43 protein-coding genes, 1 tRNA gene and 1 other RNA gene (2 of these 45 cut by a window edge) are annotated in these 57,671 nt (G+C 54.7%); 17 read left to right on the forward strand and 28 right to left on the reverse strand.

Annotation, left to right across the window (positions count from 1 at the left end):
• Positions 1–1,975, reverse strand: the 5' portion of a protein-coding gene (gene prlC, locus CHU32_RS12400) for an oligopeptidase A (RefSeq protein ID WP_103750855.1). 68 nt of this gene lie to the left of the window's left edge; 1,975 of the gene's 2,043 nt are visible here — the first part of the coding sequence; its start codon is at positions 1,973–1,975; its stop codon lies off the left edge, out of view.
• Between the two features lie 163 nt (positions 1,976–2,138).
• On the opposite strand from prlC, the gene CHU32_RS12405 reads away from it, so the two are divergent.
• From CHU32_RS12405 to CHU32_RS12420, 4 genes are all read left to right on the forward strand, one after another.
• On the forward strand, positions 2,139–2,585 hold the full coding sequence (locus CHU32_RS12405) for a hypothetical protein (protein ID WP_103675834.1): 447 nt from the start codon (positions 2,139–2,141) through the stop codon (positions 2,583–2,585).
• A gap of 86 nt (positions 2,586–2,671) precedes the next feature.
• On the forward strand, positions 2,672–3,514 hold the full coding sequence (locus CHU32_RS12410; RefSeq protein ID WP_103675835.1) for a 23S rRNA (adenine(2030)-N(6))-methyltransferase RlmJ: 843 nt from the start codon (positions 2,672–2,674) through the stop codon (positions 3,512–3,514).
• 101 nt (positions 3,515–3,615) lie between these two features.
• Positions 3,616–4,968, forward strand: a complete 1,353-nt coding sequence (gene gorA / locus CHU32_RS12415) for a glutathione-disulfide reductase (protein WP_103675836.1) — start codon at positions 3,616–3,618, stop codon at positions 4,966–4,968.
• Positions 4,969–5,399: 431 nt separating this feature from the next.
• On the forward strand, positions 5,400–7,055 hold the full coding sequence (locus tag CHU32_RS12420; RefSeq protein ID WP_103675837.1) for an alpha,alpha-trehalase: 1,656 nt from the start codon (positions 5,400–5,402) through the stop codon (positions 7,053–7,055).
• Here the strand turns inward: CHU32_RS12420 and CHU32_RS12425 are convergent.
• Entirely contained in the window at positions 7,052–8,641 is a 1,590-nt protein-coding gene (locus CHU32_RS12425) for an STY4199 family HEPN domain-containing protein (protein ID WP_103675838.1), read from the reverse strand. The two genes, CHU32_RS12420 and CHU32_RS12425, sit on opposite strands and share 4 nt — an antisense overlap.
• A 199-nt stretch (positions 8,642–8,840) precedes the next feature.
• Here CHU32_RS12425 and CHU32_RS12430 point away from each other — a divergent pair, with 199 nt between their 5' ends.
• On the forward strand, positions 8,841–9,308 hold the full coding sequence (locus tag CHU32_RS12430; RefSeq protein ID WP_103675839.1) for a lysozyme: 468 nt from the start codon (positions 8,841–8,843) through the stop codon (positions 9,306–9,308).
• Here CHU32_RS12430 and CHU32_RS12435 read toward each other — a convergent pair.
• Positions 9,305–9,919 carry a response regulator transcription factor gene (locus CHU32_RS12435; protein WP_103675840.1) on the reverse strand — a complete coding sequence of 205 codons (615 nt, stop codon included), beginning with the start codon at positions 9,917–9,919 and terminating at the stop codon, positions 9,305–9,307. The genes CHU32_RS12430 and CHU32_RS12435 overlap by 4 nt on opposite strands.
• A 398-nt stretch (positions 9,920–10,317) precedes the next feature.
• A complete protein-coding gene (locus CHU32_RS12440) occupies positions 10,318–11,076 on the reverse strand; it encodes an SDR family NAD(P)-dependent oxidoreductase (RefSeq protein ID WP_103675841.1) in 759 nt (252 codons plus the stop codon).
• 117 nt (positions 11,077–11,193) lie between these two features.
• Between CHU32_RS12440 and CHU32_RS12445 the strand changes: the two genes are divergently transcribed.
• The 3 genes from CHU32_RS12445 (at position 11,194) to CHU32_RS12455 (ending at position 14,819) form a co-directional block, all read left to right on the forward strand.
• Positions 11,194–12,093 (forward strand): LysR family transcriptional regulator, encoded by a 900-nt coding sequence (locus tag CHU32_RS12445; RefSeq protein ID WP_103675842.1) that lies wholly within the window; start codon positions 11,194–11,196, stop codon positions 12,091–12,093.
• A 55-nt stretch (positions 12,094–12,148) separates the two neighbouring features.
• Positions 12,149–13,219 (forward strand): inner membrane protein YhjD, encoded by a 1,071-nt coding sequence (gene yhjD, locus CHU32_RS12450; RefSeq protein WP_103675843.1) that lies wholly within the window; start codon positions 12,149–12,151, stop codon positions 13,217–13,219.
• 274 nt (positions 13,220–13,493) lie between these two features.
• Positions 13,494–14,819, forward strand: a complete 1,326-nt coding sequence (locus CHU32_RS12455; protein ID WP_103750856.1) for an MFS transporter — start codon at positions 13,494–13,496, stop codon at positions 14,817–14,819.
• Positions 14,820–15,155: 336 nt separating this feature from the next.
• Here CHU32_RS12455 and CHU32_RS12460 read toward each other — a convergent pair whose 3' ends face one another.
• Entirely contained in the window at positions 15,156–17,216 is a 2,061-nt protein-coding gene (locus CHU32_RS12460; protein WP_103750857.1) for an AsmA family protein, read from the reverse strand.
• 134 nt (positions 17,217–17,350) lie between these two features.
• Positions 17,351–18,151: a cyclic-guanylate-specific phosphodiesterase gene (gene pdeH / locus CHU32_RS12465; protein WP_103675846.1), complete on the reverse strand. Its 801-nt coding sequence runs from the start codon at positions 18,149–18,151 to the stop codon at positions 17,351–17,353.
• Between the two features lie 233 nt (positions 18,152–18,384).
• Between pdeH and kdgK the strand changes: the two genes are divergently transcribed.
• Positions 18,385–19,314: a 2-dehydro-3-deoxygluconokinase gene (gene kdgK, locus CHU32_RS12470; RefSeq protein WP_103675847.1), complete on the forward strand. Its 930-nt coding sequence runs from the start codon at positions 18,385–18,387 to the stop codon at positions 19,312–19,314.
• A 191-nt stretch (positions 19,315–19,505) separates the two neighbouring features.
• Here kdgK and CHU32_RS12475 read toward each other — a convergent pair whose 3' ends face one another.
• The 21 genes from CHU32_RS12475 to CHU32_RS12580 all read right to left on the reverse strand — a co-directional run bounded on the left by CHU32_RS12475 (position 19,506) and on the right by CHU32_RS12580 (position 48,461).
• Positions 19,506–19,868 (reverse strand): SMI1/KNR4 family protein, encoded by a 363-nt coding sequence (locus CHU32_RS12475; protein ID WP_103675848.1) that lies wholly within the window; start codon positions 19,866–19,868, stop codon positions 19,506–19,508.
• 59 nt (positions 19,869–19,927) lie between these two features.
• Positions 19,928–21,421: a M16 family metallopeptidase gene (locus tag CHU32_RS12480; protein ID WP_103675849.1), complete on the reverse strand. Its 1,494-nt coding sequence runs from the start codon at positions 21,419–21,421 to the stop codon at positions 19,928–19,930.
• A 190-nt stretch (positions 21,422–21,611) separates the two neighbouring features.
• Positions 21,612–22,898, reverse strand: coding sequence for a dicarboxylate/amino acid:cation symporter (locus CHU32_RS12485; RefSeq protein WP_103675850.1), 1,287 nt, complete (start codon positions 22,896–22,898; stop codon positions 21,612–21,614).
• Positions 22,899–23,053: 155 nt separating this feature from the next.
• Positions 23,054–25,060, reverse strand: coding sequence for a biofilm formation regulator HmsP (hmsP, locus tag CHU32_RS12490; protein WP_103675851.1), 2,007 nt, complete (start codon positions 25,058–25,060; stop codon positions 23,054–23,056).
• A gap of 157 nt (positions 25,061–25,217) precedes the next feature.
• On the reverse strand, positions 25,218–26,216 hold the full coding sequence (locus CHU32_RS12495; protein WP_103675852.1) for a family 8 glycosyl hydrolase: 999 nt from the start codon (positions 26,214–26,216) through the stop codon (positions 25,218–25,220).
• 13 nt (positions 26,217–26,229) lie between these two features.
• Positions 26,230–26,697, reverse strand: coding sequence for a cellulose biosynthesis protein BcsD (gene bcsD / locus CHU32_RS12500; protein WP_176691647.1), 468 nt, complete (start codon positions 26,695–26,697; stop codon positions 26,230–26,232).
• Entirely contained in the window at positions 26,697–30,740 is a 4,044-nt protein-coding gene (locus tag CHU32_RS12505) for a cellulose biosynthesis protein BcsC (protein ID WP_103675854.1), read from the reverse strand. The genes bcsD and CHU32_RS12505 overlap by 1 nt, the downstream gene beginning before the upstream one ends.
• On the reverse strand, positions 30,727–33,195 hold the full coding sequence (bcsB, locus tag CHU32_RS12510) for a cellulose biosynthesis cyclic di-GMP-binding regulatory protein BcsB (RefSeq protein WP_103675855.1): 2,469 nt from the start codon (positions 33,193–33,195) through the stop codon (positions 30,727–30,729). The genes CHU32_RS12505 and bcsB overlap by 14 nt, the downstream gene beginning before the upstream one ends.
• Entirely contained in the window at positions 33,192–35,306 is a 2,115-nt protein-coding gene (gene bcsA / locus CHU32_RS12515) for a UDP-forming cellulose synthase catalytic subunit (RefSeq protein WP_103675856.1), read from the reverse strand. The genes bcsB and bcsA overlap by 4 nt, the downstream gene beginning before the upstream one ends.
• Before the next feature lie 17 nt (positions 35,307–35,323).
• Entirely contained in the window at positions 35,324–36,127 is an 804-nt protein-coding gene (bcsQ, locus tag CHU32_RS12520) for a cellulose biosynthesis protein BcsQ (RefSeq protein WP_103675857.1), read from the reverse strand.
• Positions 36,118–36,792 carry a cellulose biosynthesis protein BcsO gene (locus tag CHU32_RS12525; protein ID WP_103675858.1) on the reverse strand — a complete coding sequence of 225 codons (675 nt, stop codon included), beginning with the start codon at positions 36,790–36,792 and terminating at the stop codon, positions 36,118–36,120. The genes bcsQ and CHU32_RS12525 overlap by 10 nt, the downstream gene beginning before the upstream one ends.
• Before the next feature lie 579 nt (positions 36,793–37,371).
• Positions 37,372–38,385, reverse strand: coding sequence for a dipeptide ABC transporter ATP-binding subunit DppF (dppF, locus tag CHU32_RS12530; protein ID WP_103675859.1), 1,014 nt, complete (start codon positions 38,383–38,385; stop codon positions 37,372–37,374).
• A complete protein-coding gene (dppD, locus tag CHU32_RS12535) occupies positions 38,382–39,365 on the reverse strand; it encodes a dipeptide ABC transporter ATP-binding protein (protein WP_103675860.1) in 984 nt (327 codons plus the stop codon). The genes dppF and dppD overlap by 4 nt, the downstream gene beginning before the upstream one ends.
• Positions 39,366–39,375: 10 nt before the next feature.
• Positions 39,376–40,278 (reverse strand): dipeptide ABC transporter permease DppC, encoded by a 903-nt coding sequence (gene dppC, locus CHU32_RS12540; protein ID WP_103675861.1) that lies wholly within the window; start codon positions 40,276–40,278, stop codon positions 39,376–39,378.
• Positions 40,279–40,287: 9 nt separating this feature from the next.
• The gene (dppB, locus tag CHU32_RS12545) at positions 40,288–41,307 is read right to left on the reverse strand and encodes a dipeptide ABC transporter permease DppB (protein WP_103675862.1); all 1,020 of its coding nucleotides are present in this window, start codon (positions 41,305–41,307) and stop codon (positions 40,288–40,290) included.
• Positions 41,308–41,496: 189 nt separating this feature from the next.
• On the reverse strand, positions 41,497–43,104 hold the full coding sequence (dppA, locus tag CHU32_RS12555; RefSeq protein ID WP_103675864.1) for a dipeptide ABC transporter periplasmic-binding protein DppA: 1,608 nt from the start codon (positions 43,102–43,104) through the stop codon (positions 41,497–41,499).
• A gap of 913 nt (positions 43,105–44,017) precedes the next feature.
• A non-coding RNA gene (locus tag CHU32_RS12560) (RtT sRNA) lies at positions 44,018–44,151 on the reverse strand.
• A gap of 32 nt (positions 44,152–44,183) precedes the next feature.
• Positions 44,184–44,260: transfer RNA gene (locus tag CHU32_RS12565), tRNA-Pro, on the reverse strand.
• A 91-nt stretch (positions 44,261–44,351) separates the two neighbouring features.
• Positions 44,352–46,034: a kdo(2)-lipid A phosphoethanolamine 7''-transferase gene (gene eptB, locus CHU32_RS12570; RefSeq protein ID WP_103675865.1), complete on the reverse strand. Its 1,683-nt coding sequence runs from the start codon at positions 46,032–46,034 to the stop codon at positions 44,352–44,354.
• A 225-nt stretch (positions 46,035–46,259) separates the two neighbouring features.
• On the reverse strand, positions 46,260–47,468 hold the full coding sequence (locus tag CHU32_RS12575; protein ID WP_103675976.1) for an L-lactate MFS transporter: 1,209 nt from the start codon (positions 47,466–47,468) through the stop codon (positions 46,260–46,262).
• A gap of 291 nt (positions 47,469–47,759) precedes the next feature.
• On the reverse strand, positions 47,760–48,461 hold the full coding sequence (locus CHU32_RS12580) for an autotransporter domain-containing protein (RefSeq protein ID WP_103675866.1): 702 nt from the start codon (positions 48,459–48,461) through the stop codon (positions 47,760–47,762).
• 215 nt (positions 48,462–48,676) lie between these two features.
• On the opposite strand from CHU32_RS12580, the gene tag reads away from it, so the two are divergent.
• The gene (gene tag / locus CHU32_RS12585; RefSeq protein WP_103675867.1) at positions 48,677–49,258 is read left to right on the forward strand and encodes a DNA-3-methyladenine glycosylase I; all 582 of its coding nucleotides are present in this window, start codon (positions 48,677–48,679) and stop codon (positions 49,256–49,258) included.
• Entirely contained in the window at positions 49,236–49,682 is a 447-nt protein-coding gene (locus CHU32_RS12590; protein WP_103675868.1) for an N-acetyltransferase, read from the forward strand. Before tag ends, CHU32_RS12590 begins: the two co-directional genes overlap by 23 nt.
• Here CHU32_RS12590 and CHU32_RS12595 read toward each other — a convergent pair.
• The gene (locus CHU32_RS12595; protein WP_176691648.1) at positions 49,645–51,978 is read right to left on the reverse strand and encodes a molybdopterin guanine dinucleotide-containing S/N-oxide reductase; all 2,334 of its coding nucleotides are present in this window, start codon (positions 51,976–51,978) and stop codon (positions 49,645–49,647) included. The genes CHU32_RS12590 and CHU32_RS12595 overlap by 38 nt on opposite strands.
• Positions 51,979–52,139: 161 nt before the next feature.
• Between CHU32_RS12595 and CHU32_RS12600 the strand changes: the two genes are divergently transcribed.
• From CHU32_RS12600 to ghrB, 6 genes are all read left to right on the forward strand, one after another.
• Positions 52,140–52,802 (forward strand): OmpA family lipoprotein, encoded by a 663-nt coding sequence (locus tag CHU32_RS12600; RefSeq protein ID WP_103675869.1) that lies wholly within the window; start codon positions 52,140–52,142, stop codon positions 52,800–52,802.
• 319 nt (positions 52,803–53,121) lie between these two features.
• The gene (locus CHU32_RS12605) at positions 53,122–54,138 is read left to right on the forward strand and encodes a LacI family DNA-binding transcriptional regulator (RefSeq protein ID WP_103675870.1); all 1,017 of its coding nucleotides are present in this window, start codon (positions 53,122–53,124) and stop codon (positions 54,136–54,138) included.
• A 100-nt stretch (positions 54,139–54,238) separates the two neighbouring features.
• Positions 54,239–54,994 (forward strand): sugar phosphate isomerase/epimerase family protein, encoded by a 756-nt coding sequence (locus CHU32_RS12610; protein ID WP_103675871.1) that lies wholly within the window; start codon positions 54,239–54,241, stop codon positions 54,992–54,994.
• Positions 54,991–55,929 (forward strand): sugar kinase, encoded by a 939-nt coding sequence (locus tag CHU32_RS12615; RefSeq protein ID WP_103675872.1) that lies wholly within the window; start codon positions 54,991–54,993, stop codon positions 55,927–55,929. Before CHU32_RS12610 ends, CHU32_RS12615 begins: the two co-directional genes overlap by 4 nt.
• 62 nt (positions 55,930–55,991) lie before the next feature.
• Complete coding sequence (locus CHU32_RS12620; protein WP_103675978.1) at positions 55,992–57,272, forward strand: MFS transporter; 1,281 nt, start codon at positions 55,992–55,994, stop codon at positions 57,270–57,272.
• 20 nt (positions 57,273–57,292) lie between these two features.
• Positions 57,293–57,671, forward strand: the start of a protein-coding gene (gene ghrB, locus CHU32_RS12625; protein WP_103675873.1) for a glyoxylate/hydroxypyruvate reductase GhrB. 596 nt of this gene lie beyond the right edge of the window; only the first 379 of its 975 coding nucleotides appear in the window; it begins with the start codon at positions 57,293–57,295; the stop codon falls past the right edge of the window.

A 57,671-nucleotide genomic window follows, 5' to 3' on the forward strand; every position in this document is an offset into this window, starting at 1 on the left:
ACAGCTCCATCGGCTCTTCGGAACCACCACGGGTCAGAATGTTATCGAGGAACGACTGCCCGGTTTCACGGTTGAAAATCCCCTCTTCTTCAAAGCGGGAGTATGCGTCTGCCGCCAGTACATCGGCCCACAGGTAGCTGTAGTAACCAGCCGCATAGCCACCAGCGAAGATATGGCTGAAGGCGTGCGGGAAACGTCCCCAGGCTGGAGACGGCACCACGGCGACCTGTTTTTTGATCTCCGCCAGCGTCTCAAGGATTTTTGCCCCCTGCTCAGGGCTAAACTCAGCGTGCAGGCGGAAGTCGAACAGGCCAAACTCCAACTGACGCAGAATAAACAGCGCCGCCTGGTAATTTTTCGCCGCCAGCATTTTATCCAGCAGTTCTTTAGGCAGCGGCTCGCCGGTTTCATAATGACCAGAAATAAACGCCAGCGCGTCCGGCTCCCAGCACCAGTTTTCCATAAACTGACTCGGCAGCTCGACGGCATCCCACGGCACACCGTTGATGCCGGAGACGCCTGCGGTTTCGATGCGGGTCAGCATATGATGCAGACCGTGACCAAATTCGTGGAACAAGGTGATCACTTCATCATGGGTGAACAGCGCAGGTTTACCGCTAACCGGACGGTTAAAGTTACAGGTCAGGTACGCAACCGGTTTTTGTAGCGAACCGTCGGCTTTACGCATCTGGCCAACGCAGTCGTCCATCCATGCCCCGCCGCGCTTGTGCTCACGTGCGTACAAATCAAGATAGAAGCTGCCGCGCAGTTCATTTTTATCGTCATACAGTTCGAAGAAACGCACGTCCGGATGCCAGACGTCAACATCATGACGCTCTTTAGCCGTAATGCCGTAAATTCGGTTCACCACTTCAAACAGACCGTTAACCGCTTTGTTTTCCGGGAAATACGGACGCAGTTGCTCATCGCTGATGCTGTACAGATGCTGTTTCTGTTTTTCGCTGTAGTACGCGATATCCCATGGCTGGAGTTCATCCACGCCATACTCTGCTTTGGCGAATGCCCGTAGCTGGGCCAGTTCTTTCTCACCTTGCGGGCGGGCGCGTTTAGCGAGATCGGTCAGGAAGTCCAGCACCTGTTGCGGGTTTTCCGCCATTTTGGTTGCCAGTGATTTGTAGGCGTAGTTTTCAAAGCCCAGCAGTTGCGCCAGCTCGTGACGCAGCGCGAGGATTTCAGCCATGACAGGGCCGTTATCCCACTTACCAGCGTTTGGCCCCTGGTCGGAGGCGCGGGTACCGTAAGCGCGATACATCTCTTCACGCAGCGCCTGATTGTCGCAGTAGGTCAGCACTGGCAGATAGCTGGGGATATCCAGGGTTAACAAATAACCTTCCTGTTCTTTGGCTTCAGCCTGCGCTTTAGCCGCCGCCAGGGCACTTTCCGGCATCCCGGCGAGTTCGGATTCGTCGGTGACAAGCTTCGTCCAGCCCATCGTCGCATCCAGCACGTTGTTGCTATAAATATTACCCAGCTCAGATTTGCGGGTAGCAATTTCGCCGTAGCGTTTCTGCTTGTCTTTCGGCAGGCCGATACCCGACAGCTCAAAATCGCGCAGCGCATTATCGACGGCCTTTTTCTGCGGCGCTGTCAGGGAAGCATAGTGTTCACCCTCACGCAGGTTGCGATACGCCTGGTACAATCCTTCATGTTGCCCAACCCAGGTGCTGTACTCTGAAAGCAGCGGCAGGGTTTGCTCATAGGCTTCGCGCAGTTCCGGGCTGTTTTTGACCGAGTTCAGGTGGCTGATGGGCGAAAAAATACGCCCCAGCACGTCATCCGCCTCCGCCAGCGGCTGACACAAATTCTCCCACGTATACGGCGCGCCGTGAGCCACCACGCTCTCTACCGACGCGCGGCAACCGTCCAGCGCGTTGGTGACAGCAGGGACAACGTGTTCCGGTTTAATGGCAGAGAACGGCGGGAGATCGAAAGGCGTCAATAAAGGATTGGTCATAAGCGCGGTCCTGTTGGATAGGGTAAATGAAGCGCACGTTCCGGCGCTTATCTGTTGGATCTAGCATGGGGTTAAGTTGCGAGAATTTCAATGGCGGTTGCGTCGGAGATGTCACTATACTCTTCCCATCACACCTCGCCGCACATTGATACAAGGATGACTGATGACTGCATTCTTACCGCTTGTTGTTCTGCTTGTCATACTCTTTCTGATTGCCAAAACGTTCTCGCGTACCCGTCCTGCGGATACCCCCACCGGCCCGGGCGATCGCAAGTTAATCTCCTCTTCTTCTTTTTTACTCCGCACCTTCGGCAGTTCTCAAAGTTATAAAGCACAGTACTACTTTGATAGCGCCAATTTTTATGAAGTCGCTGACGAGGCGACCAGCACCATTCCGCTGGCCGCTATCACCGCCGTAAAACGAGAAAGCACAAAGGTCAACAACCGTTCCGTGTGGTCGGTGAGCTGGAATAGTAACGGTCAGCGACGCCAGGTGCGTTTTCTGCATAACTACACCCTCTTCAACCGCAGCTTTGCCGTGTTCCTTGCGACCGTAAAGCAGGCAAACCCGAATGCCAGCGTCAGCTCGTTAACGCTTTTTACGTTGTAAGCGTTTACGGCAGAATTGCGGTAATCATTGAGGATCTACGGTAAACTGTCCGTCAATATGTTTCACTTCCCGGAATTCGTGTTTTTATGCTCAGTTATCGCCACAGCTTTCATGCAGGCAACCACGCCGACGTCCTCAAACATACCGTTCAGAGTCTGATCATCGAATCGCTGAAAGAGAAAGATAAACCGTTTCTTTATCTGGATACCCATGCGGGCGCAGGCCGTTACCAATTGAGCGGCGAGCATGCAGAACGTACCGGTGAATATCTCGAAGGTATCGCCCGCCTCTGGCAGCAGGACGACCTGCCCGCGGAGCTGGAGCCATACATCAACGTGGTTAACCACTTCAATCGTAATGGTCAACTGCGTTATTACCCCGGTTCACCGTTAATCGCCCGCCAGCTTCTGCGTGAGCAGGACAGCCTGCAAATGACTGAGCTGCACCCGAGTGATTTCCCGCTGCTGCGTTCTGAATTCCAGAAAGATAATCGCGCCCGGGTAGAGCGCGCCGACGGCTATCAACAGCTGAAATCTAAGCTGCCACCAGCCTCGCGCCGGGGCCTGATCCTCATCGATCCACCCTATGAGATTAAATCTGACTATCAGGCGGTAGTGACAGGTATTCACGAAGGTTACAAACGTTTTGCGACCGGCACTTACGCGCTGTGGTATCCGGTAGTATTGCGTCAGCAAGTCAAACGGATGGTTCACGATCTGGAAGCGACCGGCATCCGCAAGATCCTGCAAATTGAGCTGGCCGTTCGCCCCGACAGCGACAGGCTTGGAATGACCGCCTCCGGCATGATTGTGATTAATCCCCCCTGGAAGCTGGAGCAACAGATGAATAACGTGCTGCCATGGCTGCACAGTAAGCTGGTGCCGACCGGTATCGGGCATGCCACCGTGAGCTGGATTACCCCGGAGTAATCGCAGCCATCGGTGGACGCGGCTCAATCACGGGCTACAATCCTGTTATTTCTGCGGATGCGCGTTGTCCATCCGCCCCCCTTTCAGTGTAAGGAACGGTCATGACGAAACATTACGACTACGTTGCTATCGGCGGTGGCAGCGGCGGTATTGCCTCTATCAACCGGGCGGCCATGTACGGCCAGAAATGCGCGCTGATTGAAGCCAGTGCACTGGGCGGTACCTGCGTGAATGTCGGCTGTGTGCCGAAAAAAGTAATGTGGCACGCGGCGCAAATCCGCGAAGCAATCCATCTGTATGGCCCGGATTATGGTTTTGATACCACCATCAATCATTTCAACTGGGACACGCTGATTGCCAGCCGCACGGCCTATATTGACCGTATTCACACCTCCTACGATAACGTGCTGGGGAAAAATCAGGTCGACGTGATTAAGGGATTTGCCCGTTTTGTCGATGCGAAAACCCTGGAAGTGAATGGTGAGACGATCACCGCCGATCATATCCTGATCGCCACCGGCGGCCGGCCAATTCACCCGGATATCCCCGGTGCCGAATACGGCATTGACTCTGATGGTTTCTTCGAACTACCCGCGCTGCCTGAACGCGTCGCCGTGGTTGGCGCGGGTTACATCGCTGTTGAGCTGGCTGGCGTCATTAACGGCCTGGGTGCGCAGGCGCATCTGTTTGTGCGTAAACACGCCCCGCTGCGCAGCTTCGACACCATGTTGTCAGAGACACTGGTCGAAGTCATGGAGGCTGAAGGCCCGACGCTGCATACCCATGCGGTGCCGAAGGCGGTGGTGAAAAACGCCGACGGGAGCCTGACACTTGAGCTGGAAGATGGCCGCACGCAGATCGTAGACTGTCTGATCTGGGCCGTTGGCCGCGAACCTGCTACCGACAATATCAACCTGTCCGTCACTGGTGTGCGCACCACTGATAAAGGTCATATCGACGTCGATAAGTATCAGAATACCAGCGTGAAAGGTATTTATGCCGTCGGCGACGTAACCGGTGCCATTGAGCTGACGCCGGTTGCCGTTGCCGCAGGCCGCCGCCTGTCCGAACGTCTGTTTAACAACAAGCCGGAAGAGCATCTCGACTACAGCAACGTGCCGACCGTGGTATTTAGCCACCCGCCGATTGGCACCGTTGGGCTAACCGAAGAGAAAGCGCGAGAGAAATACGGCGATGATGCGGTTAAGGTGTATAAATCGTCCTTTACCGCAATGTACACTGCGGTCACTTCTCACCGTCAGCCGTGCCGTATGAAACTGGTGTGCGTCGGCGCGGAAGAAAAAATCGTCGGTATCCACGGCATCGGCTACGGGATGGATGAAATGTTGCAGGGCTTTGCGGTGGCGCTGAAGATGGGCGCAACCAAGAAAGACTTCGATAACACCGTTGCTATTCACCCGACCGGGGCAGAAGAATTTGTGACGATGCGGTAAGTTAATGACAACATCGGCGGATGGCGCTTGAGCTTTGTGCTTGTAGCGCCATTCGATAAGCGATCCCTGCATCAGGCACGGTCTTCATCCGCTCCCCAAAGTGGCTACAATGTAACCCACTTTTACACTCCGGCTGCCCGGCTCCTGTTTCATCCTGCCTCCCACAAAGTTATAATATGTCCCTGCCCTTTCACCCGGCTTAACGCCGTAAAGTAATTATTCTGAAAGTGAAATCTGGCAGTTAATAATGATTCCTGTTTTTCCTGTTACTTAACAGCGACCTGGCTATTTTTTGCTCTTTAATTTCTCACAAAGAAGTGTGATCTACCGCACATTTTGCCGATCAATGATTGAGGCGAATGTCTACCCTTATAGATAGACCGGGCAATGCCCGGGTACGAATATGACGTGATCCGGAGGTTTTTATCATTATGCTCAACCAGAGAATGCGCAGTGTGGAGGAAGAGTTGTTGATTGATATGCATCTCAACTACGAAACCGATCCATGCGAATTAAAACTGGATGAAATGATGGAAGTCGAGCCGGAGCCGGAGATGATCGAGGGCATGCCTGCCTCTGATGCCCTGACTCCTGCCGATCGTTATCTCGAACTCTTTGAGCATGTGCAGTCAACCCGTATTTTTGCCGACAGCAAAACGTTTCCGGACTGTGCGCCGAAAATCGATCCGCTGGATATCCTCATCCGTTATCGGCGGGTTAAACGTCGGCCCGGTTTCGATCTGCGTGAATTTGTTCACGCGCATTTCTGGCTGCCGGAAGATTACAGCAAAGAGTACATTTCCAATCCGGAAAACTCCCTGAAAGAACACATTGATAACCTGTGGCCCACCCTCACCCGTGAGCCGCAGGATCATATTCCGTGGTCGTCCCTGCTTGCCCTGCCGCAGTCCTATATTGTGCCGGGCGGGCGTTTCAGCGAAACCTATTACTGGGACTCCTATTTCACCATGCTGGGGCTGGCGGAGAGTGGCCGTGGCGATCTGCTGAAATGTATGGCAGATAACTTCGCCTGGATGATCGAAATTTACGGTCATATTCCTAATGGTAACCGCACTTATTACCTGAGCCGCTCCCAGCCGCCGGTATTTGCCCTGATGGTGGAGCTGTTCGAAGAAGACGGCGTGCGCGGTGCGCGGCGTTATCTTGACCATTTGCTGATGGAATATAATTTCTGGATGGACGGTGCGGAATCGCTGGTCCTCAATCAGGCCTATCGTCACGTGGTCCGGATGCCTAACGGCGCACTGCTTAACCGCTACTGGGATGACCGCGATACGCCGCGTGATGAATCCTGGCTTGAAGATGTGGAAACGGCGAAACACTCCAGCCGTCCGGCGAATGAAGTGTATCGTGACCTGCGTGCCGGGGCCGCTTCCGGCTGGGATTACTCTTCCCGCTGGCTGCGCGATACCCATCGTCTCGCCAGTATCCGCACGACGCAGTTCATCCCGATTGATTTAAATGCTTTTTTGTTCAAGCTGGAAAGCACGATCGCCAATATTTCTGGCCTGAAAGGCGATCGGGAAACCGAAACCGCGTTTCGCCAGAAAGCCGCCGATCGCCGTGCTGCCGTCACCCACTATTTGTGGGATGATGAAGCTGGCTGTTTCCGTGATTACGACTGGCGGCGTGAGCAGCAGGCGCGGTTCTCTGCGGCCAGCATTGTGCCGCTATATACCGGAATGGCAACGCATGAACAGGCCGATCGCCTTGCTGACGTGGTACGCGCACGCCTGTTAACGCCAGGGGGGATTATGGCCAGCGACTATGAAAGCGGCGAGCAGTGGGATAAGCCTAACGGCTGGGCCCCGCTACAATGGATGGCTATTCAGGGCTTTAAACTGTACGGCAACGATGCGCTGGGTGATGAGATTGCGCACTGCTGGCTGAAAACGGTCAATCATGTTTATGCGCAGCATCATAAACTGGTAGAGAAATACCATATTGCCGACAGCACCCCGCAAGAAGGCGGCGGGGGCGAATATCCGTTACAGGACGGCTTCGGCTGGACAAACGGTGTCGTGCGTCGCCTGATTTCTCTGTATGGAGAGCCGTCGGGGAATTAACGGACTTCGTTGTAAATCGCAGTCTGGATCGCCAGCCATTTTTTATTCTGCGCATCCGGCTGCGCCATCGCCCGCTTTTTCGCCTGTGCGGTATCATAGCGCTGGCGTTCGACGACCGCAGGCGCGGTACAGAAGGTGCGTAAATACTCTTTGCGTAAAGAGGTTAGCGCATCACCCTGCGCCATAGCGGAGCCAAGCGTTGTCATAAAACGGCGGCAGGGCCTGCGCTCATCCATCTGCAGACGATAACGCAGCAACAAAGACAGTACCTTATCATTTCCCGCCGCGTGGGCGGCTTCCGTCCATGACAGCTTCCAGTTCATTCCACCACGCAGAAAAAGCTGCGTCACCTGCGCGTCATTGCGATCGATAGCAGAACGCAAATTATTCGTGTCCCAGTTGATCCCCATGCTGGTAAGCTGTTCACGCGGGGATGCCGGCTCACGTTCCACTTTACTGCTGACAGCGGGACCAGGTACGCTGGCCTGGGGTGCTGCACTACTCTGATTTATCATCCATAACCCACCGCCACACATTCCCAGCACGGTAACGCCAACCAGCGCCCACAGCGTGACCGATATTAGCCGATCGCGTTCCTGCGCCGAGCGCTTTCTGCGCGTGTCAGGCCGCTCAATACTGTCGCTAATTTCGCTATGATCGCCACCGGAAAGTTTGTCCTTCTTACGTGCGTTCTGCCAGAAATCCTCAAGCTCCTCCTCCGCCTGCGGCGTCATAAACGCGGCCGGATTGACGCGCGTCTGACCGCGCGCCCAGGCCTGCTGGATCGGGCCGATAATTTGCTGACTGTAATGATCGAGCAATGCGCGTTGTGCGAGGCTTAACGGTTGCCCGGCGATCACTCTATTGCGAATTTGCCGGCAGTCTTCGAGGAAATGTTGCAGCGTGGCGCGCGGCTCGACAAACAAACTAAGCGTGGCAGGATCGCTGAAAAGTGGCGCATAGTGGCGGGCAAACTCTTTTTTATCGACCAGCATAAGCGCCAGCTCGCTAAAACGCATGCCACTGAGAATATCGTTGCGCTCGCCCAGTTTCAGCCAGCGCCGGACGTTATCAGCGCCAAACTGGATTTTTAACTGGTTATTCAGGCGCACCGGGTCCGGCCAGGCCTGCGCAATCAGTGCTTTCAGGGTCAACTCCAGGGTACGTAGTTGCCCCTGCGCCCGCTGCTGCTCATTCTGCGTCGCATCTTCCGGCGCACAGAAGGTTAACAGCGGCTGCTTCTGTTGCAGATATTCCAGTTCGGTCACAAAACGCAGCGCAACGATAAGCTGGTGATGGCTGACCTCCTGACCGTTTTCATACTGCGGTACCCACTGCTGGAGATGACGCAGATGCAGCGTAAAACGGCTCATCTGCGCATCATTCAGATTCAGACGCTGTGCGACATTGGCCCAGCCGCCAAGGCTCAGGCGGGCCTGATCTAACTGCTCCAGAAACCAGCGCGGATCTTTTCCATCCGTTACTTTGACGTTAAGCAGCAGTAAGATTTCAAGCGACGCCTGGCGAATAATGGCCAGGCAGTGCTCAAACTGCTCGCGGATCTGTTGTGATGTGCCGGTGATCATTCTTTTTCCTGCGCCGCCTGACGTCGAAGCATGTTGTAAAGTGTGGTTAAAAGATATAACAAATTCTGTTTCAATACAGTGATCTATGTACCTTCACAACGTAACTTCTTTGTCCGCGAATTAACCCTGGGCCATCTGGCAAATTTTTCCTGCTGGCGCTTTACCTTAGACTGCCCACCAGAAACAGGAGGAGCTGACTATGGCGCTGCAACCATTAACTATCAGTCCGGCAGGAATTGCGCTGATAAAAAAATATCAGGGACTAAACCTGGAACAATATCAGGATGAAAGTGGACTCTGGGTCATTGGCTATGGGCACATGATTGCCTGCTATGAAAACTTTGCCGGTCCTCTCACGCCGGAAACCGCAGAAGCACTGCTGATGCTGGATATTCAGCGTTGCCAGTGTCTGCTCCAACAATGTCTGGAAATTAGTTTGAATCAACCCCAGTACGATGCCCTGGTTTCTCTGGCATTAAGCTGTGGTAATGAGGCTTTTTACCAGTCCGCCATTCTCAGGCATATTAATGCCAGAGACTTCGGTAACGCGCTGGCAGAATGGGAAAAGGCGATTGTGTTAAACAGAAGGGAAATTGCCAGCCTGACGCCACAACGTCAGGCTGAATGTGCTTTATTTCTTCAGGGTGGTGAAGTAGCGACAATTTAGTTGCAGCTTGTCTCATTAAACATCATCGCTGCCTGGGTGCGATTTTTAACATCCAGGCGACGATAAATAGATTCAAGATGCGCTTTAACCGTTCCGGCACTGATATTCAGTGTGCGGCTAATTTGTTTATTGGAATCCCCGGCGGCCAGTAGCTTGAGTATCTCGCGCTGGCGGCTACTAAGGTGCTGTAACTCCTGTTCTTGCTCATTTTCATCATGTGTTGTTAGCCAGTCCCCCGGCAAACACATCAGCCCCATTGCCACACTATTAATAGCAAGAGAAAATTTATCTGGCTCTGAATCGCGCTGAACAACGGCCAGCACATTATAACGCAACACGTCCTGCAACCATTCTTTTGTACAATCAGATACCACTAATAGTACCCGGCATTGAGGGAAGCGGTTATTTTTTTCCTGCAGAATGGACTGGCAAACCTCGCTTCCCATGTCACCATCCAGCATTAAAATAGCCTCCGGAGAAGTTTCCAGACACTCCCACAGGTCTTCCGACTGACTGAGGCCCTGGATATCTATTTCCGGAATCAACTGCTGCAAACTGATTTTCATTCCATGTATAAATATTGACTGCCTGTCAAACATGATTACCTGCATTACTCTTTCTCCATCGAAAAGCTATTGACCCATAAGCATGGTGGAAGGGTATTCCCAGCAAGCTAAAATAAATACTTGCTGCTTAGCCTGGGGCATTTTACCGATGATGAAACGAAGTAAAAGATAACATTAGCGAATAATTACCGCCATGCCATAATTATTACAAATTAGTGATTTACATCAAACTTTTATTGAGGATTTCCTTAAGTCAATAAACAGCGCTCGTATTATTAATATTAATCTTTGGAATATTAACGGTATCGCTATGCAAGCGGAAGTCCAGTCCATCAAAGAGTTTGTTACCAAATAATATTTAGCATTAAAGGTAAAAAAACATTCTGCACCATATTAACTGGAACCTATCCGCCTTTTCCGGGCATGAAAAGGCGGCGCTTTTCTTATAACAGCATACCGCCAGAGAGTTCCACTCTTTGTGCGGTCATCCAGCTTAATTCGTCACTTAACAACGCGGCGATAGCATTACCGATATCATCCGGTAACCCCGCTCGTCCCAGCGCCGTTTGTGAGGAGACGAACTGATTGAGTTGCGCATTATCCCGTACAACACCGCCGCTGAAGTCAGTTTCGGTTGCGCCGGGCGCAATACTATTGACGGTAATCCCCCGCGCACCCAACTCTTTCGCCTGGTAACGCGTCAATACTTCCATCGCACCTTTCATCGCCGCATAGGCGCTGTGCCCTGGCAGCGTAAAACGTGCCAGACCGGTGGAGACGTTCAGAATTCGCCCGCCATCGGCCAGCAAGGGTAAAAGCTCCTGCGTCAGGAAGAAAGGCCCTTTGAAATGAATGCGCATTAATTCATCAAATTGGGCTTCGGTGGTTTCGGCAAAAGACGCATGTAAGCCAATACCCGCGTTGTTTATTAAATAATCAAAATCGCTGCGCTGCCACAGCGTATTAAGCTGCCTGGCCGTTTCAGCAATAAAATCACTAAAGCTTGCTATATCACCGACATTCAACGCTAATGCGCTTGCTTTACCACCTTTTCTCTTAATTTCATCCACAACTTCCTGGGCGGCAGATTCATTACGTTGATACGTTAAAATAATACCCACTCCCTGCCCGGCCAGTTTCAGCGCCGCGTTTTTGCCCAGACCGCGACTGCCGCCCGTCACTAATGCAATACGTTGGGACATAAGAACCTCTTTTTGACTGTGGTGTGATTGTGAAACAGCTTATTAGCTGCTAAAAAATCAATAAAGATGGCAATTTACATTTTACTGTTTCATTGATAACAACAATAAGAGGCGGCAATGGATAAAATTTATGCAATGAAGCTTTTCATTCGCGTAGCCGAACTGGAGAGTTTTTCTCGTGCCGCCGAATCGCTCAGGCTACCGAAAGGAAGCGTGTCACGACATATTCAGGCGCTGGAAAACCAGCTTCGTACGCAATTACTGCATCGCACCACCCGGCGTGTACAGCTTACGCAGGATGGAATGGTGTATTACGAGCGGGCAAAAGATTTGCTGAGCAATCTGGAGGAGCTGGATGGAATGTTCCAACACGATCCCGGAAGTCTGAGTGGAATACTGCGCGTGGATATGCCGGTTGCAATGGCTAAGAATCTGGTGATCCCCCATCTTCCTGCCTTTGTCCAACAGTATCCGGGAATTGAAATTGAACTCAGTAGTAGCGACCGTCTGGTGGATGTGATCCGCGAGGGCTTTGACTGCGTTGTTCGGGTCGGAACATTGAAGGATTCCGGGTTAATTGCCCGCCCGCTCGGCAAATTGTCTTTAATTAACTGCGCGAGTCCCGATTACCTGGCGCGTTTCGGCTACCCGGAAACGCCGGAAGATTTGGCCACTCACGCCCTGGTTTACTATGCGGTAAATACCGGCGTGCGCCCGCAGGGATTCGAAATTTACAGCAATAACACCACGCGTTGGGTGACGGCAGGCGGCATTTTGACGGTAAACAGCACTGAAACTTATCACGCGGCCTGTGTTGCAGGGCTGGGCATTATTCAGGCACCGCGCATAGGCGTAAAAGAGGCATTACGCAGTAAAAAACTGGTTGAGATTTTGCCTCAGTACCGTGCGCAACCGATGCCGGTATCACTGATCTACCCGCATCGGCGCAACCTTTCCCGCCGTGTTCATCTGTTTATGGAATGGTTAACAGGCGTTATGAAAACCTGGGTTGAATAACCGTGACTATAATTGCCCTATACGTCACTTATTCATAAAAAGGAATCTCTCTCTAATGACGCCGGAAAATGATGAGAAGCGCCCTGTTACAGAGCTGGACTACAAACCCGTTAAAAAGGTCATCACGGAAGCGCCCTCGGCTTCAACCCCTGATGCTCAAAAAGAAGGAAAGGAGAAAACCGAGTCTGAAAAGAAAGACACGGACGGCGGTGTCATTGCCACGGTGACGGAGACGGCGGAAAAAATCCAGCGCCGTCCCATGATTGCTCACCTGATCCGCGCGACGGAGCGGTTTAATGACCGACTGGGCAATCAGTTTGGCGCAGCCATTACCTATTTCTCTTTCTTATCAATGATCCCCATTCTGATGGTCTGCTTTGCGGCGGCCGGGTTCATTCTCGCTTCCCACCCCACGCTGTTGCAGGATATCTTCAACAAAATTCTCGATAGCGTGAATGACCCAACGACAGCAACCACTCTTAAAAGCACCATCAGCACGGCGGTGCAGCAACGTACCACGGTCGGCATCGTCGGCCTGCTGGTTGCGCTCTATTCCGGGGTGAACTGGGTAGGCAATCTGCGCGAAGCGATCCGCGCCCAGTCACGGGATGTCTGGGAGAGCAAAACGCAGGAAGACGAAAAATTCTGGGTGAAGTATATCCGCGATTTTATCTCACTGATTGGTCTGCTGGTGGCGCTGGTGATCACGCTATCGATTACTTCTATTGCCGGCGCGGCGCAGGAAAAAATTATCTCCTGGCTGTATCTGGATTACATCGACTGGCTGAAACCGGTCTGGCAATTGATCGGTCTGGCAATATCTATTTTCGCTAACTACCTGTTATTTTTCTGGATTTTCTGGCGCTTACCTCGTCACCGCCCGCGTCGTAAAGCGCTGATGCGCGGTACCCTTATCGCAGCGATTGGCTTTGAAGTTATTAAAATCATCATGACGTGGACGCTGCCTTCGCTGGCGACCTCCCCATCTGGCGCAGCGTTTGGTTCAGTGCTGGGCGTGATGGCGTTTTTCTACTTCTTTGCGCGCCTGACGCTGTTCTGTGCCGCGTGGATCGCCACCGCCGAATATAAGGACGATCCGCATATGCCGGGTAAAAAACACCGCTAAATCATCAACGTGGGCTGAGGGAGAACGTAAAATCTCAGCCCACCTCTTCATTTCAGCAGATAAAACCAACCTGTAACTTTTATTTAACCTGAAACTGGTTTTTTATACTGACTTTGAAATTTTGTGAAGCATTTCATAGACGATAAGTTGCGGGTATAAACATTATTCACTTTTTGCCTGCTTTTTGACCTTTCCGCCACGCCCCTCAGGATTGAAATGTCGCTTTTGCTGTGCGTAATATGGCCGTTCGTTCGTCATAAAATAAGAAATATCTATGCAAGCAACCGCCACAACTACGCTCGACAACGCCGCCGACATCGCACCGGTCAACTCCCGTAATAAGGTCGTCGTTGCCTCCCTCATTGGTACTGCCATTGAGTTTTTCGACTTCTATATTTACGCCACCGCTGCGGTGATTGTTTTTCCGCATATCTTCTTCCCGCAGGGCGATCCCACGGCCGCGACGCTACAATCGCTGGCAACGTTCGCCATTGCCTTCGTCGCCCGCCCTATCGGCTCCGCGCTATTTGGTCACTTTGGCGACCGAGTAGGCCGCAAGGTGACGCTGGTCGCCTCGCTACTGACGATGGGCATCTCGACCGTCGTTATCGGTTTGCTGCCCAGCTATGCCACTATCGGCATTTTCGCGCCGTTGCTGTTGGCGCTGGCGCGTTTTGGTCAGGGATTAGGGCTGGGCGGTGAATGGGGTGGCGCGGCGCTGCTGGCAACGGAAAACGCGCCGGCCCGTAAACGCGCGCTGTATGGCTCTTTCCCGCAGCTTGGCGCGCCAATCGGCTTCTTCTTTGCTAACGGTACGTTCCTGCTGCTGTCCTGGCTTCTGACCGACGAGCAGTTTATGCAGTGGGGCTGGCGCGTGCCGTTTATCTTCTCTGCCGTGCTGGTATTGATTGGTCTGTACGTGCGCGTTTCGCTGCATGAAACGCCGGTATTCGCAAAAGTTGCCGCCGCGAAGAAGCAGGTTAAAGTCCCGATGGGTACGCTGCTGTCGAAACACCTGCGCGTGACCGTGCTGGGCACGTTCATCATGCTGGCGACCTATACGCTGTTCTACATCATGACCGTTTACTCGATGACTTTCAGTACCACGGCAGCGCCGCAAGGGCTTGGCCTGCCGCGTAATGAAGTGTTGTGGATGCTGATGATGGCGGTGATTGGTTTTGGCGTGATGGTACCGATTGCCGGGCTGCTGGCAGATGCGTTTGGCCGTCGGAAAAGCATGATTGTGATCACCACGCTGATTATCCTGTTCGCACTGTTCGTGTTCCCGCCACTGCTGGGTTCCGGAAACCCGATGCTGGTGATGGCATATTTGCTGATTGGTCTGAGCCTGATGGGGTTAACGTTTGGTCCAATGGGGGCGCTGCTGCCGGAGTTGTTCCCGACGGAAGTGCGTTATACGGGCGCATCGTTTTCCTATAATGTGTCGTCGATTCTGGGGGCGTCCGTTGCGCCGTATATCGCCACCTGGTTGCAGGCAAATTATGGTCTGGCCTATGTAGGATATTATCTGGCTACGATGGCGGCGCTGACCCTCATTGCGCTGCTGCTAACCCACGAAACACGCCACCAGTCGCTGTAGCGGCTTATAGCCGGGTTAGTGCGCCAGCTTCGGTATCGTAATGCCGGGCGGCGCTGCGCTTGCCCGTCCTACCCGGTTATCCGGCTTCAGAATCAATCAGTTGCGATAAAACGTAGGCCCGGTAAGCGAAGCGCCACCGGGCAAAGCGGCTCCGCAAACGTAATGCCGGGCGGCGCTGCGCTTGCCCGGCCTACCCGGTTATCCGGCTTCAGAATCAATCAGTTGCAATAAAACGCAGGCCCGGTAAGCAAAACGCCACCGGGCAAAGCGGCTCCGGTGGCGTTATTCTGTAAAGCGTATCGCCGCGCTATAACGTTGCGCGGCGTCTGTTATGGTTTACTTCTTCATCTGCGACAGGATGGTCCGACACTGGTTTTCATTTCCTTCTGACGGCGAAATCAGCGCTACCAGCGCGGCGGCTGGAGCGACCAGGGTTGCCAGCGCCGCCGCTACCGCACCGCGGGCAATCAACGGCCCCGCCTTCACACCCGCCTGCGGATTCTTGAAGGTCCCGCGCACGTAAAGCGGGGAGCGCAGCGTAACAATACGAATACCTTTACTTTCCGGGTCGATCGTCAAATCAAGCTGTTCAGACGCAAAACTGGCGGTACCGGTGACATTAATCAACGCGTTCTCAGTATCGAAGGCGAAGATTTGCGGACGCGCCACGCCGTTGACGATATCCAAGTTTGCCGCCGCACAGTTAACACGAACCTCCTCATCACCGAATAGCTGGCCGACGATAAAGTTCCCCACGTTAAGCCCGACGATTTCCATCAGGTTGCGGCTGATTAAGCCGTCATTCATGAGCAGCTTCAGATTACCGTTACTGCTGCCCAGCAGCGCGGCAACCGAATTGCCCGCCCCCCGGAACTCGGCGTCGCCGTTCATTTCACCCAGCGTTTTCTGCATCATTTCCGATTCAGGCATCAGCTCTTTCAGCTTCAGTCGACGGGCCTGAATATCCGCCACGCCGCGCATCGGCTTCTTATCACCTTCAAGATGTATATTGGAAGAGATCGTTCCGCCAGCCAGGCCAAACTTCAGCGGCTGCAAACGCAGATCGGCATTTTTCAGCGTCAGATGAGTCGACAAATCGCTGATCGGCAGGCTGCTGCCATGCTCAATACGACGGCCTTTAAAGCGCACGTCGGCGTCCATCACGTCCCACTTATCGGTTTCAAAGCGGTCGTACGGCAGCACTTTATCGGCAGGCTGGACGCTCTTCTCGCCTTTTTTCTGCTCCGATTTTTTCGACTTATCAGCTCCTTTACCCGAGTCCACGCCAATTAGCGGCCCCAGATCCGCCAGCCGTAGCTGGCGCGATTCCAGATCGCCTTCCAGCTTCGGACGCGGTTTACCGGTGGTATAAGTCAGAGAGCCATGAATATCGCTGTCGCCGATGCGACCATTAAAGTTACGATAATTAAAGACCGAGGATTTCTCGGTATCGATTTTGGCGACCAGCCGACCATCCGTCTCAAACGGCGGGGTATCCGGCAACAGCACACCGGTTAAGTCGTACAGCTCACCCAGTGAATCGCCGGAGAATTTCAGGCGCAGATCGACGCCGCCCATTTTCATCGGATCGTTAACCGTACCGTCGAACGCCACGCGGGTATTGCCCGAACGGAAATCGGCCTGTACCGGGAACGGCGTACCTTCGCTACGCAGCGCCAGCATGCCACCAATTTTGCCGGTGCCGGTAAGCGGCTGCCCGTTGTAACGTCCTTTCGCTTTCAGGCCAAACACGTAATCACCCACTTTGCCTTTCTCATCCTTTCCTTTACTGCCGGTCACTTCGCTGAAGGGCAGTGGTTTCCCTAATGGATCAACAAGGATTTCGATATCGGCGCGGCTGACTTTATCGTCAATGGCGATACGGCCACGATCAAAGAGAATATTATCGAGCTGGAAAGACCAGGCTGAAGGCTGGGCATTTTCTTTTTTCTCGTCATCCGAGGCGAGATTGAACGTCCAGTTATCATTTTTCTCGGAGAGACGGATAAGTCTGGCATCAGGCTGCACAAACTTCACCCACGGCAAATATACCGTTTTGCTCAATAGCGCCAGCGGTGCCAGCGTCGCTTCTACCCGCGGCAGATGCACCATGGTGACTTCCGGGATATCCGGCGGGTTGCCGAGAATAATATCTTCCGCATGCACATGCGGCCAGGGCACCCAACTGCGCCAGCCGGTTTCCTGTTTTTGCCGCTCCCATACCACGCCCAGATCGCCGCGAATGGCAAAAGGACGATTCAGTTCCGTAGAGACTTTTTGGTTGATCGTCGGCTTCAGGCGATTCCAGTCAAAGGTCGCGATAATAATGATGGCGACGACGATGAGCAGCACCAACGTTCCAAAAATAATGGCAAGTATTTTACTTGTTTTAGACATGCCCCACTCCGCTTTCTGATTACCTTACCTGTCCTAAAGATAGTTGAGGCTGACAGAAAAGGGAGCGGCTGTTTCCTTAATTATGAAAGGGTAACCAGACTTACCGCCTGCAGTATACTCACCAGGACGCCAGATTATGCACTTTGCTGGACCATCCATTCCGGGGAGATCTGCATGACAACATCGTCAAGCGTGGCCATCGGTACCGGTCGGGAGAGAAAGTATCCCTGAGCGGCAAATGCCGGGGACTGCTGCACGTCATGCCACTCTTCCAGCGTTTCCACGCCTTCCACAATCACGCCCTGACAATAGCGATTCATCAACTGAATGAGCAGCGTAAACAGGTTACGACCTTCCGGCGTTTTGCGCAGCATGACAAATAAATCGCGCGCGACCTTAATGTAGTCGTAGCGCACTTCACTCAGTGCCGAGAAATTCGCCATGCCAGTGCCAAAGTCGTCCAGCCACAGCGGGCCAAACTCGCAAAATGAGGCGAACGATGAATCGACCGGCAGGCTAATATGCTCAACCAGCTCAAGGCGTAGCCAGGATAAGCTGTCGATGGTTGCCATCAGCGCTTTGTCCTGCCGCATGGCAAGCAGCGTCGGCCCATCAACATTTACCGATGCCAGAACCTGATGGTGCTCAAAAAACGCCTGCTTTTGCTGCAGCACCGCAAGCTGCGCTTTCACTACATCAATACGCTGACGTACCGCCACTTCGGCAAAATAACGATCCGGGGGAATACGCTGTCCAGGGTTATCAGGATGGGTCACGATCGTCAGAATTTCGATCGCCATCAGGCGACCATCCGTTCTGTAGATCGGCTGATAGGTCCAGGCAAGCGTACATTGCAGCCAATAGCGCCGCTCCTGGAGGCTTTCAATCTCTGCCTCCGGACTGTTCAGCCGCTGGATAACCTGCTTTAACTTCATCTCAGATGTCCTGTGCAAAGGGGATGATCTGTTGAAACTCGTCACTGAGTTATCGGCGCACGAATTGAGAACTTTATGTTCAACGGCGGGCAAATTGAAAATCTGCGCGCTAAAAGACGCCAATAATACGCGTCAGCTCAAAAAATTTATGGAACGTTGTTTTAATATAGTTGACCGAAAAAACTCCACAGAGCAGACTAAGCTCATTTCCCGCTTCAGGTCAGGTTAACCTTATGTCTAAGAAAATTGCCGTCATCGGCGAATGTATGATTGAGATGTCAGAAAAAGGGGCGCAAGTGAAACGCGGCTTCGGTGGCGATACGCTTAACACCTCGGTCTATATTGCGCGTCAGGTCCCAGCCACTGCCCTGCGTGTGGATTACGTGACCGCGCTGGGCAATGACAACTTTAGCCAGCAAATGCTGGACGCCTGGCAGAGCGAAAACGTTGGCACTGACCTGATTCAGCGGATGGCAAACCGACTGCCTGGCCTTTACTACATTGAAACTGACGAGACTGGCGAGCGTACATTCTGGTACTGGCGCAATGAAGCAGCGGCCAAATTCTGGCTGGAAACACCGGAGTCGGTTGCCATCTGTGAGAAGCTGGCAACCTTCGATTATCTCTATCTGAGCGGCATCAGTCTGGCCATTCTCAGCCCGTCAAGCCGCGAGAAACTGTTCTCCCTGCTGCGCGAATGCCGCGCCAATGGCGGCCAGGTGATCTTCGACAATAACTATCGTCCGCGCCTGTGGGCAAGCCAGGAAGAAACGCAGCAGGTTTACCAGCAAATGCTGGAATGCACGGATATCGCCTTCCTGACGCTGGATGATGAAGACGCGCTATGGGGTGAAAAACCGGTTGATGACGTGATTTCACGCACCCGGGCGGCGGGCGTGAACGAAGTCATTATCAAACGTGGTGCGGAGTCTTGTTTAGTCGCCGTGGGCGATGAGCCGGTGGTTGAGGTGCCCGCAGTTAAATTGCCGAAGGAAAAGGTTATTGATACCACGGCAGCGGGCGATTCCTTCAGCGCGGGTTATCTGGCGGTGCGTCTGACCGGCGGTAATGCCACTGAAGCCGCTAAGCGTGGGCATCTGACGGCCAGCACGGTGATCCAGTATCGCGGGGCGATTATTCCGCGTGAGGCGATGCCGCAGTAACCCCACCCCCACCCTCACCCTAACCCTCTCCCTGAGGGAGAGGGAACGGTCCGTGCACTAACGAGAAAAAGGTGTACGGGCTAACCCGAAACGGTCAACGGTATCTGAGCGCGGGGTTTCCCCCTCTCCCTCAGGGAGAGGGCCGGGGTGAGGGCAATCCAGTCTGCATGGCAAGCGCCGGAGCGCGCAATTCACCCACGAAACGCATAAATATCGCTGGCCTCGCTATCCATCGCGATACTACCCAGTGCTCCTAAATCTACACTGACTATCTCATCACTTTCCTTATGCTTTTCAACCCGCACAAAATAGCCAACATTGCCATCCTGGCCGATCATGAAATAGTGCGGCGCAGCGATGTGAATCTGATAAGTTTCATTTCTTTCAACAAGATCATGAGCATTATAAAAACAGACATAACATCCGTTTACAGCCAGAATCTCATAACACTCGTTATCCTTAATCTCTTCTGAAAGAAATTGTCTGTATAACGGGGGAAAGAGGATATCTCTGTCATTTTCAATCGCTTTTATTGCGTCAGCATAGCGGTTCATAGCCGTTTTACCATGACGGGCGGCCCCACGAGGAAGCCACCACTGGAGAGACAAAGCACTTACTGCGCCGGCGGAATATCCGAGACTTCCTGATGCACCTCTTCAGGCGCAGCAGAGATCGTGGCAGGTTCAGCCGGAACCATAATCTCATTCCAGCTTGCCTGAAGTGTCTTCATGTCATATTCCGGCTCGCCTTTCGGCTGTAGCAGGACCAGCGACATATCCTGCGAAAGCTGCTGACGCAGATCCTGGTTCAGCACGTCCAGCGTCAGACTATCGAGGAAATTCTGCCGCAGCTTCTGATACTGCTCGGGAGCAATGTCCACTACCTGATTTTGCAATGCACGCATCCGCTGGCTAATCAGGATGTCGGTATCAGTACGCGCATAGGTCGCGAACAACTTTTGCAGCTCCAGTTTCTTCTGCGCGACCAGAGCGTTAAATTCTTCTTCCGTTAACCCTTTTTCACGCAGCATCGCCAGCTCGCGCGCCACCGTCACCAGACTGGTATTCAGTTTCTCATTCGGGGAATCAATGTTAATACCGCACTGGGCACGCTGGTAAAGTACGCGGCAGTCAAAGCCCATACTGATATCTTTGGCATTGCCTTTACTGAGATTTTGCTGGACGTGCCAGTACAGCGCTTCGCGCGCCAGATCGGCACGCCAGTAGCGCTGGAGTGCCGCTGATTCGCGAATGGGCTGCCACGGGTTATCCCACATCACCGACAGGCGGTCCTGCTGCACCGTATCGGTCATGATACTGACAGCATTGAGGGGAAGAGGCGAAAGCGTTGGCATTGGCGCAGGCGTTTCACGCTTGCCTTTCAGTTCACCGAAGGCTTTATTGATTTGCTCTGAGACGCTGCGGCTATCAACGTTACCCACGACGATCAGCGTCATTGCGTCCGGGGTGTACCATTTCTGGTAGAAGGATTTCACCTGTTCCGCATCCACCGGTTTTTTCAGCGGATCGGCCGGATCGTGGCCCAGCATGGACGATCCTTTCAGGCGATAACGCCACCAGCCTTCTTTGGTGTCCATCGGCCATGTCATGACTTTGTCTGCGCTGCCAGGCGTTGCGCTGACGGTCTCCGGCGTAATGACAAGTCTGCCGGAGCTGTCTGCAAGCCAGGTCAGCGCCTCTTTCAGTAAGTCATTACGGTTATTTGGCAAACTAAGATTAAATAACGTGTGATCGTAAGACACAATGGCTGGCGGCAGGGGGCGATTGGGATCAATACCCTGCTGCCACAACGATTGCGCCTGCACGGGCTGTAAGCTGCCGTGCTGGGAAAGCGCAATCTGGGGAATAAAGTGGCTAAAGCCAATTTGCTGCGTGTTTTCAGTCAGTGAACCGGTGTTAATAAGCAGACGGATTTCAATACGATCGCTGGGGCGCTGCGGGGTGGATAACACCTGCCATTGAAAGCCATTCGCCAGCGTTCCCTGTTGCCAGGCCGGGTCAGGCTGGAGCGCTTCTGCCTGCACATAACCAGCCGTTGCAATAAATAGCAAACCACCGGCTAAGAGTCGAATTTTTGTGCCCTGCATGTAAACCCCTGATCAACATTCCTGGTAATAAAGACAAAGACCATCCTGCTATGAGGATTATTTTGAGTATGGAAAAGCCATTTCTAAGACCACGCAAAGCGGAAAATGTCGCGCAGGCTTTAGAAAATAATCACCAATTATGCTCAGGAGGCCGTAGCCCATCAAGGGACTACGGCAATAAGGGGCGGAATTAAGAGGATATTTCGTGCGTTTTGCCGTCTGGCGCACGATTATTCAGGGTCTCGGTGAGCTTTTTGTGGTCAAGTTCTTTCACACGCTTCGCCACCACGATAGTCGCTACGCCGTTACCAATCAGGTTGGTTAGCGCGCGCGCTTCCGACATAAAGCGGTCAATCCCCAGGATAAGGGCCAGCCCGGCAACCGGCAGATGTCCCACCGCCGAGATAGTCGCCGCAAGGACGATAAACCCGCTGCCGGTGACGCCGGCCGCGCCTTTCGACGACAGCAGCAGCACCACCAGCAAGGTGATTTGATGGAAAATATCCATATGGCTGTTCGTGGCCTGCGCGATAAACACTGCCGCCATCGTCAGGTAGATTGATGTGCCATCCAGGTTAAACGAGTAGCCGGTGGGGATCACCAGCCCGACTACCGACTTACGGCAGCCCAGCTTTTCCATCTTATCGAGCATGCGCGGCAGCGCGGATTCTGAAGACGACGTGCCGAGGACAATCAGCAGTTCCTCGCGAATATAGCGGATGAACTTAAAGATGCTGAAGCCGGTGGCGCGGGCGATAGAACCGAGCACCACCACCACGAACAAAATACAGGTAGCATAGAAGCACAGAATCAACTGCCCCAGTTGCACCAGCGTACCGACACCGTATTTACCAATGGTAAACGCCATCGCGCCAAATGCGCCAATCGGGGCCAGACGCATGATCATATTGATAATGCCGAAAATGACCTGCGAGAAACTCTCAATGACGTTGAAAATGAGCTGGCCTTTACTGCCCAGGCGATGCAGGGCAAAACCGAACAGCACAGCAAACATCAATACTTGCAGGATGTTACCGCTGGCAAATGCGCCAATCACGCTTCCTGGTATAATGTCCATCAGGAAGGCCACAATGCCCTGGTCTTTTGCCTGCTCGGCATACACTGCCACGGCCTGGGCATCGAGGGTTGCCGGATCAACGTTCATACCAGCACCAGGCTGCACGACGTTAACAATAATCAGGCCGATGATCAGCGCAATGGTACTGACCACTTCAAAGTAAAGCAACGCGACGGCCCCGGTTCGGCCAACCGCTTTCATGCTTTCCATGCCAGCGATCCCTGTTACTACGGTACAGAAAATCACCGGGGCAATAACCATTTTAATCAGCTTCACAAACGCGTCGCCTAACGGCTTCATTTGTGCGCCCAGGTCAGGATAGAAGTGCCCCAGCAAAATACCGATGGCGATGGCCGTCAGGACCTGAAAGTAGAGGCTTTTAAACAGTGAGGTTTTCATTAGGATGTCCTTAAGATAAAACCACAGGCATTGTAGGGTTGGAGCCACCTGCGGTTTTAAAATAACACCCGAGAAACATTCCAGACATGAACCAGGTTCACTTTTGAAACATTTTTGTTAAAAAATTAGAGCTGACTCGCACAAGCGCAATAAACTTACTCACCTTCCTTAACATGAAGCGCACTAAAGTAGGTTTGCTCAAACTGGTCAGGGGCCAGCGCCGTGGCGAACAGAAATCCCTGAACGTAGTCGACACCAGCGGCTTTCAGCCACTCATACTGAACCTGTTGTTCCACGCCTTCCGCCACAATACTGAGGTTGAGGCTTTGCGCCATCTGCACTATCGCTGAAACCATGCTCGTATCATCAGGAATGCCATCGACGAAGATTTTGTCGATCTTCAGCATGTCTACCGGCAGCGATTTCATATGCTGGAGCTGACGCAACCCGGCATAGCCCATGCCAAAGTCGTCCAGCGCAATACTGACGCCCGCATTACGCAGTGGACGCAGAATGGCGATGGCGGCCTGCGGATCGTCAATGCGCCGACTCTCTGTGACTTCAAGGATCAGCGACCCCGGCTCAATGCGATAGCGGCTCAGTAATTCCAGCAGGTCGGGTACCATATCGTGATGCAGCAGTTGCAGGGCTGAAATATTCACCGACAGCGGAAGACGTAACCCTTTGGCACGCCAGGCCGCAAGCTGGCGACAGGCTTCTTCCAGCACCCAGTAACCGACGGTCACCATCAGGCCGCAGGATTCAATCGTATCAATCAGATCGCAGGGCAGCTCCCACTGACCGTTAGGCTGAAGCTGGCGCAGCAACACTTCGGCGCTACAAACTTCCCCACTGCGGGTATCAATTTGCGGCTGTAACCAGATAGCAAACTGTTGATTATCCAGCGCATAAAGAATGTCGCTTTCTTCCGTTAAGCGACGTTGCGCCTTTTCCATTTGCTCAGGATCGAAAAACTCAATCTGGTTTTTGCCCTTGCGGCGCGCGGTAAAGGCAGCGGAAAACGCCCGCCGGTAGAGCTGTTCAGCAGAGAGATCGCGGTTAAACATAGCGATACCAATGCTCGCGCTGGGACGAAGCTGAATGCCCTGTACCGGCAATCGCTCATTAATTGAAGTAAGCACTTGCTGACCTAACGTAATCGCGTGCCACGGCTCTTTAACGCCGTGCGCAATGACCGCAAAATCGTAGCCGCTGACCTGGGTTAACACCATTTTCGGCGACAAAACCGATTTCAGCCGCTCCACCAGCGTCAACAGCAGCATTTCACGCTGGCTTTCCTGCAACACGCCCGCCGTATCCTGGAGAGTTTCACAGGCAATGACCATCAGCGCCGAGCCGCTGCTGCGCTCAGCGTTCTGATCCAGCAGCGCCAGCAGGAAGCTTTTGTTCGGTAAGCCAGACACGGGAAAGCGCGTCGAATGATTGTTCAGCTCCTCATAATGGCGGAGCAGCGCCTGCTGATTGCGGTTGTAACTGCGTGCCAGCATGCCGATTTCGTCATCGTGATGCAGATTCGGCAGGCTAAGTTGATGACCGGGGGCCTCGTGGGGCGAGGTTTCATTAAGCTCGCGGGCAATCTGCCGCAGCGGACGGACAAGTAAACGGCTGCTGCCCCAGGTGATCGCTACCGTCATCACCAGCACCAGTAGTAAGTAAGCAGTTACTAACGTTGAAATCGCACTCATGACGAAGCGGTACATGCGCCACGAGTCCGCCTGTAGCACCAGATACGCCAGCGGCTGCGGGTTAGCAGGCCGCTCCAGCGAGTAGATCGGCAGTGAAATCTGTACCGGTAGCTCGAAAATCCGGGTAATTGTCACCGGCACGGGCCTTTCGGTGATAAAGCTCATGCGCAGCGCCTGGAACTGGTTGGGCAAAACCACGTCGGCACGGCTGACAATACCGGCGGGCTGGATGCGGCGCAGAATGGTCTCCGCCTCCGGAATATCGCCTTTGAGGATCGAAGAGGAAAGCGGTTCACGCACCGAACGGGCAATGCTTTCAAGCTGAGATGCCGTGTCGTAGCGACTCTGTTGCACAAAGTGAAAAAGTAAAATAAAACAAAAAATAAACAGGAAAAACATGGCAACGACGGAAACCATCGCCATGTGTTTTATGGTTAGAGAACGGCTGACGCGCAAATTAACTCTCCACTAATACTGATCCAGAGCATCAGGTCAGGAAATGTCTCCTGGCCGGGGCCGATTATACCCGATCGAAAGGAAATGAGAGAGAGAACGCGACGAATCCGCATTTGCTGGTCAGAAAATGCGGAACATTGCCACTGTTACCGGCGGCTTAATTGCCTTTTGCGGCCATCCAGACCAGCATTTTGAGGCTGGCGGAGTAGTAATCGTCCTGGGCTGTGATCTGCGGTTCTGACTGACTCTCTCCCATCGTCAAATCACGCACGGCCAGCAGTCCCGCATTCATGTTATACGGCGCACGCTCACCGTTCACCACGTTAATCCAGGCGGGCGTCTGCTGGCGCGGGAACTGTTTCCACCACTGCCGCCAGGGCTGTAGAAGCGGGCTTTGCGCATTCTGCCAGCGAATATAGAGCGGAATGCGGATCGCATCGTAGCTGACACGCGGCGGCCATTCCTGCGCCGGGCTAAGGCTGCCGTCAGCGGAAAGCGCCACCCAGTCGGTTGGCAGTTGTGCTTCGCCCCATGCCATTTTGCCGACCAGCGTCTGCCCGTCGCGCAGCAGTTCCTGCCACACTTTAAGATAGCTGCGGCGGGCAAAATCCTGCCAGGCGGGAAAAATAAAATAAGACGGATTGAGGTTAACCCGGGTATTCAAATCAAAACCATTTTGCCCCGGCAGCATGACGCGATAACCAGCAAACTCAATAACCGTATATTTAATTAATGCCTGAGTGATAGCGTCTGAGGCCGTACCATAGCTGCTGTCCTGCCAGCGCTGCTGCGCCTTCAACAAAGCCCAGGCAATAAGCGCATCGCCGTCCGACGCATTGTTTTTATCAGCAATCGGATCGGGCGCAACCGGGTTATAACGCCAGTAAAATAGCCCGGTCTCTTTATTTTTTAAATGGCCGTTGGTCCACTGCCAGAGCTTATCAAACGCCGGGCGGTCATTATTGGCGACGGCCATCAGCATGGCGTAACCCTGCCCCTCAGTATGCGAGACATTGCCATTGCCGGTATCGACAATGCGTCCATCCGGCATCAGAAAACGGGCTTTATAGCTCTCCCAGGCGGTATCGGCCTGAGCGAGAGAAGTAAACAGCAGCGCGGTCATGACCACAACAGCGGATAGCGTTCGCAAAACCATAATTCACTCATCATTACGGATTAAAATAACGGAACTGGACGTCATCGACGGAAAAAAGCTGCTCCCGCTGAAACAACAGGTGCGCTTCGCCGCCTTGTCCCTGTAACCAGCGTGCGTAAAGTCCTTCCAGTATCGCACAAAAAGCGTTACACCAGCGGACCTGCTGGTCTTCATTACGGCTGACCGGGAGCGCCTGATGGCGGACCACCAGCCCCAGTTCGCCGACGCTCACCGCCACCACGCCCCAGTTAAAGGTCGCCAGCAGATGATTGATATTCTGTTCCAGATCGCCCAGCGTCTGCGCTTCGGGAAGCGGGAACGCATCCGCCAGCGTTTCCCCCATCTGGCGCAGAAACGGCTGACTCTCGCGTTCACCCGCATTGCGGATCATGCCGTCAATCATAATGGTCAGCAGATCAAACCAGCCTGGCGGCGTTTGTTGCTGCTGGAAATAGGCCTTTAGCGCAGTATTGTTATCCATTATTCATTCCCTAACATATAGCGGAACCATAGCCCGGCAGTGCTTTCGTTATAATCGCCGAACGTATCATAGCCAACCTGACCACCAATACGCATCTGTTTGTTTACTTTATAATCAGCACCTGCCCGTACCGTATAGCCAAGTCCATTTTCCGAGGTGGCTTTATACCGCGCTTCCTTTGCAAAACCATTTGCCACCGCCGTTTCAAGCTGCTGCTGCCAGCCGGATTGCGTCGGGAAGTAGTCGCTGCTGTCCTGGGTATAAGACTGATAACCCGCCGAACCGCCCACTCTCAGGGTCCAGTTATCGTATTTCTGCGTGAGATCGACCGGCAGTGAAACGCTGACGTAGTTTTGTGGACTGAAATACCCGCCCTGACCATAGGTAAACTGGCTCAGGTTTTTCGAGAAGTCCATATAACTCATACTTAAACCGGTCTGAAGCTGGCTGTAGTCGTCATGGAAGGGCCGCAGATAAACCCCCGCGCTGGCGTTGACGCTGGTGTTGCTGGCAACGTTTTCACCAAGATAGCTATAGCCGCCACCGCCGATGTAGAAGCCTGCGTCGCCGTCGTCATAGCTTAATTGCAGCGTACCGCCGTTTTTCGTCACCTGCCCCCAGCGTTTGCCGGAGTACGAATCTTTCGCGCCGACATAAGACAGCAGGCTGTCGGTCAACGCGCGCCGCTCGCCGGTGAGGATCAACGACAGATAATTCGTTAACTTAGGCGACCATTTGACGCCGCCCACCAGGGTGTTCATATCCTGGCCCAGCGGCGTACTGCCGATATCGACCCGATACTGATCGCCGCTTAGCGCCATGCTAAGTTCAACGCCGTTAGCCTTTTGCGAGTCGGTTGAGGAATCACCCGACTCGTTCACATTTGGCTTCAGGCTGGACGCAGCAAGGTAGCTCGCCACCTGACCTGAATCATAACTACCCAGCCGCGCCAGATTTTCCATTCCCGCGCTGGTGGTCGGGTTGAGCGTGGCTGCATCGATCGTGCCCAGAGTGCTCAAAAACTGAGCGCCCGGATTACTGGCAAAATAGGCGGTCTGCTGCGCTTCAGTCATCGCCGCAATCGCCTGCTGCTCGCTGGCCGCCGTGGCGGCGATATTAGAGACCGCATTCGCCAGCGGGTTCGATCCATAACGCCGCCAGGCATCGCCCGAAGCGCTGCCCGCGTTAAGGGTAATTGGCGTGGCGGTGAATTCAAAGCGCGACTCGCCAAACGGCGAGGAAGACCAGGTCAGCGGCGCTTTCACTTCGGTCAGCTTACTGGTGCCGGTTTCACCATCACGGCTGCGCACTTCAACCCCGCCCTGCATCCAGGTGCCGGTTTTCTCTTCCAGTTGCTCCATCATGGTATCAATTTGCCGCAGCGTGCGGTTCTGCGCCGTTTCAACAGGTAAATCAGTGCGTTGACTGCCCGGCAGTGCCAGATCCGTTTCGCTGGTAGAGACTGCGCCCACCTGCCAGGGCAAGGTGCGTCCGTAGGTCGAGGCACTACGCGCCTGCGGCTGAAGGCGTGATGTGCCGACAAACGGGTTATCCGCCGCCAGCAGGCCGCCGACGCTCGGGGTGGCTGAGCTATTGGTGGTCTGTAAACCCAATACCCGGCCACGCGCGCTACGCAGGTAAGTGAGCGCCCGCTGATGATTGCCCTGCGCCTCTTCCACGCGGGAAAGCAGGATCAGGCGATCCGGCGTATTGTCGTTGCGCAATCCGCGCGCCAGTTGTTCTGCGCGATCGTTATCGCCCTCAGACAAAGCTACGTCAATGGCTCCGGCACGCGCTGCCTGGTCGGGCGTATCGCGGGTGATCAGGTAGTCGTACACCACCCCGGCCTCTTTGTTCATTTTGCCGCTCTGATAGAGCCGCGCCATCGCGAACATCAAGTCGGTATTTTGCGGGTCCTGTTGCAGCGCCCGAATCAACTTGTCGTAAGCTGCCGCATAGTTGCCCTGCTCGCGCAGGCGATCGGCGTCGTTAACCACATAGCCATTTTGCAGGCTGGCAAGCTGGGTCGGCGTGCTTTGCGCCTGTAGCGTCGGATTCGCTAACAGCGCCTGGGCCTCGCTGGTCAGCCCCGCCTGATTCAGGACCGTCACCTGATCGGCGTAGTCGCCCGCGCCGCCCTGAACCCCCGCATTAATATTGTTGCGCACCAGCGCGACGGCGGTGGTGATATCGCCACTTTGCGCCAGCAGCCGCGCCAGCTTGCCGACATCCGCCGGATCTTTCGGCGGCTGCGACGAGAGTGCCTTCAGCGTGTTCATCGCCGCCACGGAATTGCCCTGCGCCAGGTAGTTCTGCGCCATGGCAATCTGCATGTTGTAGTTCACCCGCTGGCGCAGATCGCGCATCTGCGTGTTCTGGCTGGCGGCCGGAATGCGGGAGAGCAGCGTTTGCGCCTGCTGCCACGCGCCGTTTTCGCTGGAGAACAGCGCCGCCGCGTACAAGGCGTTGGCATTCGCTCCCGCGCGATAAGCCGGAGCCATCACCGCCGCGGCTTCATTCTCGCCACCGGATTTTTGCAGCAGCCGCGCCAGATCCAGACGCAGCCAGAAATCATCAGGATTACGCGCCACGCCCTGGCGCAGGGTGGCGATCGCCTGCTGAACGTTACCGCCTGCGGCCTGCTGCTGCGCCTGACGGCGAATCGCATCGCCCGGTACGCCGGTGACAACACGCGGCTGAAGCCGGGCCTGAAGATTTTGCGGTAGCGTGCGCAGCACCGTTTGCGCCTCCGCCGTTTTGTTTTGATCGCGCAGCACGTAGTAAAGGTTCTCCCGCGCCGCCGCGTTCTGCGGCTGATCGTTCAGTGCCGCCCGCAGGGTTTGTTCAGCCTGCGCGTAGTCTTTGTTCTGGCGCAAAACGTCAGCGCGGAACAGTTTGCCTGCGATGCCGCGCTCGCCGCTCTGCTGGGCCAGCGGCGCGGAGAGCGCCAGCGCCTGACTGATATTGCCCTGCTTATATGCCTGCTGAGCCTGCGCCAGTTGGCCGTAAAACTGCGCGTCATCCGCCTGGGTTTTCCGCTCGTCTGCCGCGTCGCCGCCCTGGCTGGCGGCCCGGTTAAGATACTGCGCCGCCGCCTGATAATCCCCGCTGCGCTGGGCGATGTAGCCCATGCCCGCCAGCGCGTCGGCATCGGCCGGATTGGTTTGCAGTACCTGCTCGAATTCCTGCTTTGCCGCGTCAACGTTACCGCTGTTAAGGGCGGTGTAACCTTCCCCTTTGGCAATGCCGCCAATACGCTCGCGGAAGTATTTTTGTACCTCCGTATCCTGCGGATGGCGGCGCAGCCAGTTATCGTAATAATGCTGATCGCCCTGCGCCACGCCGAGCCACAGTAGCGACTGACGCAGGCCGTTATCTGCTTCTTTATCCCCGCTGGCCAACGGTTCCAGCATGTCCATCCCTTCCCGGCGGGTCTCCTCCCGCCAGGTTAACGCCTTACCCAGCGCCACGCGGATAGCATTATCCTGCGGACGTTGCGCCACATAACGCCGCAACTCGCTCACCGCCTGCGGATAAAGCGCTTTGTCGCTCGCCATGGTCAGGTAATACTCTGCCGCAATCCCTTGCGGCGGAGTATCGCCGTTGAACATACTTTTCCAGGTGGCCAGCGCGGCAGGAATATTGCCGCTGCGTGCCTGCTGACGCGCAAGGTTAAGCTGCCCCTGCGGCACCGCAGAAAGTTGACGGGCATTCGATAACGCTTCCAGCCCGGCGTCGCCCGGCGAGGCTTTTTCCAGACGCGCTCGCCACTGTGCCGAGGCTTGTGTATCGCCGCGCTGCTGTGTCCACAGCGCCATCAGATACAATGCCTGGGTGTTATTCGCATCAACCAGCAGCACTTTCCTGAGCGATTCCATCGCCAGCTCGTCATGCGATCGCTCATGCCAGTATTTTGCCTGCTCAAAGAGCGCGTTCAATGCCGCATCGTTGGGTGCCGCCAGCGCGTCGCCCACCGTACCCAGCGTCAGAATGCCCGTCAGGCACAGCGTAGATAAACGGCGGCCCGGATCATGTTTTATCATTGTGGTCGCTCCCTGAATAAAGACGTTTCCGGGCATGCCGTCTGAACATGGCGGTTAGTGCCACGCCGAGAATAGAGGCAGCAATAAGTCCCACAATCGCCAGCAGCGCTGAATACTGGTTCGCATACCAGATAGCCATCATGTAGCCAGGCATCTGCCCGCTCGGGAACTGGGTGCTGACCCGGAAACTGCGAACGCCGTTTTCGTCGGTGATAATGGACGTATCGCCGCGAATGCCTGCGTTGATGCGTGATGAACTCAGATCGTCGGGTAAACGGGCCAACTGATCGTCATTGCTGCCCACGGCAGCGACCACCAGCCGTTCAGGGTTCCACGGTGAGCGATAGCTGATAAAGCCACGCCACGCCTCGTTTGAGGAGAAGTAGCGGTCGGCATCAATATTGTCCGTAGACCAGTCGCCCAGCAGCCAGCGCTGAACTTTCTGCCACGGCGTGGGTGGACGAACGCCGAGCGTACTGTCACCCGCAATATACGGCGATTGCGACAAGAGTCCCTGAATAAAGGCTTTTTGATCAAGACCGCCTACGGCCAGTACATCGCGCTGGCGTAAGTACTCAAGATTGGTGCCTCCGCCGGGTAGCCCCAGCACCACACGGTTATTGGCCAGCGCCATCCCCGTTGCATTACCAGAACGCGCTGCGAGATTCAGCAGCATCGCTACCTGCGTTTCCGACGGCGTCTCCGGTAGCAGCATTACTGTCTGCGAATAGTCTGCCAGACGAGTAAACGGGAACGAGGCACCGACGAAATAGGAAAGGTTCGGTAACATTGAGAAGTGCTGTGTGTGACTCAAATCAATCCATGAGTCCTCGTTGAGACGACTCTTGATATTATTATTGAGCAGCACGCTACAGGGCGCGGTCTCCTTCGGCACTACGTTAAAGTAGAGCGAAAGCTGGTTATCACCGTAAATCAAATACGGCTCCAGCGGGATGGTCACTTTCTCCTGACGCGCATCGCCGCCCGCTTTACGCCACAGCATTTCGAGAAAGCCCTGCTTGTTCATGGGCAGGTTGCTCAGGAAGGTATTGTTCAGCGTCACGCTCAGACGCGATTTCTCTTCGTCGATCCAGGTTTCAGACGGAAAGCGGTAGCCAATGTGCAGCGGAATGGTTTCGCCGTCCCATAAGTAGAGATCCGGCGCGGCGCGAAACGCCACCTGGAGCGGCGCATGCCAGACACCAGAGACCGTCGTGCTTTGATCTTTGCGGATCAGCTCCGAGAGCTTTACCGGGCGGGAAGTGGAGATCCAGCGCGGGGCATCATACGGTTTACTGGTGGGGATCGCCTGCGCTTCAACCTCGGCACTCGCCGTCTGGCCGGGGAAATCGCCTTTCGCCAGCCGCCAGGCCGCTGCCCGCAGTGCAGAATCATCTTTGCCGACGACCAGCAGCAATTTATACACCGGGTTGATGGGGTTATCGATAATTTTCAGTAGCGGCGCGTTCGTTTGCGGCAGCGTTAACCCACCGATCTGCTCACCAGGATGGCCGACGAGAATGCCGTGCTGTTCAGGCAGGCGATTACTCAGCGCGGTGAACGAAATACCGCGATAATCGGCCTGCATCCCCATCCATGACGAAATCAGTGCTGCGGCGCTGACCGCATCTGGCGTTAGTTTTGCCGGAAAACTAAAGGCCAGGTTAACCGGCGTCATCTGCTGACTGTCGAAAAATGGCTTCGGAAAATGGCTCAGGTCGGAGCCAATATCCAGCTGCTGCCCTTCAAGCTGGAAGCGCGAGGTGGGCAGAATGACGACCTGATATTTATTGCTGATATCGCGCAGACACTGCTGGGCGTCGCCATCGTTAATCTTAAAGCTCAGGTTATTACTGGAGACCATTAGCGCCGCCGGAATATCCAGCTCAAAGTGCGAGACATTATTGTCCGCTGCGCTAAGTGGCACATTGCCCAGCGGCTGGCCGTTAAGTTGAAGTTGCAACGTCGCGTTGCGTGCCGCCATTTCCGGGGAAACGTTGACATCCAGCGCAAGCTGCGCGCTGGTAATTACCCGGTCGCCGGGAAGGGTAAAGTCGATCCCACCCTGCAACTGCCCGCCGCTAAGGGAAATCCCTTGTGGGCTACCCATTTGCGCAAAGGTCAGGCTGCTGTCTGCCGGAGGCATAAAGCCCCCAGCCGTAGTGGTTGTGGGCGGCATTGCAGGCGGGGCATTAGATGCGCTACCTGCGTCAGGTGTGTTTGATCCCCCTGGCGTCAACGTGGCGGGCGCGCTCGTTTCCTGTGCTGCGGACGGCGTATCCGCCGCAGGCGCGGCCGCGTCGGCAGACGCAGCGTTAGTATCTGCCGGGGCCGTCTCTGAGCCGGGTAGCGGGAAATTCAGCGGCGGCGTGGGTTGAGTTTCCGTCTCCTCTGCGTGGAGCACGGGCACAAACAACGTCCCTATGATCAGTGCCAGCGTCGTGAATCGCTTCATACGCGACTATCCTCCTTTGCGACCGCCGCAGCGGCCGCGCGATGGCGTCGACGGCTACGGCGCGATTTCCATGTCAGCCAGAACAGTTCAAATACGCAGCGCAGGATCGTCACGAACGAACGGAACGGGTTATCCTGCTGACGCGGCGGGTTAATCCATGCATCGGCACGTGAGAGCACCACGCGGACCAGCTCGCGACGTCGGGAGAGCGGGATATCTTCATCAAACATGACGCGGATAAAGTGGTTATCAACCGCCACCAGCTTCGCCGGAATGGTTATCGCCCCGGATTCCAGAATAAGCTCGATCTCTTCGATCTCATCGTGAGTATGGCGATCGTCCACAATCGAGATGCGACAGCCACCCATGGAGAGATCTGCCGTCTGACTGCGGGTAACAAAGCCGCTGGCATAATGGATCAGCACCGGAATGGTGACCTCAATGCGGATGGTTTTACGCGTTTGCCGCGTCTCGCGGGCCACGGCAATGGCCGCAAGCAGGAAGATAAGGCTATAGACGCCCCAGCCGATGTTCAGGGCAATAACGCTGGGATCGGCGGTAAAGAAGTCATGGGCAAACGCCCGCACGATACCGGCAATTACCGCCACCGCCAGCAGAAAAGCCACCACCAGATGCGGTCTGACCACGCTGAAATCGAAATAGCCGACATCCAGCAAGCCGCCTTTATCGGTAACGTTGAATTTGCCGCGCTTCGGGAAAACCATCGTCACCAGCGTCGGCAGGATCAGGTGGAATGCCAGTACGATATCGTAGATTTCGCCCCAGAAGCTGTAACGATAGCGACCATTCATTCGCGACCCTACATAGATCGCGAGGAATAAATGCGGCAGCGCGTAGGCTAAAATCAGACTGGCCGAAGAGTGAATAATATTCAGGTTAAACAGCAGGTAAGCCAGCGGCGCGGTGACAAACACCACGCGCGGAATGGCGAACTGATAATAAAGCATGGCGCTGAGGTAGCACAGGCGCTGCTGGAAGGTCAGTCCGCGCCCGAACAGCGGATTATCCACGCGGAAAATCTGCGTCATACCGCGCGCCCAGCGGGTACGCTGGATCACATGCAGTACCAGACGCTCCGTGGCCAGCCCGGCCGCCAGCGGAATATCAACAAAGGCCGATTTCCAGCCGCGACGCTGCATTTTCAGCGCGGTGTGGGCGTCTTCCGTCACGGTTTCCACCGCAAACCCGCCAATCTCTTCCAGCGCGCTGCGGCGGATCACCGCACAGGAGCCGCAGAAGAAGGTGGCGTTCCAGTTATCGTTGCCCTGCTGGATCGGGCCATAGAACAGCATCCCTTCATTGGGAATATTACGTCCGACCGACAGGTTACGTTCAAACGGGTCCGGGGAATAGAAGTAGTGCGGCGTTTGTACCAGCGCCAGCATTGGATCTTTCAGGAACCCACCGACGGTGGCCTGAAGGAAGATTCGCGTTGCTACGTGGTCACAGTCAAACACGCAAATCAGCTCGCCCTGGGTGATTTTCATCGCGTGATTGAGGTTGCCTGCTTTGGCATGGTTATGTTCGGTACGGGTGATATACCCGACGCCGACGTCCTGGGCGAACACGGCAAACTCCCGGCGGCTGCCGTCATCCAGCAGATAGATTTTTATCTTATCTCTCGGATAATCAATGCATTGCGCCGCAAGCACAGTGTCACGCACCACTTCCAGCGGTTCGTTATAGGTCGGAATATAGACATCGACCGTCGGCCATAACGACATATCATCAGGCAGAGGAACAATTTCGCGCTTTAAAGGCCAGACGGTTTGCAGATAATTGAGCAGAAGCATCACCCAGATATAGACTTCCGCAAGAAATAATCCCATCCCGAGGATAGCCTCTATCTCGGAATTAAAATGCAGGGTTTGCGTCAGACGAAAATACATATAGCGGGTGGACATCAGTAATGACATCACCACCATGATGACGGAAATACTGCGTCGTTTACTGAATCCCATTAAAAACAGTATGCCAATACTCAACAGCCCAAAAATATACTGTTTCTGGCTATCCATCGGCGTCACGATCACCAACAAGGCAACCGGCGCTAGCGCCAGTACCAGCATATAAAACAGGAACTTTTTCATAGGTCGTCCTGAATAAATTAAAGCCCGGATTTACGTGACACGTTATGCACAGTGCCATCACCAACATTAATCCCTAATTTGGCAACGATTTTTCTGGCAATGATTTCGATATCGAATGCCGCCGCCGACGAAGGGCTGAAGTCAAAAATGGATTTTTGTGAGGCATTGGCTTCGCACACGCTTTCATCGCGGTGAATAATGCCTAATAATTGCTCGCCCAAACGTTCTTCAAGAAAAGCAGTGACGTCACGGCTAATCTGACGGCGCGTATCGCTTTGGTTGATAACGAAAAAGTGGCCGTGGTTATGATTAAGCTCGCCGCCGGTTAAACGCTGGTTTTCAATATGCGGAAGCAGGGACATTGATGCGGTATCGGCCAGTAGCGTCACCAGATGCATGTCAGCAAACGGGGTAATCGCCTTGAGTGCCGCTGACGGACCGGGAGGAAAATCCGCTACAATCACCAGTCCCGGATAGTTGAGCAGCGAACCCAGACCGCGCGCCAGAAAATGTTCGTCAGTGGCAAGATTGTGTTCAAAAGTCAGCCGCTGTTCTTCGCTCACATCGCCGTAAGGCAGGACAAAAATATTGCCACCGGCGGTCAATACATCCTGGCCCCAGTCATACGATTCTGCGGATTTCGCCACATAGCCGCGCTCATCAGATAGCGGAACGCCAAAGTGCAGACGCAGCGCGTTTTGCATATCAAAATCAATCGCCAGTACCTTGCTTCCCGAGCGCGCCAGCGCATAGGTCAGGTTTGCCGCAAGGGTTGTTTTCCCTACGCCCCCTTTGGGTGAACACACACAGATCAACGGCATGAAGCAATCCTTTCTAACAGTGATTTGAGAGGCAGCGCCTTCTCTTCATTGGTTTTCTCGTCCGGAGCGGGCGGCTCAGCCGTTTTCGGCGCAAACAGACGGGAATAATTCACCGACTCAGGCGGTGGCGTGACGACGGCCGGCCGGGCAACGGGCGGCGCTTTTGGCGGCTCAGGCTGCGGCACTGGCGCGTTAGCCACCGGTTGCGGGTGGTCAACAGGCGACAATGGACGAGCAACAGGCTCCGCTACGGGCGGCGGCGGGCTGGCAAAGGTTTTCGCAATAGAAACGGATGACGGCGCGGCGGGAGTCGCCGTTACGGCTTCCGACTGCGACGGCTGAGGGGATGCTGGCGACAGCCTGGCCACGCTTTGCATCAGCGGCGGCAGAGTATGCGGCTGAGGCGCAGCGTGGTCAGACGCGCTGGCCTGTAGCGGCGACACGTGCGGCGAGCTAAAAACATGGGCCGCCACGGTTTTTGGCACCGGCGACGAGACATGGCCACCCATCGCCAGATCCGGCTCCTGGCGGGTCGGCGATAATTGATTGATGAGCGCCCAGTCTCCTCGTTCCTCGGCAGATGACTGCGCAGATAAGTCTTTATAATTCTCTAATTGCGAGCGGGTTTTATCCTTAAACCGCTGCAAGTCATCATAATGATTCATCGCTAACACCATGACTTAAAAACATTAATTGATTCCCGCTTCTCTTATTGCGCATCCGTTCATTTACAGCATAGATGACTTTACTGTTTTAGGAATACTTCGCACGCTAAAAGTCTGTCTGATTATATAATTAATAAGCGCAATCATTTTTAGTTATCAGCACGTTAATGAGCTGCACCATTACCATATTAGCCGTAGCGCTGGCAAATTTCTCCCGTAAAAACGGGTGCTGTATCTAATAGATAATACGTATTTTAAAAATAGCTCATCTGCGATTTTACTTAGCCCACTATTAATAATGGATCTCTGTAGAAAGATTTTCGGCTCTGTGCGCAATATGCCGGGTGGCGCTGCGCTTACCCGGCCTACAAATCCTGGTATATCAATAACCTGGTGCATTACTACAGGCAGTCTTGCCCACTGCGGGTCGCCCGTCATTATCGAGAATAACGGTCAGGCTCTGCGCTGTCTGTCGGACAGATGGCTTTATGGGGGCTGATTCAAAACAGAGGCACGGGCTAAGAGGAAAGAAAATGCGGGAATAAAAGAGACCAGCACGACGCTGGTCTCTTGTTCAAATTATACGACTGGCTTTTCGCCGTTCACATCCTGATCCACAGCAAAGCAGGCCACCAGTTGACCGCCGTACTCCTTAAGCTGCGGCTGCAACTGGGTGCACGGGCCAAAGCGACGGCGGCAGCGGGCGTTAAACGCGCAGCCCGGCGGTGGGTTCAGCGGGCTGGGCAGCTCGCCGGTCAGCTTAATGCGCTCGCGGCGGTCGTCCGGGTTCAGGCGCGGCGTCGCGGAAAGCAGCGCCTGCGTATACGGATGCAGCGGATTCGAGAAAATCTGCTCCTTAGTGCCCTTCTCCACGCAGCGGCCGAGATACATCACCATCACTTCATCCGCAATATGCTCGACCACCGACAGGTCATGCGAGATGAAAACGTAGGACAGACCTAAATCCTGCTGCAAGTCCATCATCAGGTTCAGCACCTGGGCACGCACCGACACGTCCAGCGCGGAGACCGGCTCATCGGCAATCACCACGTCCGGGTCCAGCATCAGACCGCGGGCAATCGCAATACGCTGGCGCTGTCCGCCGGAGAACATATGCGGATAGCGATCGTAATGCTCGGTTTTCAGGCCGACTTTCGCCATCATCGCCAGCGCTTTTTCACGGCGTTCGGCTTTGCTCAGCTCGCTGTTAATCAGTAGCGGCTCTTCCAGAATCTGCCCGACCTTTTTACGCGGGTTCAGTGAACCGTAAGGGTTCTGAAAGACGATCTGAATTTTCTGCCGACGTAGTTTTTGCGCCTGCGGATCGTGTTTAAGCAGATCCTGCCCCTGAAAATAGAGTTCCCCGCCGGTCGGCGTTTCGATCATCGTCAGCAGACGGCCAAGCGTGGATTTGCCACAGCCGGACTCCCCGACCACTGCCAGCGTTTTCCCACGCTCCAGGTTAAACGACACGCCGTCCAGCGCTTTTACCAGCCGTTCCGGGGCAAACAGTCCTTTCTTCACCGGATAGTGTTTTTTCAGGTCGATTGCCTGCAACAGGGGCTGTTGCAGGGTGGCCTCTTGCGTACTCATAGTGTGGGCCTCCCGGCATCATCGAGTGGGTAGTGACATTTTGACTGACGACCGTTATCAACGGTATTCAGCGCAGGCTCTTCGGCGCGGCAGCGATCGGTCGCATACGGGCAGCGCGGGTTCAGCAGACAGCCGTTGGGACGATCGTATTTCCCCGGCACCACGCCCGGCAGCGACGCCAGCCGCGCTTTGTCCTGAGCGAACTCCGGCAGCGCACGCAGTAACGCCTGGGTATATGGATGGCGCGGGGCGCGAAAAATCTCCGTTGCCGCGCCGGTTTCGACCACCTGGCCGGCGTACATTACGATGATTTTATGCGCCGCTTCCGCGACCAGCGCCAGATCGTGCGTAATCAGGATCAGCGCCATGTTTTCTTTCTGCTGAAGCTCCAGCAGTAATTCGATGATCTGCGCCTGAATCGTCACGTCCAGCGCGGTAGTGGGTTCATCGGCGATCAGCAGTTTTGGCCGACAGGCGATCGCCATGGCGATCATCACACGCTGGCTCATCCCGCCGGAAAGCTGGTGCGGGTAAACGTCGAGGCGCGAAGCCGGATCGGGAATACCCACCAGATTCAACAGGTCGATAGCCCGCTGGCGGCGTGTTTTCTTATTGCCACCCTGATGCACCTTAATCGCTTCCATAATCTGGAAACCAACGGTGTAGCACGGATTAAGGCTGGTCATCGGGTCCTGGAAAATCATCGCCACTTCAGAGCCCACCAGGCTGCGGCGCGCTTTTTCAGAGATTCGCTTTAAGTCCTGGCCATTGAATTCCAGATTTTCCGCCATCACCCGGCCGGGGTAATCAATCAGCCCCATAATCGCCAGCGAGCTGACTGATTTACCGGAGCCTGACTCACCAACAATGCCCACCACTTCGCCCTGATTCACGCTATAACTCACGCGATCGACGGCGCGGAACGGTGAATCTTCTTCACCGAAGTGCACCGATAATTTATCTACATTTAATAACGCCATCTCGAACCTCTTACTGCTTCAGTTTGGGATCGAGCGCGTCACGCAGACCGTCACCCATCAGGTTAAATGCCAGCACCGTCAGCAGGATCGCCAGACCCGGGAAGGTCACGACCCACCAGGCACTTTGTGCGAACTGCAACACGTCGGAGAGCATGGTGCCCCACTCCGGTGTTGGCGGTTGCGCACCCATGCCGAGGAAGCCAAGGGCGGCCATATCGAGAATGGCGTTAGAAAAGCCGAGCGACGCCTGAACAATCAGCGGCGCGAGACAATTAGGCAGAATATTGACAAACATCTGACGCAGTGCACCCGCCCCCGCCACGCGTGAAGCGGTGACGTAATCGCGGTTCACTTCGACCAGCACCGCAGCGCGGGTGAGTCGGACATAGTGCGGCAGCGCCACGAAGGTGAGCGCCAGCGAGGCGTTCACTATCGACGGGCCGAATATGGCGACCAGTACCAGCGCCAGCAGCAGGCTCGGCAGGGCCAGCATGATATCGACGATACGCATAATAATATTGTCGATAATGCCGCCAAAGTAGCCCGCCACCAGACCCAGCACCACGCCCATAATCAGCGACAGCACAACAACCAGACAGCCGACCAGCAGTGACAGGCGCGCGCCGTACATCAGGCGCGACAGCGTATCGCGGCCCACGTCATCGGTGCCGAGGATATGCGTCCAGCTTCCCCCTTCCTGCCATACCGGTGGAGCCAGCAGCGCATCGCGGAACTGATCCGCCGGGTTATGCGGCGCAACGAAGTTGGCGAAGATAGCAATTAAGACCACGATCACGACATACGCCAGGCCGACCACCGCGCCTTTATTGCGCTTGAAGTAGTGCCAGAATTCCTGGAGCGGCGTCATCGGTACGGGTGCAGCGATAACTTTATTTTCAGTAACGTGTGACATGACGGCCCCTTACTTCTTATGACGAATACGCGGGTTCACCACGCCGTACAGCAAATCGACCAGCAGGTTGACGAGGATAATCATCGTCGCCACCAGCAGTACGCCGCCCTGCACCACCGGATAATCGCGGCGTTGCAGCGCATCGATCAGCCAGCGTCCCAGACCGGGCCAGGAGAAGATAGTTTCGGTCAGGATCGCCCCTGCCAGCATCGTCCCCACCTGCAAACCAATCACCGTGACCACCGGCAGCATCGCGTTACGCAGGGCGTGAACGATGATGACGCGCATCCGCGTTAAGCCTTTGGCGCGCGCGGTACGAATATAATCTTCACCCAGCACTTCCAGCATGGCGGAGCGGGTCATACGCACGATCACCGCCAGCGGAATGGTGCCGAGCACCATCGCAGGCAGAACCATATGCGCCAGCGCATCAATAAAGTTGCCCTCTTCACCCCAGATGGCGGTGTCGATCAGCATAAAGCCGGTGAGCGGGTTGGAGTCGTCGAGGAACACCATATCGCTCACCCGCCCGGACACCGGCGTCAGGTTGAGCTGGACCGAGACCAGCATGATCAGCATCATGCCCCACCAGAAAATCGGCATCGAATAACCGGTCAGCGCGAGGCCCACGGCGGTATGGTCAAAAATAGATCCACGCTTCACGGCGGCCAGCACGCCCACCGGAATACCGACGGCGACGGCAAAAATCATTGCGCAGACGCCGAGTTCCAGCGTCGCTTTAAAACGCGGCACGAACTCTTCCCACACCGGAAGGCGGCTTTTCAGCGAGATGCCTAAATCACCGTGCATCACGCCCCAAATATAATTGAGATACTGCTGCCACAGCGGCTTATTCAGGCCGAGTTCAGCCAGCAGCTGCGCATGGCGCTCAGGGGAAATACCACGCTCACCTGCCATGATCATCACCGGATCGCCGGGGATCATATGGACAAAGGCAAAGGTGAGAAGGGTAATACCGATAAACGTCGGGATCACAAGTCCCAGACGTCGGAGGATGAACTGCAACATAACCCGGATTCTCTGTAATGACGTCTTACCTGGAGATAGACGTCTGTATTGCTCACAAATCTCATCCCCTTTTACAGGAATGAAGCACTGCTGCCGGGTGACGCTGCGCCGACCCGGCCTGTATGCACAGGACCGGGCAAGCGCAGCGCCGCCGGGCATGGGGCGCTCTTGCGCCCCTGATACTTTTAATTATTCGACAGACACGTTTTCGAAGTGGTGTTTACCCAGCGGATCAACAACATAACCTTTGACTTCTTTACGCACTGGCTCATACACGGTGGAGTGAGCGACGATCAGTGCCGGAGCCTGCTCGTTCATCACCACCTGAGCCTGTTTGTACAGCTCAACGCGTTTGTTGTGATCTTCGGTGGCGCGCGCCGGTTGGATCAGGTCTTCAAACGGCTTATAGCACCATTTGGAGTAGTTCGACCCCTGCTTCGCCGCATCACAGCTAAACAGCGTGGCGAAGAAGTTGTCCGGGTCCCCGTTGTCGCCGGTCCAGCCCATCATGACGGTCTGATGCTCGCCGGACTTCGCACGTTTCAGGTATTCGCCCCACTCGTAGGTCACGATCTTCGCCTGCACGCCGACTTTCGCCCAGTCCGCCTGAATCATCTCAGCCATACGGCGAGCGTTAGGGTTGTACGGACGCTGTACCGGCATTGCCCACAGATCGATGCTAAAGCCTTTTTCCATGCCCGCTTCTTTCAGCAGCGCTTTGGCTTTTTCCGGATCGTAGGTGTAATCCTTAACGTCGTCGTTATAGCTCCACATGGTCGGCGGGATCAGGTTTTTCGCTGCCACACCTGCGCCCTGGTAAACCGCTTTGATGATCGCGTCTTTGTTCACCGCGTAGTTCAGCGCCTGACGCACTTTCACGTTATCCAGCGGTTTTTTCTCAACGTTATAGGAGAGATAGCCAACGTTGAGGCCAGCCTGCTCCATCAGGTTGATATTTTTGTCCTGCTTCATACGCGCGATATCAGCCGGGTTCGGGAACGGCATGACCTGGCATTCGTTTTTCTGCAATTTCGCGTAACGCACCGAGGCGTCAGGCGTAATGGAGAACACCAGACGGTCAATCTGCGGCTTGGTGCCCCAGAAACCTTCAAACGCTTTATACAGAATACGCGAGTCTTTCTGGTACTGCTGGAGCTGGAAAGGACCGGTACCAATTGGGTTCAGGTCAACTTTATCCGGCGTGCCGGCTTTCAGCATGTTATCGGCGTATTCTTTCGACAGGATAGACGCGAAGTCCATCGCCAGATCCGCAAGGAACGGCGCTTCCGGACGCGTCAGGATAAACTGAACGGTATTGTCGTCGACTTTTTTGATTTCGCTAATTAACTCCGGCAGGCCCATGCCTTCGAAGTATTCATAGCTGCCGCCCGAAATTTTGTGGTACGGGTTGCTTTCATTTTTCTGGCGATCGAACGAGAACACGACGTCATCAGCGTTGAACTCACGCGTCGGTTTAAAATCTTTGCTGTCCTGCCATTTCACGCCTTTGCGCAGGTGGAAAGTATAGGTTTTGCCGTCTTCGCTGACTTCCCATTTCTCCGCCAGGCCAGGAATAACTTCGGTGGTGCCGATTTTAAATTCCACCAGACGGTTATAAATCGGTACAGAGCTGGCATCGTAGGTGGTACCAGAGGTGAAAAGCTGCGGGTTAAAGCCCTCAGGAGAACCCTCTGAGCAATACACCAGCGTTTTCGCCTGAACGCTTGCTGCGACAGTCATAGCTACCAGGCTCAAACCAAGCTTCAGCATCCCTGACTTCTTCAAGGAAATACTCATTCTTCTGCTCCAATGTGATGTGTGTTGTGTTTACCCCTGCAACGGGGCCATACCGCCAGCCTTTATTTATAATTTCACCGGTCTGGTCAGTAGCAATAAGAGTGGGAGAATCCGTGCAATCGATTGACTGAGTAGCAGTACAGATCGTCCGTGAAATGCCCCTCATGGCCTACAATCTGTCAACAGAATGTCAAAACGTCAATACAGGTAACCAGGATTTACATCAGGGATGAGAATTAACAAACAAAGATTAAAAAAAGTTCAAGCCACTATTTTCAGCAGGGAAATTTATGCTAAGGCCAATGATGCAGAGGATTGTGCTGGTTATAACCTGTAAAGCAGATGTTAACTTTTAAACATATTAAGAAAAATTTCTTGCAAAATGGCGATTATCTGAGCGATTAATACCGCGAACGTTAAAACGCACAGCGGAAAATGCTGAGGTTATCCATAAGTAACGCGAAAAAAGGTTGATGCATATATAAAAAAATACAATGGATTATGTCACAAAATCGACAGGCGGCAGTGGGAGTTACCGGGCGATTGTGATAACTAATTAACGGGTTGTTGCGCCATAGTTAAAGGCACGTTTCATAATCCGAGCAGAAAAGGTGATGGCGGGCTGAATCTCGCAAAAAATGGGCGGCAAAGACAGGCCGGGTTACCCAAATCGCACCGTTCTGGAGGTTCGCATTCTCTCTGGCTCCGGATGCAACAAGAGCAGGCTTTTGAAGTTGATGGCAAACCTGTTTTGCTACTGTGTTCGCCGTTTTGCCGGGTGGCGGCTTCGCCTTACCCGGCCTACGAAAAATATAAACATCAATACGTTATGCGTAATCCGTAGGCCTGTGCAAGCGCAGCGCCGCCAGGCATAATTCCACGGTATAAAGTTTGTCAGCAGGTTTTTTGAATTTGGTCGGTGCCAGAGGATGACTCGCCACTACGTGGCTCGCCCTGCGGGTCGTTGCTGCGCAACGTTCTCTCGCTTCGCTCGGGTCGAACCTCCATGCCCCCGGAGGTTCTCATCCTCTCAAACTCCAGATGCAAAAAAGCCTGCTCAGGAGCAGGCTTTTCAAATTTGGTCGGTGATAGAGGATTCGAACCTCCGACCCCTTCGTCCCGAACGAAGTGCGCTACCAGGCTGCGCCAATCACCGAATGCGGGGCGCATCTTACTGCGCGGCCAGGTGCCCGTCAATCCCTTAGCTAAAAAAAGCCATTCGATCGGCGAGAAACTGGCCTGACCGCTTATTTCTTAGCGGTTGTGGGTAAACGACACCAGTTATTGTTCTCGTTAATCCCGCCGTCCGGCGAGGTATAGCCCAGACAACCCATAATGGTATCGAACAGCTCAATATGATGACGCGGCACTTTCATTTGCGCCTGAGCCTTCATATGCGCCATTGCCTGTGCATGGTCCGGATTTTCCAGATACTTATCCGACATCCACACCATCATTGGCACGCGGAACTGCTCCGGTGGGGCCATATTACGTGGGGTGCCGTGCAGATGTTCCTTCTCGTTGATCGACTCACCGTGGTCGGCAGCGTAGAAGACAATGGCTTTTTTATCCCGCACCTGGTCGATGACTTTACTAATAAAGTAATCAACGTAGCTGACCGAGTTATCAAAGGAATTGATCATCTGCGCTTTGCTACAGCCACCGTCCACGCCCATGCATTCCGGTTTCCACTGCGCAAAACTACGCGGATAACGCTGCGTGTAATTAAAGTGTGAGCCTTTGGTATGCAGAATAATCAGGTGCTTACCTTCAGTATTGTCCTGCAAGGAGCGCTGCATTTCATCCACCAGCAGCATGTCGTCAACCGGCTTGCCCCGGTTACGCGGTTCCGCGCCAATCTGTTCGCGGTAGGAAATGTTGTCCGCCATCGTATTGCTGTAGAACCACATTTCGCTCTGCATTGCGTAGAGATCGGAACTAAAACCCAGTTGCTTGAGCACCGCAAAGACGTTCTGCTCTTTTAGCGTGCGCTGCGGATTATCTGCCGCGCCGCCTTCCCGCACAAACATACAGCGCAGAGAGAGTTTGGTGGCCGTATCACAGGAATAACCGCGAAACGCCGCCAGGTTTTTCTCCTGGGCCAGGCGCGGTGTGGTATTACGCTCGTAACCGAAAAGGCCCATATGATCCCAGCGGGTTGTTTCACCGATAATGAAAACCACGTATGTGTCATCCAGATCTTTCGGTGCCTGCCAGGTGAATTTTTTCGCCGGGTTCATCAGCGACTTATTATCCGAGGATTCATCGACCTGCGCCCAGGCATACAGCCCCAGCGCGGAAATCCAGTTTGACGGCAGGTAGGAGTTGGCGACGACGCCGCCGTAGCTCGGTAAATCCACGCCCGTCTGATGCTCGACTTTCTTCTGCTGAATATCCAGCAGGCGAATTGGCCCCCAGACCAGCAATCCGGCAACCAGCACCGCCGCCACGCTGCCTACCCGCTGGCCCGGCGTGCGCAGTTGCCGCATAAGGGTATAAGGGCTGCGGTTACTCCAGATGAAAATCAGCGGCACGATGCTGACAAAGAACATCCACAAAATGAAGTGCAGGCCAACCACTTCTTTTGACAGATCGATATCCGTCGTCATAACTGAGGCAATAATGCCATAGCCAATAACCACGTTCAGGAAAGTCATGTAATAGCTGGCACCAGCCGAGCAGAGCACTAGCAGAGTCACGAGGATACGCCAGACGCGACGGCCGAGGAGAGAGAGAATTCGTAAGAGCAGGAAGGTCACCAGCACGGTGGCGACCAGTTCAACAATCGCCGCCAATCCTTTCCAGATCGTAAATGATTCTGCGTAGCTGTCGAACCGACGGACAAAAACTGCGCAATTCATAAACAGGCCGATATAGATAGCCAGCAGGAGGCTCAGCATCTGCTGAGACATCACTTTAATGTATTTCATGCAAAAACCCTGGGAAAAAGGGACTCATAAATCAGCCTGCACCGCGTGCAGGCTAAAGAAAGCGCATCATCTCTGTTATTAGAAACTGCTAAGCGCGGCTAAGTAGACCACAGGGGAAGGAAAAAGTGTCCAGGAGAAATGTGATCTGACCAATTATTTACAAAAATAGTCGGTCAGATCAGTGAGATAGATTAGCAGGCTAAGTAACTGCTTTAATTAATAACCTTAATATGTCGCCTGAGCGCCATGCCAGGTCATACGCTGCGGCTGGCGAATGGTTGTTGACAGCGCCAGCGACAGAATCAGCAGCGCAAAAATCACGCAGAAAGTCACATAGAAGCCACCAAACAGCGAGGCGATGATGGAGCCACAAATACTGCCGATCCCAAAGCCCAGATAAATTACACCATAGTTTTTCGCCAGGTTGTTAAGGCCGAAGAATTCACTGACCAGCGACGGGAAGACGGTGATCGTACCGCCGAAGTTAAAGGCCACACAGGCAATGGCAGCGAAAAATGTCACTTCATTTAACGGCGCGAACAGTAATGCCGCCATGCCAACCAGTGAAATTACCTGACCTATCGTGATCACCCGGATGCGGGCGATTTTATCGGACAGGATGCCCAGTACCAGACGACCGCTCAGGTTAGCAATGGAGATGATGGTCACCGCATTAGCAGCGGTAGCAACGTCCAGATGCACCATGCCCTGCGCGATATCTTTCGCAACGCCTATCACATACAGGCCGCTCATGCAGGCAGTAAGGAACATCACCGCCAGCATCCAGTACTGCGGTTTGCGCATGGATTCGGCGAGGGTAAAGTCGTTTTCCACCGCGCCGTTCACCGTTTTCACGCTTTGCTGCGGCGCATCTTTCATCAGGGTGGAACCGGCAACAATCATCACCAGTACAATCGCGCCCCAAATCATAAAGGTTTTTTCGAGGCCAACGGTTTCCAGCAGATGACTGTCAATGAACTTAAAGCCGAGGCTGCCCAGACCGTAAGAACCAATCGCCAGCGCAGAAATCACGCCTTTACGCTCCGGGAACCATTTCACGCAGTTGGAGAGGGTCAGCAAATAGCCTGCGCCGTCTGCCAGCCCCACCAGCAGCCCGGCGCTAAGCCACAGCATCAGTAGGTTGTCAGAATGGGCGGTGAGGAAAAAGCCAACACCGAGCATGATGCCTGACGCCATAGTGACGCGCTTTACGCCAAAGCGTTCCTGAAGTTTTCCGGCAACGGAAGAAGAAAGCGCCAGACCGAGGCTTAGCAAGCCAAACGAAAAGGCGACCTGGCTTACCGGCTCATCCAGTTTGCTGGAGAGCGCGCCGTTAAACAGGCTCCAGGTATAGACCGATCCCAGCGCAAACTGGGTGATGATAGTGCCGAGTAAGGTTAACCAGCGGGTACGATTACGGGTTGATGTGTTCATGGCAAGCGTCCAGGTCATCAAAATTGAAGGATTTCACTGCCATCAACGATAGCGAAGTCCTTTCAATACCTGGGGGAAAACGGCATGAAGTGCAGCAGGAACGGAATGAATGGCATTAAACGCAGAATGAACGGCATTGCATGCAGGTGATGCCAACGTTGCTGCATTGCGGCTACCTGCCTGGTGGCGCTGCGCTTACCAGGCCTACGGAGGACACAACTTAAGGACGGGTGTTCACGCCGCAGCAACCTGTAGGCCGGGCAAACGCAGTGCCGCCCGGCAGGTCTGAGCTCAGAATCGCGCGCTCACGCCCATCGTATACAAATAGTTCGCGCCCACGTTAGTATTCTCAGCCTGCGACAGTGCGGCATACGCCGCCAGGTGCTGATTCAGCAGCATATCCGCACCCACGGTAACGTCCAGCCAGTTGCCTTCCTGATCGAACGCGCTCAGGCGGTTAAGCCCCGATTGTGACTTCCACAGATTATCACCATACTGTTGGTTATAACTGATTTGCGCCCACGGACGCAGATCGCCAAAGCGTGAATCCACGCGCCAGCCGAGGGAGCTGACGCTGGCGTGCCACAGCGCGTCAAGCCCCTGGTTCACCACGCTATCGCCAAATTCGTTGTAGATAGATGAAGAAGAACCATCGTAATGCCACGCGGCCACTGGCCCGGTAGTGACGTTCTCACGCAGGGCGATATTCCAGCCAAGACTCATTGAACTGGTCGCGTCCAGCGGCGTGCTGTCCGGTAGATTAACGGCCAGACCGGGCATATTTTGTGCCGCATGAATCCGCTCGGCGAGAATGTCATTGTAATCAGGTTGGTGATCGTTATCCCATGTATAGCGTTCAGTCGTATTACTTTGCTGGTCATCAACGATATATTCCTGTTGCCAGGCTTGTGCTGTGTCTGTCCAGAGTGAATATACAGACACAGCGGCCAGGAGCATCACGCTCCGGCGACCACTGTGCTTTTTTATTATCATCAAAGCGACTCCTGGAAGAGCCGAATTCGGCGATTTTTTTGATGTTGTTTGTGGGGAAACAAGACGCCATGTCATTCGAGTTGAACAAACGTAACCACAGATCGGCAACTTGAAGGATAGTGTGCTTAACCCTGTATTAAATATTGTCTTTTTAACAGACACGTCAAGCCTGCAGAATGATATATTTTTGCTAAAACATGCGAAGGGAGAAGACCATGCAACGTTGCGGTTGGGTAAGTCAGGAACCACTTTACATTGCCTATCACGACAGTGAATGGGGCGTACCGCAAACCGACGGTAAAAAGCTCTTTGAGATGATCTGTCTTGAAGGCCAGCAGGCCGGGCTATCCTGGATTACGGTGTTGAAAAAACGGGAAAATTATCGGCGGAGCTTTCATAACTTCGATCCTGTGCGCGTTGCTGCAATGCAGGATGCCGATGTTGAAAGACTTATGCAGGATGCCGGTATCATCCGCCATCGCGGAAAAATTCAGGCCATTATTGCGAATGCCCGCGCGTATCTTGAGATGGAAAGCAATGGCGAACCCTTCGCAACATTTGTCTGGTCTTTCGTTGACCACCAGCCCATCGTGCGCCATGCCGCCACCCTCGGTGATGTGCCGGTTTCAACACCTATCTCGGACGCACTGGCGAAAGCCTTAAAAAAACGTGGCTTCAAGTTTGTGGGCACCACTATTTGCTATTCGTTTATGCAAGCCTGCGGTCTGGTAAATGATCACATCACGGGATGCTTTTGTCATCCGGGAGGCCAGCATGATCCGCGCCTGGCACAATAAAGACACCACAAAGCTATTGAATCTGTGGCTGGAGAGCACCCGCTACGGTCATCCGTTCATTAACGAGCGCTACTGGTATGAAAGCGAAGCGATTGTGCGCGATGTTTATCTTCCGGCGGCGCAAACGTGGGTATGGGAAGAAAAAGGCGTGCCGGGTGGATTTATCAGCGTCATGGAACAACGCTTTGTCGGTGCGCTATTTGTCTCCCCGAGACTGATCGGCAGAGGAATTGGCCGGGCGCTATTACATCATGTGCAACAGCGTTTCCCGATCCTCAGCCTCGAGGTTTATCAAAAAAACATTCGGGCGGTGAATTTCTACCACGCTCAGGGCTTTCGGATTGAAGACAGCGCCTGGCAGGAAGAAACTCAGCACCCGACGTGGATCATGAGCTGGGAGGCGGATCAAACGCCGTCAGCGTAAGGGCCGGACCGGTATATTTTTCAACCCACGCCAGCGCGGTGTTTCCCGCGCAACCATTTCCCAGCCGTGAGCTGGGAAGATCTTTGGTCAGCACGTTCACCGCACCGTTTTTACAGATCCCGCCGGCCTGCGGATCGAGATCCGGCCAGCCGCCTTCGTGGATGCACAGCACGCCGGGCCGGATGCCATCGCTGATCGTCGCCCCTGCCAGCACCTGGCCGCGCTGATTCCACACCCGCACCACGTCACCTTCCTGAATACCACGCGCGGCGGCGTCCTGCGGGTGCAATGTGATCGGTTCCCGCCCGGCGACTGCATACTGTTCACGCAGGTGCGAATAGCTGAGCTGACTGTGTAAACGGTGCGCCGGGTGCGCCGACAGCACCTGGAGCTGCTCAGGTTCGGCATTGCCGTGCCATTCGTCCGGCTCGAGCCACATCGGATGCGCAGGACAGTCGGCGTAACCAAAACTGGCAATCCGTGCGGAATAGATTTCGATTTTGCCGCTCGCGGTCTTCAGCGGGTGAGCCTGCGGATCGCGGCGGAAATCAGCGAAGCGGACAAACTGCGCATTCTGCTCGCTCTCCGGCATCTCGATAAGCTGATTGGCCTGCCAGAAAGACGCAAACGGCGGCAGCGTCACCTGCTGGCTGGCTCCCCGCTGCGCGGCAATATTGTAGAAGGTTTCCAGCCACTGAAGATCGCTTTTCCCTTCGGTAAAGCGTTGACGGCCGCCGGTCTCCCAGCGCTCGCTGAGATCGGCAAACACCTCAAAGTCATCGCGGGCTTCATCACGCGGCGTCACCACCTGTTTCATGGGTACCAGATGCTGGTTGCTGTAATCGCCGGTCATGGTTAAATCGTTGCGTTCAAACGAGGTCGTGGCAGGCAGAACGATGTCCGCGTGTTTCGCCGCTGCCGTCCAGTAGCATTCAGAAATCACCACCAGCTCGGGCTTTTGCCAGGCGCGGATGAGCCGGTTGGTGTCCTGATGATGGGTAAAGTTTGCCCCGCCCGCCCACCAGACAAAGCGAATATCCGGGAAATGCCGATCCATACCGTTATGCTGATACGGCGCGCCGGGGTTTTCCAGCGCTTCGACAATTCGCGCCACCGGGATTTTATCTACCGCATCGATCCCGTCCTGCACGCTGCCCTGCATTGAGGCCAGTACCGCCGCGCGCCGCGTCGGGTTGCCGCCGTTGGCAAAATGGTATGAAAGCCCGAAACCGCCGCCCGGCGTGCCGATCTGCCCGAGCATGGCGGCCAGCGTCACCATCATCCAGTGCTTTTGTTCGCCAAACTGCTGGCGCTGCATGCCCCAGCCGCCCATCAACATTGTGGTGTTATGATGAAAAATAGCCGCCAGTTCGCGAATTTTGGCTGCCGGAACGCCGCAAATCTCTGCTGCCCACTCGGCGGTTTTCGGCGTGCCGTCACTGTCGCCGCTCAGGTAGGCGGCAAAGATCTCATAGCCTTGTGTACAGTGGTCCAGAAAATCGCTGTCCTGCCAGCCGTTTTCGACCAGCGTATGCGCGATACCGAGCATTAACGCCACGTCGGTCCCCATATGAGGCGCAATCCACTCCGCTGCATCGCCGAGAAAGTCCACCGTTTCAGATCGCATCGGATCGATGCAGATCAGCCGCTTGCCGCTTTTGCGCAGCGCGTCAAAGTAAGGAATACCCTGCTCATCCGAGGCGTTCCAGGCAATCTTAAGCGTATTGAGCGGGTTGGCGCTCCACAGGACGACGACATCGCTGTGCTCCAGCACCAGCGGCCAGCTGGTCTGCTGCTGGTATACTTCGTTGCCGCCGACCACATACGGCATAATGGCCTGCGCCGCGCCGGTAGAATAATCGCCCAGATGCCCGGTATAACCGCCTGCCAGACTCATATACCGCTGAAGCAGCGTCGCCGCTTTGTGTAACACGCCGTTAGAGCGCCAGCCGTAAGACCCGGCAAAAATGGAGGCCGGGCCGTAGCTTTCCCGGATGCGTTTATGCTGAGCGTGGATCAGATCCAGTGCTTCATCCCAGCTCACGCGGACAAATTCATCCTGCCCGCGCACGCCGCGGGGATTGTCCGGCGATGTCAGAAACCCTTTACGCACCATCGGAAAGCGTACGCGGGTTTTACTGTGCACTTGATCGCGCACGGCAGTTTGTAACGAGTTTTCAAAAGGAGTAGCGAGCGCGCCACGGGAAGAAAATACCGTGTCGCCATCGGTCTCAACCAGCATGGGTCCCCAGTGGGCCGCCGTAAGTACCGTTTTTTTCTCTGATGCGATTGTCAAAACACGCTCCTGAGTCGTCAATGCAGGTGTGACGGCGTTTATCACCGTTCAATGTTGTTTACAAAATTCGGAGTTGTCCCCGGAATTTTCTCCGTATTCTCACGTCATAATCAACCGTCTCGCCTGCCGAGGCAAAGAATAAAAAGGATTAAGGAAATAAGATGAAAAAACGCGTATTGATCATCGCTGCACTTGTCAGCGGCACGCTGGCCGTTTCAGGCTGTACCACTAACCCTTATACCGGCGAGCGCGAAGCAGGTAAATCCGGCATTGGCGCAGGGGTAGGTACCCTGGTCGGCGCAGGTATTGGCGCGCTCTCTTCATCGAAAAAAGACCGCGGTAAAGGTGCGCTGATTGGCGCTGCCGCAGGCGCGGCGCTGGGCGGCGGCGTGGGTTATTATATGGACGTTCAGGAAGCAAAACTGCGTGAGAAAATGCAGGGAACCGGCGTGAGCGTGACGCGAAATGGCGATAACATCACGTTAAATATGCCAAGTAATGTGACCTTCGACAGCAGCAGCGCAACGCTGAAACCAGCGGGGGCAAACACCCTCACCGGCGTGGCGATGGTGCTGAAAGAGTATCCTAAAACGGCGGTTAACATTGTGGGTTATACCGACAGCACCGGCGGCCAGGACCTGAATATGCGCCTGTCCAAACAGCGCGCTGACTCGGTAGGAAGCTCGCTGATTACCCAGGGCGTTGATGCCAGCCGTATTCGCACCTCCGGTATGGGTCCGGCCAATCCGGTTGCCAGCAACAGCACTGAAGAAGGCAAGGCACAGAACCGTCGCGTAGAAATTACGTTAAGCCCGCTCCAGTAAGTGCAGCGCCACCGGACACGGCGTCCGGCGTGAGCATTGCATCGCGATAATGCCGGGCGGCAGCTTCGCCTTGCCCGGCCTACCATCCCTCCATGCTCCCTATGCATAAACGCAGGACCGGTAAGCGCAGCGCCACCGGGCATTGCCACCCCCAGCCACCGTCCCTGCATGCTCCCGATACATAAATGTAGGCCCGGTAAGCGCAGCGCCACCGGGCATTGCCACGCCGGGCGACCGAACATCACTTCCTCCACAGGAAGCGCTTGCCATCGCCTGTTTTCGCGTTAAGGTATTCCCACTTCAGGCAAGGAAACCAGCGATGACCAGAGCAACGCGCGCCACAATAAGCGATGTCGCTAAAGCGGCTAAAACCGGCAAAACCAGCATTTCACGTTACCTGAACGGGGAAAAACATCTCCTGTCTGAAGCCCTGCTGGCGCGGATCGAAAAGGCTATTGCTGAACTCGACTATCGCCCAAGCCTGATGGCGCGAGGTCTCAAACGCGGGCGCACGCGCCTGATTGGGCTCATTATCGCCGATATAACCAACCCCTATTCCGTGGATGTCTTAAGCGGTATCGAAGCCGCCTGCCGTGAGAAGGGTTTCACGCCGCTGGTCTGTAATACCAACAATGCGCTGGACCAGGAGCTGCATTATCTGGACCTGCTGCGCAGCTACCAGGTGGAAGGCATTGTGGTTAACGCGGTCGGGATGCGGGAGGACGGCCTTAACCGGCTACAACAGTCGGCGCTGCCAATGGTGCTTATCGATCGTAAAATTCCCGATTTTGCCTGTGATGTGGTCGGTCTTGATAACACCCAGGCCGCAACGACCGCGACCGAGCATCTGGTTGAACAGGGGTTCGAAGCCCTGCTGTTTCTCAGTGAACCGCTTGGCACGGTCAATACCCGGCGTGAGCGATTAAGCGCGTTCCGCGCGACGCTGGCGCGCTATCCGGGCGTGATAGCGGAAAACAGTGAAGTGCCGCTGACGGACGCGGCGCTCATTGATAACGCCCTGCGCCAGTTTCATGCCCATCACCGTGGCATGCGCAAAGCGGTCATCTCCGCCAACGGCGCGCTTACCCTCCAGGTCGCCCGTTCCCTGCGCCGCCTCGGTCTGCACTGGGGGAGCGATATCGGTCTGCTGGGCTTTGATGAGCTGGAGTGGGCAGAACTGGCAGGCGTCGGGATTACCACGCTCAAACAGCCGACCTGGCAAATCGGTTTTGCCGCTGTTGAACAAGTCGTACGCCGTATTGAAGGCGATGACGATACGATCCGCGAACAGGTTTTCTCCGGCGAACTGATCGTGCGCGGCTCTACCTCCCGTTAATTTTACTTCGTGATGGCGATCATAAATCCACCATCACAACCTTTTCTTTGGAACCGGTTCCATCTAGCGTAATAGGTATGATGTTGCGCTGGAGTTAACAATGAGCCGAAAAATTTTTGTCGTCACTGCCGCCTACGGCCACGATCGGGTTCGCCAGGCTGGCGGGCAATGCGCGATGCTGCCCGTCATTGCCGCCGCCGGAGCCGATGGTGTGGAAATCCGCCGCGAGATGTTCAACGAGCAAGAGCAGACTGACCTCGCCGCGCTCGCGGTAGCCATTACGGAGCACCAGTTGCTGGCCTGCTATTCAGCACCGGAACCGCTGTATCTGGCTGACGGCGCGCTTAACCCACTTTTACCCGACTTGCTGCGTGAGGCGCGCACGCTTAACGCCCTCTGGTTGAAAGTCTCGCTCGGCCATTTTACCGACAGCCAGACCTTACAAACCCTGCGATCCTGGCTGGCAACGGGCGGCGTGCGTCTGGTAGTAGAAAACGATCAGACCGCGTGCGGGCAGCTTCCCCCGATGCAGCGGTTTAGCGCCGCCTGTCAGGTTCAGGATCTCCCCGTCATGCTGACCTTTGATATGGGCAACTGGCTGTGGGTGGATAGCTCACCGGAACAGGCAGCGCGGCATCTCGCGCCGTTTGTCAGCTATATCCACGTTAAAGCCGCCACGCCGCAGCAAAATGGCTACCGCGCCATTGCGCCGGATGAAGGGGGATCGCGCTGGCAGGCGCTGTTACGCGCTTTACCCGGCGATGTTCCGCGCGGGATTGAGTTTCCGCTGGAAGGTGACGATCTGACCGCTGTGACACGTCGCTATGTCGAATTATTACGCGAGGAGGAAGCATGAATAACGCCCTGGATGTTATTACGATTGGCGAAGCAATGGCGATGTTCGTCGCGACCGAAAGCGGTGAGTTATGTGATGCCGAACGCTTTATCAAACGCGTCGCTGGTGCCGAACTGAATGTGGCCACCGGGCTGGCACGCCTGGGCCTGAAGGTAAGTTGGGTGAGCCGGGTCGGCAACGACAGTTTCGGCCATTTCGTTCTTAACAGCCTGCAAAAAGAAGGGATTAATCGCAACGGCGTGACGCTTGATGACCGCTTTGCAACCGGGTTCCAGTTAAAATCAAAAGCCGAAAATGGAACCGATCCCATCGTGGAATATTTCCGTAAAAACTCCGCCGCCAGTCATCTTTCGCTGGAGGATTATCATCCGGCGCATTTTTCTTGCGCACGCCATTTGCACCTCAGCGGCGTGGCCGCAGCGCTTTCTGAAAGTTCATATGCACTGCTGGATCACGCCGCCAGGGCAATGAAAGCACAGGGAAAAACGTTGTCGTTCGATCCTAATTTGCGCCCGGTTCTGTGGCGCAGTGAAGCCGAGATGGTGGAAAAGATCAATCACCTGGCTTTTCAGGCCGACTGGGTTCTGCCGGGTCTGAAAGAAGGCACGATCCTGACCGGGCACACCGATCCACACGCGATCGCGGATTTCTACCTCAATCGTGGCGTGAAGGCGGTGATCATTAAAACCGGTGCTGACGGTGCCTGGTATAAATCTGCCGAGGGTCTTCAGGGCTGCGTTCCCCCCGTCAGGGTTGAAAACGTAGTCGATACCGTCGGCGCAGGCGATGGTTTCGCCGTGGGCGTGATTAGCGCCCTGCTGGAAGGCGAGACGCTGGAGCAAGCGGTGACGCGGGGTAATAAAATTGGCGCTCGGGCAATTCAGGTTCAGGGCGACAGCGAAGGATTGCCGACAAGAGCACAACTTAATCAATAGCAATGCTGCCTCTGTACCCTGGCGTCAGAGGCAATGATTCTCTCATTACCAGAGGCTGGCTTATGAAAAGTGCAACAAATGCAACAAAACGCTGGTGGTATATCATGCCCATCGTGTTTATCACCTACAGCCTGGCATACCTCGATCGTGCGAACTTCAGTTTCGCCTCTGCTGCAGGCATTAATGATGATTTAGGCATCACCAAAGGTATCTCCTCGCTGCTGGGCGCGTTGTTCTTCCTCGGCTATTTTTTCTTTCAGATCCCGGGCGCGGTCTATGCCGAGCGCCGTAGCGTACGCAAACTGATATTTGTCTGCCTGATCTTGTGGGGTGCCTGCGCCTCACTGACCGGGATGGTCACCAACATCCCGATGCTCGCTGCGATTCGTTTTATTCTCGGCGTCGTGGAAGCGGCGGTAATGCCCGCGATGCTGATTTATATCAGCAACTGGTTTACCAAATCCGAACGTTCACGTGCTAATACCTTCCTGATCCTCGGCAACCCGGTGACAGTGCTGTGGATGTCGGTGGTGTCGGGCTATCTGATTCAGGCGCTGGGCTGGCGCGAGATGTTTATCATCGAAGGTGTTCCGGCCATTATCTGGGCTTTTTGCTGGTGGGTGCTGGTAAAAGACAAACCGTCGCAGGTCAACTGGCTGGCAGAAGATGAAAAAGCCGCTTTGCAGGCACAACTGGAAAAAGAACAGCAGGGTATCAAAGCCGTGCGCAACTATGGTGAAGCGTTTCGTTCCCGTAACGTTATTTTACTCTGTATGCAGTATTTTGCGTGGAGTATTGGCGTGTATGGGTTCGTGCTGTGGCTACCTTCAATTATTCACAGCGGCGGTGCCAATCTGGGGATGGTCGAGGTAGGCTGGCTGTCATCCGTACCTTATCTGGCGGCAACTATCGCGATGATCGTCGCATCCTGGGCCTCCGATAAACTGCAAAATCGTAAACTGTTTGTCTGGCCGCTGCTACTGATTGCCGCGTTTGCTTTTATTGGTTCGTGGGCCGTTGGCGCAAACCACTTCTGGGTGTCTTACACGCTACTGGTCATTGCCGGTGCCGCAATGTATGCCCCGTATGGGCCGTTCTTCGCCATTATTCCGGAAATGCTGCCGCGCAACGTGGCGGGCGGCGCGATGGCGCTGATCAACAGTATGGGCGCGCTCGGCTCCTTCTTTGGCTCGTGGTTTGTCGGTTATCTTAACGGTTCGACTGGCTCGCCGTCAGCGTCGTATATATTTATGGGGGTAGCACTTTTTGCCTCAGTGTGGCTTACTTTGATTGTTAAGCCTGCGAATAATCAACAGCTTCCGGCAGGCGCACGCCACGCCTGAACCTGATATAGGGAGAACTCATGAAGCCGTCCGTCATTCTTTATAAAGCACTGCCTGACAATCTGTATCAAAAACTGGAAGAGCATTTCGCCGTCATTCAGGTGGCGAACCTGAAGCCGGAGACCGTCGAACAGCATGCGGAGGCATTCGCCAACGCGCAAGGGCTGCTCGGTTCCAGCGAAACGGTAGATACTGCACTGCTGGAGAAAATGCCCAAACTGCGGGCGACCTCTACTATCTCCGTCGGGTATGACAATTTTGACGTCGACGCGCTGAATGCGCGCAAAATTGCCCTGATGCATACACCGACGGTCCTCACTGAAACCGTGGCTGACACCATGATGGCGCTGGTGCTGAGCAGCGCTCGTCGCATAGTGGAAGTGGCGGAGCGAGTGAAGG

It is taken from the genome of Superficieibacter electus (assembly GCF_002915575.1).
In the GTDB taxonomy this organism is placed as follows: domain Bacteria; phylum Pseudomonadota; class Gammaproteobacteria; order Enterobacterales; family Enterobacteriaceae; genus Superficieibacter; species Superficieibacter electus.

What these genes read in the sequence shown, in the direction of transcription:
- CHU32_RS12405 (WP_103675834.1), top strand. Translation starts at nt 2,139, where the DNA reads ATGACTGCATTCTTACCGCTTGTTGTTCTGCTTGTCATACTCTTTCTG.
- CHU32_RS12410 (WP_103675835.1), top strand. Translation starts at nt 2,672, where the DNA reads ATGCTCAGTTATCGCCACAGCTTTCATGCAGGCAACCACGCCGACGTC.
- gorA (WP_103675836.1), top strand. Translation starts at nt 3,616, where the DNA reads ATGACGAAACATTACGACTACGTTGCTATCGGCGGTGGCAGCGGCGGT.
- CHU32_RS12420 (WP_103675837.1), top strand. Translation starts at nt 5,400, where the DNA reads ATGCTCAACCAGAGAATGCGCAGTGTGGAGGAAGAGTTGTTGATTGAT.
- CHU32_RS12425 (WP_103675838.1), bottom strand. Translation starts at nt 8,641, where the DNA reads ATGATCACCGGCACATCACAACAGATCCGCGAGCAGTTTGAGCACTGC.
- CHU32_RS12430 (WP_103675839.1), top strand. Translation starts at nt 8,841, where the DNA reads ATGGCGCTGCAACCATTAACTATCAGTCCGGCAGGAATTGCGCTGATA.
- CHU32_RS12435 (WP_103675840.1), bottom strand. Translation starts at nt 9,919, where the DNA reads ATGCAGGTAATCATGTTTGACAGGCAGTCAATATTTATACATGGAATG.
- CHU32_RS12440 (WP_103675841.1), bottom strand. Translation starts at nt 11,076, where the DNA reads ATGTCCCAACGTATTGCATTAGTGACGGGCGGCAGTCGCGGTCTGGGC.
- CHU32_RS12445 (WP_103675842.1), top strand. Translation starts at nt 11,194, where the DNA reads ATGGATAAAATTTATGCAATGAAGCTTTTCATTCGCGTAGCCGAACTG.
- yhjD (WP_103675843.1), top strand. Translation starts at nt 12,149, where the DNA reads ATGACGCCGGAAAATGATGAGAAGCGCCCTGTTACAGAGCTGGACTAC.
- CHU32_RS12455 (WP_103750856.1), top strand. Translation starts at nt 13,494, where the DNA reads ATGCAAGCAACCGCCACAACTACGCTCGACAACGCCGCCGACATCGCA.
- CHU32_RS12460 (WP_103750857.1), bottom strand. Translation starts at nt 17,216, where the DNA reads ATGTCTAAAACAAGTAAAATACTTGCCATTATTTTTGGAACGTTGGTG.
- pdeH (WP_103675846.1), bottom strand. Translation starts at nt 18,151, where the DNA reads ATGAAGTTAAAGCAGGTTATCCAGCGGCTGAACAGTCCGGAGGCAGAG.
- kdgK (WP_103675847.1), top strand. Translation starts at nt 18,385, where the DNA reads ATGTCTAAGAAAATTGCCGTCATCGGCGAATGTATGATTGAGATGTCA.
- CHU32_RS12475 (WP_103675848.1), bottom strand. Translation starts at nt 19,868, where the DNA reads ATGAACCGCTATGCTGACGCAATAAAAGCGATTGAAAATGACAGAGAT.
- CHU32_RS12480 (WP_103675849.1), bottom strand. Translation starts at nt 21,421, where the DNA reads ATGCAGGGCACAAAAATTCGACTCTTAGCCGGTGGTTTGCTATTTATT.
- CHU32_RS12485 (WP_103675850.1), bottom strand. Translation starts at nt 22,898, where the DNA reads ATGAAAACCTCACTGTTTAAAAGCCTCTACTTTCAGGTCCTGACGGCC.
- CHU32_RS12495 (WP_103675852.1), bottom strand. Translation starts at nt 26,216, where the DNA reads ATGGTTTTGCGAACGCTATCCGCTGTTGTGGTCATGACCGCGCTGCTG.
- bcsD (WP_176691647.1), bottom strand. Translation starts at nt 26,697, where the DNA reads ATGGATAACAATACTGCGCTAAAGGCCTATTTCCAGCAGCAACAAACG.
- CHU32_RS12505 (WP_103675854.1), bottom strand. Translation starts at nt 30,740, where the DNA reads ATGATAAAACATGATCCGGGCCGCCGTTTATCTACGCTGTGCCTGACG.
- bcsB (WP_103675855.1), bottom strand. Translation starts at nt 33,195, where the DNA reads ATGAAGCGATTCACGACGCTGGCACTGATCATAGGGACGTTGTTTGTG.
- bcsA (WP_103675856.1), bottom strand. Translation starts at nt 35,306, where the DNA reads ATGAAAAAGTTCCTGTTTTATATGCTGGTACTGGCGCTAGCGCCGGTT.
- bcsQ (WP_103675857.1), bottom strand. Translation starts at nt 36,127, where the DNA reads ATGCCGTTGATCTGTGTGTGTTCACCCAAAGGGGGCGTAGGGAAAACA.
- CHU32_RS12525 (WP_103675858.1), bottom strand. Translation starts at nt 36,792, where the DNA reads ATGAATCATTATGATGACTTGCAGCGGTTTAAGGATAAAACCCGCTCG.
- dppF (WP_103675859.1), bottom strand. Translation starts at nt 38,385, where the DNA reads ATGAGTACGCAAGAGGCCACCCTGCAACAGCCCCTGTTGCAGGCAATC.
- dppD (WP_103675860.1), bottom strand. Translation starts at nt 39,365, where the DNA reads ATGGCGTTATTAAATGTAGATAAATTATCGGTGCACTTCGGTGAAGAA.
- dppC (WP_103675861.1), bottom strand. Translation starts at nt 40,278, where the DNA reads ATGTCACACGTTACTGAAAATAAAGTTATCGCTGCACCCGTACCGATG.
- dppB (WP_103675862.1), bottom strand. Translation starts at nt 41,307, where the DNA reads ATGTTGCAGTTCATCCTCCGACGTCTGGGACTTGTGATCCCGACGTTT.
- dppA (WP_103675864.1), bottom strand. Translation starts at nt 43,104, where the DNA reads ATGAGTATTTCCTTGAAGAAGTCAGGGATGCTGAAGCTTGGTTTGAGC.
- eptB (WP_103675865.1), bottom strand. Translation starts at nt 46,034, where the DNA reads ATGAAATACATTAAAGTGATGTCTCAGCAGATGCTGAGCCTCCTGCTG.
- CHU32_RS12575 (WP_103675976.1), bottom strand. Translation starts at nt 47,468, where the DNA reads ATGAACACATCAACCCGTAATCGTACCCGCTGGTTAACCTTACTCGGC.
- CHU32_RS12580 (WP_103675866.1), bottom strand. Translation starts at nt 48,461, where the DNA reads ATGATAATAAAAAAGCACAGTGGTCGCCGGAGCGTGATGCTCCTGGCC.
- tag (WP_103675867.1), top strand. Translation starts at nt 48,677, where the DNA reads ATGCAACGTTGCGGTTGGGTAAGTCAGGAACCACTTTACATTGCCTAT.
- CHU32_RS12590 (WP_103675868.1), top strand. Translation starts at nt 49,236, where the DNA reads ATGATCCGCGCCTGGCACAATAAAGACACCACAAAGCTATTGAATCTG.
- CHU32_RS12600 (WP_103675869.1), top strand. Translation starts at nt 52,140, where the DNA reads ATGAAAAAACGCGTATTGATCATCGCTGCACTTGTCAGCGGCACGCTG.
- CHU32_RS12605 (WP_103675870.1), top strand. Translation starts at nt 53,122, where the DNA reads ATGACCAGAGCAACGCGCGCCACAATAAGCGATGTCGCTAAAGCGGCT.
- CHU32_RS12610 (WP_103675871.1), top strand. Translation starts at nt 54,239, where the DNA reads ATGAGCCGAAAAATTTTTGTCGTCACTGCCGCCTACGGCCACGATCGG.
- CHU32_RS12615 (WP_103675872.1), top strand. Translation starts at nt 54,991, where the DNA reads ATGAATAACGCCCTGGATGTTATTACGATTGGCGAAGCAATGGCGATG.
- CHU32_RS12620 (WP_103675978.1), top strand. Translation starts at nt 55,992, where the DNA reads ATGAAAAGTGCAACAAATGCAACAAAACGCTGGTGGTATATCATGCCC.